This window comes from Aurantimonas sp. A3-2-R12 (assembly GCF_036016755.1).
Classification (GTDB): Bacteria; Pseudomonadota; Alphaproteobacteria; order Rhizobiales; family Rhizobiaceae; genus Aurantimonas; species Aurantimonas coralicida_A.
Genome location: NZ_JAYXIH010000032.1, coordinates 1 through 50,395, shown reverse-complemented (window position 1 = coordinate 50,395; position 50,395 = coordinate 1). Strand labels below are relative to the sequence as shown.

Genomic DNA, 50,395 nt, shown 5'->3' with positions numbered 1-50,395 from the left:
CGGCCTCGCCGGCCCGCGCCGCCTCGACGCCCGCATTCAAGGCCAGCAAATTGGTCTGGAAGGCGATCTCGTCGATCACCGAGATGATCTGGTTGATCTGCTCGGAGGACTTTTCGATCTGGCTCATCGCCGCAACCGCCTGGCCGACGATCTCGCCGCCCTTTTCGGCCTTGCCGCGGGCGGAACTGGCCGCCGTCTGCGCCTTGCCGGCGCCCTCGGCGGTCTGGTTCACCGCCGTCGTCACCTGGCCCAGCGCCGCAACCGTCTCTTCCAGGCTGGCCGCCTGCTGCTCGGTGCGCTGCGACAGGTCGTTCGACGCCGTGTTGATCTCCTGCAGGCCAGACCGGATCGAGCCGATCGAGGTGACGACACCGCCGATCGCCTCTTCAAGGCTGGCCACGCTGTCGTTGAACTTCGCCCGGATCGGCTCGAACTCCGCCGCCACCGGCTCGGCCATGCGCACCGTCAGATCACCGTCCGACAGCCGCTCGAAGCCGACTTCGACCATGCCGACGAAGGTCCGCAGATCCTCGGCCTTGGAATTGTCCAACGCCGCCTGGCGGTTCTTCGCCTGTTCCTGGTCGATCCGCGACGCCTCGGCCTCGCTCTCCAGACGCTCCTGCTCGATCGCCGCCTGCTTGAAGATCTCGACGGCCGCAGCCATTGCCCCGACCTCGTCCTTGCGATCTGTTCCCGCTATCACAACGGTCTTGTCTCCGTCCGCTAGCCGCCGCATCACTTCGATCATGGCGTTGATCGGAGACGCTATTGAACGGGACAGAACATAGCCCATTATTGCCGCGATTAGCAGGGCGACCGTCGCACCAAGGAAGAGCGTCATTTCGGCAGCCAACGTCGCGGCATGCTTTTCTTCCATCCGCGTAGTGACGATCTGTTCCTGCGCTTCCTTGATCTCCGCCACGATGCCTCGCGCCTCGGCCAAGGTCGAGGTTGTGGTCAGATCGATCGCTTGCTGTCGCGTCATCGGGTTTCCGGCAAGGGCGATCTGCCGCTCGGCCGATTGCGCCTGCCAGTTCGTGACGAATGCCTCCAACCGATCCAGACGCGCCAGTTGCTCCGACGATACGGTGTTGCCACGGAAGAAGGCGGCACTTTCCAGAAAATCGGCTTTCGCCTTCTCATAGGCCTTGGTGAATTTGTCTTCGCCCGTCAAAACGAAGCCCCGCACGGCGTTCTGCTGCTCCACCATCGTTTCGAGGATGACCTCCGCCTTGACGTTGAGGCTGAAGCTCCGCTCGTTCGCGGCAACGCTCGCCTGAACGGATTCCAAATCCCTGTAGACCAGATAGTTCGCGACCACCGTGGTCACGATAATCGCGGCGAACGCGATCAAAAGTTTCCGCGAGATGCGAATGTTGTTCAACGTCATTTTTCTCTCTCTTCCCGCGATAACGCGAGTAGTACTGTCGGTCAGCCTATCGCTTTGGATTGGTTAACAACCACTTAACCAGATCGGCGCTCACCGAGCGGAACGTGTTCCGCCGGCAGGTGTGTCTTGCCGCTCGCCAAAACTTCAGCCTTGAGGGGGATCCTTTCCGAGACAGGGGCAACATCGTCGAAATTGATTACGAATTCGTTCTTGGGAGCCTGCTCGGATGCCCCTGTGGCGTCCTTCCGGAAAGATCGAATCCGATAGTATTATGATAAGAAATGAAGATTTTTCGGAAGACTTAGGGAAACATTTCCAGCCCTTATTCGGCAGGTATTTGCCTCGTCCGGAGATTGCGCCGAAACACGACCCGCCTTCATCGGAGGGAGAAATGGTATCCAGGCCAACTTTACGACGAATCCGGAGAATGTCGTTCCGCAACCCTGCCAATCGGGAGGAGAAAGATCGGCCGCCGAAGCAAAGACGGTCATCCGATATGCGCGTTCTCTTTGACGACCGCACGTTCAAACCATTCGTCCATCTGGATCTTCCCACTGCGGCAAGATGTCGCGAGGGTTTCGCCACTCGCCAGAGCGATAGCAATCCGCGTCGACAGCATGCAGCCGGTGCCGCGAATCGCGACCGGGCGACGCGGCGAGGCGAAGCGATCCGGCGTGTCGCCGCCGGACTGAAACAGCAGATCCACCGCGGCGTCGCCTTGGTCATGGCCGCCCTTGACGAGCACAGCCTTTGTGCCGGCCCCAAGGAGGACGCCCGCCTGCTCCGAGATCGTCGCGGGCGGCGCGGCGTCCAAGATCGCCGCCGCCAGAATTTGAAGCTCGGGCAGATTCGGCGTCAGCAAGGTTGCCCGCGGGAGCATCCGCTCGATGAAGACCGCCATCGCCGCATCGTCGAGAAGCCGGCGGCCGGAACTCGACGACACGACCGGATCGATAACGACGGGCAGGTCAGTGTATTCAGTCAGCGCCGAGGCGACCGCTTCGACGGTGGCCGCCGAGCCGAGCATACCGATCTTGATGGCGCCGACTGCCCCATCCTCCAGCGCCAGCCGGATCTGCTCGCGCAGAATGTCCAACGGAACCGGATGGATGGCGGTCACCTGACGGTCGGATTGCGCCGTCACCGCCGAGAGTGCAAACCGCAGCGTGGCGCCAAGGTCATGCGCGGCGCGAATGTCGGCGGCGATCCCGGCCCCGCCGGAGGAATCCGAGCCGGCGATCGCCAGCACCACAGGCGAGGCGCTCAAGCGCTGTCCGTCCCTGCCGCTTCGGGCTCTCCGCCCGCGCGCCAGCGCCGGGTCGCAGCGATCCATTCGCGGGTCCGCCCCTCCGGGTCGGCGTTTCGGGTGATGTCGGTAACGACGGCGGCGCTGTCGGCACCATTCTCGAACACCTCACCGAGCCGCGCGACAGTGAGGCCGCCGATCGCGACCAGTGGTATGTCGCCGATCGCCGCGCGCCAGGCGGCGAGCTTTGCCGGGGTCTGCGGCGCCCAATTCATCGCCTTCAGAATGGTCGGCCAGATTGGGCCGAGCGCGACATAGTCGGGCTCGGCCGCAAGCGCGGTTGCAAGCTCGACCCGGTCATGGGTCGACAGGCCGAGCTTCAGCCCGGCGCGGCGGATGGCGGCACGATCGGCATCGGCCAGATCCTCCTGCCCGAGATGGACGACATCGCAGCCCTCCTCGATCGCCAGGCGCCAGTGGTCGTTGACCACGAGCTGGCAGGCATTGGCCTCGCACACGTCCCTTGCGCGGCGAATTTCGGCGCGCAGCCGCCGCGCGTCCATCGCCTTGGCTCGCAATTGCACCAGTCTGACGCCAAGCGGCACCAGCCGCTCGACCCAGTCGGCGTCGTCGACGATCAGGTAAAACGGATCGAGCCCGATCCGCGTGCCCCCATCCATTGTCGCGCTCATGCCAGCAGCGCCCTGCCCAGCACCGGCGTCGACGGCGCGGCCATGTCGCGCGGCTCCAGCGCGCCCGCCTCGTAGCCGAGCCGCCCGGCCTCGACCGCCAGCGCGAAGGCGCGCGCCATCGCGACCGGATCGCCGGCCTTGGCGATTGCGGTGTTGAGGAGGACGCCGTCGAAGCCGAGTTCCATCGCCTCGGCCGCATGCGAGGGCACGCCGAGACCGGCGTCGACGATCAGCGTCACCTCCGGAAAATGCGCCCTGAGGCTGCGCAGCCCATAGCGGTTGTTGAGGCCCCTGGCCGAGCCGATCGGTGCGCCCCAGGGCATGAGGACGCGGCATCCGGCTTCGATCAAGCGTTCGGCGGCGACGAGGTCCTCGGTCGTATAAGGCAAGACCTCGAACCCCTCGGCGACGAGGATTCGCGCCGCGTCGACCAAGCCGAAGAGATCGGGCTGCAGCGTGTCGGCCTCGCCGATCACCTCCAGCTTGACCAGCGTGGTGTCGAAGATCTCGCGGCCCATCTGCGCGGTCGTCACCGCGTCCTTCACCGTATGGCAGCCAGCCGTATTGGGCAGCACCTGCACGCCGAGATCGCGGATCAGGTCCCAAAAGCCTTGGCCCGCCTTCGCTCCGGCACTCTCACGGCGGAGCGAGACGGTGACGAGTTCCGCTCCGGAGGCGCGCACCGCATCGGCCATGATCGCCGGCGACGGATAGAGCGCGGTGCCGAGCATCAGCCGCGAGGCGTGGTGGCGTCCGTAAATGTTCATCGACAAATCTCCTAGCCTCCCTGCATGGGCGCGACGATTTCGATCGCATCGCCGTCGACGACCGGTGTCGCCGGTCGGTCCTCTTTCGCCACGAAATCACAATTGCGCGCGGTGGCGACGACCGCGTCCGCCAGCCCGAGTTCGACCAGAAGAGCATCGAGTGTCGTCGCCGCGACCTCGCGCGGTTCGCCGTTCAGCTTGATCGTCATGCGGCGACCCTCCCGCTCTTGCCGAGCGCGAGATCGGCGGCCCGCCCCGCAACGTCCGGCGCCAGCAGAAATCCGTGGCGGTAAAGACCGTTGACCGAGATCACCCGTCCCTGCCGCGTCACCCGTGGCAGGTTGTCGGGAAAGGCCGGCCGAATCCCGACGCCGGTCTCGAGGATCTCCGCCTCGGCGAAAGCCGGGTGCAGCGCGTAGGCGGCCGACAAAAGCTCGACCGCCGAGCGCAGCGTGATCGCGCCCCGGTTTTCGCTCTCGATCATCGTCGCGCCAACCATGAAGATGCCGTCCACACGCGGCACGACGTAAATCGGCTGACGCGGATGCAGGAGACGGACCGGCCGCGACAGCATCACCTCCGCCGTCCGCAGCAGCACCATCTCGCCGCGCACGCCGCGCAGCTCCGGCAAGGCCTCGCGGGCGGCAAAGCCACGGCAATCGATGACCGTTTCGAGGCCCGCGGACGCAGCGCGCCCGTCCTCACCGAAATGGAATGCGACCCCCATCCCCTCCAGCCGCCGGGCCAGCGCCTTCAAGGCGCAGCGCGGGCACAGATGCGCCTCTTCGGCAAACAGCAGCCCTGCCTGGAACCGCCCGGCGAGGCTGGGCTCGAGCTCGGCGATCTCCTCTGCCCCGACACGGTCGAAATGGTCGGTGCGCCGGGCAAAACGGTCGAGCTCCGCCCGGTCGCGCGGCGGCGCCAGGACCAGGCTGCCCTGCCGCGCCACACCGGGGACGCGGGCCGCCCACCAGTCGGCGGCGCCGGCGCCGAGCCGGACCACCTCGGGCTCGGCGCTTTCGCGCTCGCACCACGGCGCCAGCATGGCGCCGGCGAGACGCGACGCCGCGCCCTCCCCGATGGCGGCGCCACGCTCGAACACCGTCACCGAAGCACCCCGCTCGGCGAGCACGGTGGCGGAGGCCAGCCCCGCGACACCGGCGCCGAGAACCGCGATCTGCATCGGCCTACTCCGCCGCTTCGCCGGCCGCGTTCGCCGGCATATAAAGATCGCCGCCCTCACGGTATTTGCGGGCCATCTCCTCCATCCCCTCTTTCTGCGCCTCGGCGCGGATATCGTGGGAGATCTTCATGGAGCAGAATTTCGGGCCGCACATGGAGCAGAAATGCGCCGTCTTGTGCGCCTCCTTGGGCAGCGTCTCGTCGTGCAGCGAGCGCGCCGTTTCCGGATCCAGCGAGAGGTTGAACTGGTCCTCCCAGCGAAACTCGAATCGGGCCCGCGACAGCGCGTCGTCGCGCAGCTGCGAGGCCGGGTGACCCTTGGCGAGATCGGCGGCGTGGGCTGCGATCTTGTAGGTGATCACCCCGACCTTGACGTCGTCGCGGTCGGGCAGGCCCAGATGCTCCTTCGGCGTCACGTAACAGAGCATCGCCGTGCCGAACCAGCCGATCATCGCCGCGCCGATGCCGCTGGTGATGTGGTCGTAGCCCGGCGCGATATCGGTGACCAAGGGCCCGAGCGTATAGAACGGCGCCTCGCCGCAGACCTTCATCTGCAGATCGACGTTTTCCTTGATCTTGTGCATCGGCACATGGCCGGGGCCCTCGATCATCACCTGACAGTCCTTGGCCCAGGCGATCTGCGTCAGTTCGCCGAGCGTTTCCAGTTCGGCGAACTGTGCCTTGTCGTTGGCGTCGGCGATCGAGCCCGGACGCAGGCCGTCGCCGAGCGAGAAGGACACGTCGTACATCCGGCAGATGTCGCAGATTTCCTCGAAATGCTCGTAGAGGAAGCTCTCCTTGTGGTGGTGCAGGCACCATTTGGCCATGATCGAGCCGCCGCGAGAGACGATGCCGGTGACCCGCTCGACGGTGAGCGGGATGTGACGCAGCCGCACGCCGGCATGGATGGTGAAATAGTCGACGCCCTGCTCGGCCTGCTCGATCAGCGTGTCGCGATAGACCTCCCAGGTCAGATTCTCGGCGATCCCGTCGACCTTCTCCAGCGCCTGGTAGAGCGGCACGGTGCCGATCGGCACCGGCGCATTGCGGATGATCCACTCGCGGATGTCGTGGATGTTGCGGCCGGTCGACAGGTCCATGACCGTGTCGGCGCCCCAGCGGATCGACCAGACCATCTTCTCGACCTCTTCGGCCATCGACGAGGTCACGGCCGAATTGCCGATATTGGCGTTGATCTTGACCAGGAAATTGCGCCCGATCGCCATCGGCTCGAGTTCGGGATGGTTGATGTTGGCAGGAATGATCGCCCGGCCCGACGCCACCTCGTCGCGCACCCATTCGGGGGTGATGAAATCGGGGATGGTGGCGGAAAAGGGATGACCGTCCCGCTCCAGCTGGGCCTTGGCCTGCTCGCGCCCGAGATTCTCGCGGATCGCGACGAACTCCATTTCCGGAGTGACGATGCCGGCGCGGGCATAGGCGATCTGGGTGACGGCCTTGCCGCTCTTCGCCCGCAGCGGTGCATGGGAGACAGGAAAGGTCGGAACGCGCTTGGCGTCGGAGGTAACGCCATTGTCTTCCGGCCGGACCACCCGGCCGGCATAGTCCTCGACGTCTCCGGCCGCGAGCGTCCAATCGCGCCGCTTGCGGGGAAGGCCGGCGGCGATATCGGTTGTTGCCGTGTCGTCCGTATAGGGACCGGAGGAATCATAGACAGTGACCGGCGGCTCGCCGGCGGTCGGATGCACGGAGATCTCGCGCATCGGGACGCGGACTTCGGGGTGGAGCGTACCGGCGCGCCAGATCTTGCGGGATGCTGGCAGCGGGCCGCTGGTCACGGTGGGGGCAATAACGGTGGGAGTCTGGGCGTTCATAGGCTCTCCTGTTCGACAAGGAGATCCAGTTCCGCGGTTTGGGTAAGATTGGGCCGCTTCACACCGGGGTTTCCCGATGCCTCTTCCCCGATTGTCGTCGCCAGAGAACGCGCCGCGTAGGCGGCGGGTCGTCAAAGGGGAAAACGGATCGGGAAGCGGCTCACTCCATCCCTACGCCAGTGTCAACTGGATCAGGTTCGTAGGGTCGCCGCGCGCTTCTTGAGCCGTCGGCCTCTCAGTTCCTTGCCGGAACTCCCCTTGGACGAGCAAACGCTATCAATTCAGCGGCCAAAGTCAACGGCGATCTGCGCCGACCTGGAGACCGGACCGCCAAATGTCGTGAAAGCACCGCGGAAGCGCCTATTCCTTCACCGCGCCGGTCATCGACGAGACGTAATAGTCGACGAAGAAGGAGTAGAGGATGACGACGGGGAGCGAGCCGAGCAGAGCCCCGGCCATCAGCGCCCCCCATTCGTAGATGTCGCCGCGCACAAGCTCGGTCAGCACGCCGACCGGGATTGTCTTGTTCTCCGACGAGGAGATGAAGGTCAGCGCGTAGATGAACTCGTTCCAGGACAGCGTGAAGGCGAAGATGCCGGCGGAGATCAGGCCGGGCACGGCCAAAGGCAGCACCACCTTGGTCAGGATCTGCCAGCGCGTCGCCCCGTCCACCAGCGCGCTCTCTTCCAGCTCGAAGGGGATGGTGCGGAAATAGCCCATCAGCAGCCAGGTGCAGAACGGGATGAGGAAGGTCGGATAGGTCAGGATCAGCGCCAGCCGGGAATCGAAGATGCCGACATTGAAAACGATGAAGGCGAGCGGAATGAACAGGATCGACGGCGGCACGAGATAAGCGAGAAAGATCAACAGACCGGTGACCCGCGCGCCGGTGAAGCGCACCCGTTCGATCGCGTAGGCGGCGAAGACCGAGGCGGCCAGCGCAATCGCCGTCGAGGCAACGGAGACCAGCATGGTGTTCCACAGCCAGCCCGGATAGGAGGTCTCGAAGAGCAGGAAGCGGATATGCTCGAGCGTCGGCTTGACCACCCAGAACGGGCTATAGTCGGTATAGTTGGTCAGCTGGTGGTTCGGTTTTACCGCCGTGATCGCCATCCAGTAGAATGGGAACAGCAGCACGAACACGAACACCGCCAAGGGCAGATAGACCACGAGGATGCGGCGCGGCAGCGAGTTGAACTGCTGCATGCCTTCGGTGTCGTCATGCACGGCGACGGTGCGGCCGGGAAGCGTTTCTTGGCTCACGGGGTCATATCTCCTCAATCGGCCGCGCCCTGCTGCCATTTGCGTCGCTGCAGCCCGAAGAACGAGAACAGGATCGCGGCGAGCAGGAAAGGAATCATGGCGACGGCGATCGCCGCGCCCTCACCGAGCTGGCCGCCGGGAATGGCGCGCTGGAACGAGAGCGTCGCCATCAGATGCGTCGCGTTGACCGGGCCGCCGCGCGTCAAGACGTAGATCAGCTGGAAATCGGTGAAGGTGAACAGCACCGAGAAGGTCATCACCACGGCGATGATAGGCGTCAGCAGCGGCAGGGTGATCTTGGTGAAACGCTGCCACGGCGTCGCGCCGTCGAGCGCCGCGGCCTCGTTCAGCGATTGCGGGATCGTCTGCAGCCCCGCGAGCAGCGAGATCGCCACGAACGGAATGCCGCGCCAGACATTGGCCGCGATGACCGAGGCGCGGGCCTTGTTCGGATCGCCGAGGAAGTTGATCGGCGTGTCGATCCAGCCCCACTGCATGAGCACCCAGGAAATGATCGAGAACTGTGAATCGTAGATCCACCAGAAGGCTAGCGCCGACAGGACTGTCGGCACCACCCAGGGCAGCAGGATGATCGCTCGGAAGAAGTTCTTGAACGGCAGGCGCTCGTTGAGGATCAGAGCCAGCCAAAGGCCGAGCACGAACTTCAGCACCGAGGCGACGAAGGTGTAGAGGACGGTGTTGTAGACCGACAGCCAGAACACCGGATCGTCGAATAGCCAGGCGTAGTTTTCCAGACCGACGAAGACGCCGGTGCGACCGATGGTCGTATCGGTAAAGCCCAGCCAGACGCCGAGCCCGAGCGGATAGGTGAGGAAGAACAGCAAGAAGATCGCCGCCGGCAGCATGAACAGCAGCCCGAGGCCGTTCCGGCTTTGCACGAACCGGCGCAGGATGGATGGCCGCGGTACCGCCTGGACGCTCGACATCGCTTGCTCGTTCCTCTTTTGCTGCCCGGCCCACGGGATCGGGTAAATCACGCCACATCGCTGCGGTCTTGATGGTCGAAAACGCCAAGGGGCGCCAGCGATCGCCGGCGCCCCTCGTTTGGTTAGCGGTAGTAGCGGGCGATACGCCGCTCGGCGTTGGCGATCGCCTCTTCGGCCGTCCGTTGACCGGTGACCGCCTCCGCAAACATGTCGACGACCACATAGTCGGCCATCACGCCGGCCGACGAGGGTCCGAGCGGCCCGGCAAAGCCGTTCGGGCGCAAGCTCGCCGACGCCTTGGAATAGGGCTCGTGGATCGGGTCCGAGGTCCAGATCGGATTGTCGGCGAACGCCTTCAACGGCTGGCAGCAATAGGCGCTGGCACCCTGAATCCAGGCGTTCATCTGATCGGGCTGGTACATGAAGGCGATGTAGGCCTTGGCCGCCTCCGGGTATTTGGTGTGCTTGAAGACGTTGATCGTCGAGGTCTGGTGCAGTTCCACCGACTTGCCGACCGGACCGATCGGCAGGTTGGTCGTGCGCATGTCCTCGGCGATCTCCGCCATCGCGGGGTCTTTCTTGGCGGCGTAGTAGAGTGAGACTCCGTTTGCCGTCAGCGAGATCTGTCCGGCCAGAAAGGCGCGGTTGTTGTTGATGTCGAGCCAGCTCTCGGTGCCCGGGATGAAGGTCGCGTAGAGCGCCTTGGCGTATTCGATCGCGGCTTTGGTCTCGGGGCTGTCGATCGCCGGCTTACCACTCTCGTCGACGGTCATGCCGCCATGGCTCCACAACAGCCAGTGCGCGTAGTTGTTGCCGTCGCCGACGGCCTTGCCGTGCGGGAATCCGGCGGGCGTGCCCTTGGCCTGCATCGCTTTGCAAAGCTCGAGGAAGCCGTCGGTATCTTGCGGGAACTCGTCGAACCCGGCCGCCTTCATATGGCTGTCGCGATAGCAGATGGCGTTGCCGATCGCGGTCAGCGGGACGGCGATGAACTTGTCGCCCTGCTTGGCGTAGCCTTCCAGGCCCTCGTACCAGCCGCCGCTCTGCTCGCCGAGCGCGGTGGCGACGTCGGTGACGTCGACGAGCTTGTCGGGATACTGGAACGGATCGTCGAACCAGCTCATCACCATATCGGGGCCGGAGCCGACATTGGCCGCGACAGCCGCCTTGGGACGCACGTCCTCCCAGCTTTCCTGGTCGATCTGGACCTCGACGCCGGTCGCCTCGGTAAACGCCTTGGTGTTGGCGTTCCAGGCTTCTTCCTCACCGGACACGAACGGCACCCAGCGAAGCAGCCTGAGACTTGCGCCCTCTTCCGGCTTGAATTCCGGCATGGCCCCTTGCGCGAAGGCGCGGCCATTTCCGAGCATTCCGCCGAATGCCGCGCTCGCCGCGAGGCCCGCCGTACCCTGTAGAAGTGTTCTGCGATTGATCGTCATTGCTATCTCCTCCTCTTGAGCGGAAGCGCTCCCTGCACTCTCCGTCGGCGGCCTCCCGCTGCCGCGACGGTCTGTCTGGCTTAGTCTCTCATTGTTGGCATCGACAGGCCGCTTAGGCCAGACGCGTGCCGACTGAGATCACTCCGAGACGCGCGCCCCGGACTTGGCGTCGAACAGATGCACCGCGTTCGGGTCGATCGACACCCGCAGCTCGTCTCCCGGCCCTTCGGAAATGCGCTCACGGAAGACGCAGATTATCTCGGTCTGGCCAAGCTTGGCGATGACGTGGGTCTCGGAGCCTGTCGGCTCAACCACCTCGACCTTGAGCGGCACGTCACCGCCGAGGCTCATCCCCTCCGGTCGCACGCCGTAGATCGTCTCGCGTCCAGGCTCGACCTTGCCCGGCCGCGCGATCGGCAGTCGATGTCCATCGCCCGTGACGAAATATGTTCGGTCGTCCGGATCGGCCGCGCCGGTCACCATGTTCATCGCCGGCGAGCCGATGAAACCAGCGACGAAAAGATTGTCGGGACGGTCGTAGAGCTCCAGCGGCGTGCCGACCTGCTCGACGATCCCGTCGTGCATGACGACGATCTTGTCGGCCATGGTCATCGCCTCGATCTGGTCGTGGGTGACGTAGACGGTGGTGGTCTTCAGGCGCTGGTGGAGATTCTTCATCTCGGAGCGCATCGAGACGCGCAGCTTGGCGTCGAGATTCGACAGCGGCTCGTCGAACAGGAACACCTGCGGCTCGCGCACGATCGCCCGCCCCATGGCGACGCGCTGGCGTTGGCCGCCGGAAAGCTGGCGCGGATAACGGTCGAGCAGATGGGTCAGGCCGAGGATTTCGGCGGCGGGCTTGACCCGGGCTTCGATCTCGTTCTTCGAGGCACCCTTGAGCATCAGCGAAAACGCCATGTTCTCCGCCACGGAAATATGCGGGTAAAGCGCATAGTTCTGGAAGACCATGGCGATATCGCGGTCCTTCGGCGGCAAGGCATTGACCACCCGGTCGCCGATCAGGATCTCACCGGAAGAGATGTGCTCCAGCCCCGCGAGCATGCGCAGCAGTGTCGACTTGCCGCAGCCCGACGGGCCCACCAGCACGACGAACTGCCCCTCCTCGATATCGATCGAGACGCCATGCAGCACTTCCACCGGACCGAACGCCTTGCGCACGTCCCGGAACGTCACCGATGCCATTCGCTTCCCCACAATGGATTCTTTTCGTTGCCGGCATACTGTCCGCTTCGGCCACACAACGCAATCGGGCCTGTCGTCTTTCGTATACCTTAATTGCAAAACGCTACGATCTGCGGGCTTTTGCAAGCGATTTTTGTCGATCAGCGTCCGGTGATCGAAGAATCCACTGTCGACCCCGCCGGGGCATCCCGTCAATGGCGGATTCCCGTTTGCCGTGCGGGATCAGCCGGCCGTTGCCGGGCCAGAGCCTCGAACGGCGAGAAAACCAATGTCGTAGCTGTCATATTGCCGGATCGCCGGACTTTTCGCGAAGCCGGCCGGGCGCCAGACTCAGCGCTCGGCGAACTGGGCAGCGCCGAGATATTGGTCGATCAGCGCGGCCACCTTGGCGTCGCGTTCCTTGCCTTTTTCGCCGCCCATCACGACGACGATGATCCGGCGTCCGCCGCGCTTGGCGGTCGCGACGAGGTGGAAGCCTGCGTCGCGGATATAGCCGGTCTTCAAACCGTCGACGCCAGGCACCTTGCCGAGAAGCTTGTTCGTCGCCTTGAAGCTCTTGCCGCCATATTCGAACTCGGTCACGCTGAACAGCGGCGCATACTGGGGAAAGCGCGACAGCAAGGCGCGGCCGAGCGTCGCCATGTCGCGCGCCGTGGAGATCTGGCGCGGATCGGGCAGGCCGGAGGCGTTGGCGAATTGCGTCCGGCTCATGCCGAGGGAGCGGGCCTTCGCCGTCATCGCCGCCGCGAAACCATCTTCCGAGCCGCCGAGGTTTTCCGCGATGACGGTCGCGACGTCGTTGGCCGACTTCACCGCGATCGCCTGGGCTGCGTCGCGGACGCGGATCGTCGATCCTGCTTTGAGGCCGATCTTGGCCGGCGGCTTCGACACCGCGTTTTCGCTGACCACAAGCTCGCTGTCGAGCGAGAGCCGACCTTCGCCGATCGTCTCGAACAGCAAATAGAGCGTCATCATCTTGGTCAGCGAGGCCGGATAGCGCAGGCCGTCGGCCGCCTCCTCGTAGAGCGTGCGGCCGATGGCGTAATCGAGGACCAGCGTGGACTGCCCGCGAATCTCCGCTTCGCCGGCGAGCGCACTGGCCGCGCGTGGCCCACTCGCCGACATCAAGCCGGCGGTCGTCAGCTCCGTCGACTGGCAGGCGACGAGCGACAGCGCGAGGAGCGCGGCGATCGTCGCTTTGAAGGGCGCGACCAGGCCGGGCCGGGCGAAAAGACGGAACGTCACAGGGGCGGGGCTCTCGATTGGGTTGCCGGGAGCTAGTTGGCCACGGCGCTGTCTGTCAAACTAACCCTGCGATCTTGAATCTTGTTTAACGACCAATGTGTTGCGGAGGGCACATCGGAGCGACGAGCGCCGGGAGCGGCCTGGGCAAATCGCCGCCCGTCGCGCCGGATCGACAGGACCGGGCGAACCGGCCATTCTTGGTTGATAGAAAAGTCAGGACCGCCGATGACCGACGCCGATATTTCCGTCAGCCTCTATTGCGACATCGCCTGCCAGCTGGGCGAGGGTCCGACCTACGATCCGGCGACAGACACCGCCTGGTGGTTCGACATCGAGGGTCGATCCCTGCTCGAAAAGCGCGGCGACGCGGCGCAAGCGACCGTCCATCCCCTGCCTTTCATGGCGAGTGCCCTCGCCGTCATCGATACCGAGCGCCAGCTCATGGCGGCAGAGGACGGTCTCTATATTCGCGAGACGGCGACCGGGCGACTGTCGCTGCATCGGCCGCTGGAGGCCGACAATCCGGCGACGCGTTCGAACGACGGCCGCGTCCATCCGTCCGGCGCGCTGTGGATCGGCACCATGGGCAAGACGCACGAGAAGGGCGCTGGCGCGATCTACTGGTATCGCGACGGCGAATTGCGGACGCTGTATTCCAACGTCACCATCCCGAACGCGATCTGCTTCTCGCCCGACGGTCGCCTCGCCTATTTCACCGACACCACCATCAACCGTCTGATGCGCGTCGCGGTCGACCCACAGACCGGCTTGCCCACCGCCGAGCCCACCCTGTTCTTCGACCAGCGCGGCGGCAAGGGCGGGCTCGACGGCGCGATCTGCGATGCCGACGGTGTGATCTGGAACGCGCGCTGGGGCAACGGCACGGTCGACGCCTATTCGCCGGAGGGCGATCGCGTTCGGACCATCGCGATCGATACCCGGCAGGTCACCTGCCCCTGCTTCGTCGGGCCGAAACTCGACCGGATGATCGTCACCTCGGCCTGGTCCGGCCTGTCGGACAAGGCCAGAACGAACGATCCACATGCCGGCAAGACTTTCCTCATCGACCTTCCGATGCGAGGCCGCCCCGAGCCGAAAGTCCTGCTATGACGAAGCGCCGGGTCGACGCCGCTCTTCGTTAGGGGAGAAGACCGACGTTTGATCGGGTAGGGTCGGAGGCCGCGCGTCGTCCTCATCTGGCGGCTTTCCTCGCGCGCGGCGAAGCCGTAAGAGGACCTTGGCAATCGGTGCGGAGGCGCCTACGCGACGGTGTCTTAGCGCGCCGGCACGGAAAACAGGGAGGAAGCGGTGAACCAGCAGTTCAAGTTCGACAACGCGGCGAGCGGTTCGACGATCCAGATCGCCGGCCGGTGGGCCGCTGCGGATTCGGGCGAAACCATCGATGTGATCGCCCCATCGACCGGCGAAGTCGTGGCGAAGATCGCCGCTGGCGGCGAGGCCGAGATCGACCGCGCCGTCGCCGCCGCGCGCGAGGCTTTCGAGCGCGGCGCCTGGGGCCGGCTCTCGGCGGTCGAGCGCGGCCGGCTGCTGATGAAGTTCTCCCTGCTCATCGCTGAAAACGCCGAGGAACTGGCGCAGCTGGAAGCGCTCGACTGCGGCAAGCCGATGAAGCAGGCGCGGGCCGACATCACCGCCTGCGCCCGTTATTTCGAGTTCTACGCCGGCGCCGCCGACAAGGTGCATGGCGAGACGCTGCCCTTCATGAACGGCTATACCGTCATGACCCTGCGCGAGGCGAAGGGCGTCACCGGCCATATCATCGCCTGGAATTACCCGGCGCAGATGTATGGCCGGACTATCGGCGCGTCGCTCGCGATGGGCAACGCGACAGTCATCAAGCCGGCCGAGGAAGCCTGCCTGACGCCGATCCGCCTGACCCAGCTGGCGCTCGAGGCCGGCCTGCCGGAGGGCGCGATCAATCTCGTCACCGGCTATGGCGAAAAGGCTGGCGCGGCGCTGTCCGCCCATCCCGGCATCGACTTCATGTCATTCACCGGCTCGCCCCAGGTCGGCACGCTGATCCAGCAGGCGTGCGCCATCAACAATGTCGGCTGCACCATGGAGCTCGGCGGCAAGTCGCCGCAGATCCTCTTCGACGACGCCGATCTCGACAAGGCGCTGCCGTTCATCTCCGGCGCGATCGTCCAGAATGGCGGCCAGACCTGCTCGGCCGGCAGCCGGCTGCTCATCCACAGACCGATCCTCGACAAGGTACTGGAGCGGGTGACGGCGAAGTTCGAGAGCCTTGTCGCCGCGCCCCATGACGAAGACGCCGATCTCGGCGCCCTGGTCAGCGCCAAGCAGAAGGCGCGCGTCCAGTCCTTCCTCGATCACGCGGCCGAAACCGGCATCAAGACGCTGGCGACCGGCCGGATCTCGCCGAACGCGCCGGCCGGCGGCTTTTATGTCGCGCCGCGCGTTCTCGGGCTGGTTCCGCCCGAGCATCGCCTGGCCCGCGAGGAGGTGTTCGGCCCTGTGCTTGCCGTCTCCACCTTCGAGGACGAGGCGGATGCCGTCCGCATCGCAAACGGCACCGACTACGGCCTTGTCGCCGGAATCTGGACGAATGCCGGCGACCGGCAGATGCGCATGGCCCGAAAGGTCCGCGCCGGCCAGGTCTACGTCAACGGCTATGGGGCCGGCGGCGGCATCGAACTTCCCTTCGGCGGAGTGAAGAAATCCGGCCACGGCCGCGAGAAGGGTTTCGAGGCCCTCTACGAGTTTTCGGAATTGAAGACGGTCGTGTTCAACCACGGCGAATAGATAGACGATCGATCGGGAGGATCATTCATGCGTCTGGCCAACAAGCGCGCCCTCGTCACGGGTGGCGGCTCCGGTTTCGGCGAAGGCATCGCCAGGGCCTTTGCGAAGGAGGGCGCGAAGGTCGCCGTGCTCGACATCAACGAGGCAGGCGCCCGGCGGGTGGCCGGCGAACTCGGCGACGGGCATGTGGCGATTCCCTGCGACCTCACCGACGGACAAGCGGTCGAAGCGGCGTGGAAGACGGCCACCGACGCGCTGGGCGGCATCGACATCGTCGTCAACAATGCCGGCTGGACCCACCGCAACAAGCCGATCCTCGAGGTCACCGAGGAGGAGTTCGACAAGGTCTATGCGGTCAATGTGAAGGCGATCTTCCACATGACCCGGACCTGCGTCCCCGCCATGCGCGACGCGGGCGGCGGCGTCATTATCAACATTGGCTCGACCGCCGGCTTGCGTCCGCGTCCGGGTCTCACCTGGTACAATTCGTCAAAGGGCGCGGTGAACACGCTGACCAAGTCGCTCGCCGTCGAACTGGCGCCGATGAAGATCCGCGTCTGCGGCATTGCCCCGGTGATTGGCGAGACCGGACTTCTGTCCGAATTCATGGGCGTTCCCGATACGCCGGAGAACCGCGCCAAATTTATCGCCACCATCCCGCTCGGCCGGATGAGCCGGCCCGAGGACATCGCCAACGCCACTGTCTTCCTTTCCTCCGACGAAGCCGCGATGATCACCGGCGCCGTCCTCGAGGTCGATGGCGGCCGCTGCATCTGAGGTTCCGGCCATGAAGCTTTTAAAGAACGCCACCTCGCCCTTCGCCCGCATCGCCCATGCGGCGCTGATCGAGGCGAAAATCGCGGATCTGGAGATCCAGACCGTCGATCCCTGGGCGGACGAGGCCGATCTGCTGGCCGCCAACAGCGCCGGGCGGGTTCCCTGCCTCGTTCTCGACGATGGCACGACGATCACCGAGTGCCTGCTCATCGCGACCGTCGCCGAGCGACAGGGCAAGGGCGCCCTCTCGGCCAGTGATCCGAAGAGCCTTGCGATCACCGGCACCGGTATCGGCGTCTGCGACGCCGCCGTGCAGATCCTCATCGGACGCCGGATCGTCAGCGGCGATTTCGCCGACCACGCCTTCGACGCCAATCCGATCGCCGCCAGGCGCAGGCGCTCCGTCGCCGACGGCCTGAAGCGCCTCGATGCGATGGTCCTCGACACGCCCGGCGAGCGTCTGGATCTCGGCACCATCGCCGCCATCACCGCGCTCGACTATGTTGAGCTACGCTTTCCCGGCGCCGAGTGGATTTCGGCAACGCCGCGATTGTCTGCTCTGCGCGAGCTGGCATCCGATCGGCCGGCGCTGGCCGCGACCCGCCCGCCGCTTTAAGGAGCATTGCCATGCAGGACCCGATCGTCATCCTTGGCGGCGCCCGCACGCCGCTTGGCGGCTTTCAGGGCGAACTGGCCGGCCTTGCGGCCACCGAGCTGGGCGCCAGGGCGATCGCCGCCGCGATGCAGCGCACTGGCGCCGCGACCGACGCCGTTACCGAGGTGACGATGGGCTGCGTGCTGCCCGCCGGGCTCGGCCAGGCGCCGGCCCGTCAGGCGGCGATCGGCGGCGGCCTGCCGAAATCCGTCCCCTGCGCCACCGTCAACAAGATGTGCGGTTCGGGCATGATGGCGGTGATGATGGCCCATGACAGCCTCTGCGCGCGGCCGGAGGGCCTGCGCGTCGCCGGCGGCATGGAGTCGATGTCGAACGCGCCGTATCTGCTACCCAAGGCGCGCGCCGGCCTGCGGCTCGGCCATGGCCAGGTGATCGACCACATGTTCCTCGACGGCCTGGAGGACGCCTACGACAAGGGCCGGCTGATGGGCAGTTTCGCAGAGGACGCGGCCGAAGCCTACCAGTTCACCCGTACCGAACAGGACGACTACGCCGTCGCCTCGCTGACCCGCGCCCTTGATGCTCAAGGGAGTGACGCGCTCGGCGCCGAGATCGTTCCCGTCGAGGTCGCGACCCGCAAGGGCTCGATCACCGTCAGCCGCGACGAACAGCCCGGTAAGGCAGATGCCGCCAAGATCCCGACCCTGAAGCCCGCCTTCCGGGCCGGCGGCACGGTGACCGCCGCCAATTCCTCGTCGATCTCCGACGGCGCGGCGGCGCTGGTGCTCGGCCGCGAGAGTGGCGCCGAAAAGCGTGGCCTGACGCCACTCGCGCGGATCGTCGCGACCAGCCAGTTCGCAGGAGAGCCGGCAAAATTCACCTCCGCGCCCGTCGAGGCGATCCGCCGCGTCCTCGACGCCGCCGAATGGCAGCTCACCGATGTCGATCTTTTCGAGATCAACGAGGCCTTCGCCGTCGTGCCGATGATCGCCATGCGCGAACTCGGCATTCCGCTCGACATCATGAACGTCCATGGCGGCGCCTGCGCTCTCGGCCACCCGATCGGCGCGTCCGGTGCGCGCATCATCGTCACGCTCCTCGCCGCCCTTCACGAGCGGGGACAGCGGCGCGGCGTCGCCGCGATCTGCATCGGCGGTGGCGAGGCGACGGCTGTCGCGGTCGAAATGCTGCGATAAGCCCCGCACCGACAACCCGAACCATTCCGACTTACACCTGAAGCAAAGAGGTCCTATGTCATCCAACAGTCTGAAGATCGCCGTCATCGCCGGTGACGGCATCGGCAAGGAAACCATCCCCGAGGGCCTGCGCGTGCTGGAGGCGGCGGCGTCGAAATTCGACCTCGACCTGAAGTTCGACACCTTCGACTTCGCCTCCTGCGACTACTACGCCAAGCACGGCGAGATGATGCCTGAGGATTGGAAGGCGCAGATCGGCGGACACGACGCGATCTTCTTCGGCGCTGTCGGCTGGCCGGACACGGTGCCCGATCACGTCTCGCTCTGGGGCTCGCTCATCAAGTTCCGCCGTGAGTTCGATCAGTATGTGAATCTTCGTCCGGTCAAGCTGATGCCGGGCGTCAAGAGCCCGCTCGCCGGCCGCGAGCCGGGCGACATCGACTTCTTCGTCGTGCGCGAGAACACCGAGGGCGAATATTCCTCGGTCGGCGGCCGCATGTTCGAGGGCACCGACCGCGAATTTGTCGTCCAGGAGACGGTGATGAGCCGCGTCGGCGTCGACCGGATTCTTCGCTACGCCTTCGAGCTCGCCCAGCGCCGCGACAAGAAGCACCTGACCTCGGCGACCAAGTCGAACGGCATCTCGATCACCATGCCCTATTGGGACGAGCGGGTGGAGGAGATGGCGAAATCCTATCCGGATATTCGCTGGGACAAGTACCACATCGACATTTTGACCGCGCATTTCGTGCTCAATCCGGACCGGTTCGACGTCGTCGTCGCCTCCAATCTGTTCGGCGACATCTTGTCCGATCTCGGGCCAGCCTGCACCGGCACGATCGGCATCGCGCCGTCGGGCAACATCAATCCGGAGCGGAATTTCCCCTCGCTGTTCGAGCCGGTGCATGGCTCGGCACCCGACATTTTCGGCAAGGGCATCGCCAATCCGGTCGGCCAGATCTGGGCCGGGGCGATGATGCTCGACCATCTCGGCCACGCCGAGGCCGCTGCGGCGATCGTCGGCGCCATCGAGACGGTACTGGCGGAGAAAAAGCTGCGGACCGGCGACCTCGGCGGGCCGCTCGGAACCGCGGATTGCGGCAAGGCGATCGCCGACGCGCTGGGCTGACGCCAACGCGGCGGAACGCCAAAACCGAAACGGCCGACCTCGTTACGAGACCGGCCGTCTTGGTTGTTGCTTGGCTGAGGGGCAAAGTCGCGGATTGACCACGACCTCGCCCAATACCGAGCGTCAGCCGCGGCCGGGACGCTGATCACCGCGGCCGCCACGCGAGTCGTCGGACCCACGGGAGCCATGGTGACCCTGGCCGTCGCCACGCCCGTGATCGCCGCCCATGTTGCCGCGTCCACCGCCATGGCCGCGCATCTGCATGCCGCGTTTGGCATGGGCATCGCGCATCATCGAGCGAACGATGCTCTGCGCACCAGTGATCTGCTCGGGCGTCAGAACCGCTTCGACTTCAGCCAACGCGCTCTTCAGCGCTTCGGCCTTGCCGGCCTGGGCAATCGCCCGGTCCGCCATGCGGTCGAGCATGCGGAAGCCACGGAACTGCGGCTTGGCCTGGTCGCCGGTATCGGTCTCGCTATCCGACTGCATCGCCTCGTCCGAGGCCGTCGTGTCGTCGGTCTCCTCGTCGGCCATCGCGGTTGTGTCGGTATCATCCGCCATCGCGGTGTCATCATCGGAGGTGTCGGCGCCGGCATTGGGCATCATCATGCCGCGTCCCTGCCCCATGCCCATGCCCATGCCCATGCGCGGCGGCTGTGAGGCATCGGCAAAGGCGACCACGGCGGCGGTGAACTTGCGCCATGCCTCCATCTGGTCCGGCCGAACGCCGATACCGGTCTCGATCGTCGACAGCGCGTCGGCGACGTGCGCCGGCGTAAACATGCGCGCCATCATGCCGGCGTGACGTCCGCCGCTACCCATGCGGCCCATCCCGCCCATGCCACGCATACCGCCGTGGCCTTTGAATTCCTTGCCGCCGCGCTCTCCGCGCTGCCCGGACATGCCTTTGCCGTCGCCGCGTCGCATCATTGAACCGTCGCGAGAGTCCGAAGCGGTCGCGGCGGAAGGCTGCATGGGGGACGTGGTCTGCTGGGCGAAGGCGGTGCCGGCAGCGGTGCTGGCCATGAGCGCCGCGGCGGCGATGGCGACGAACCTTTTGGGACGAGCCGTGTTGCGATTGTAAATCTGGGTCATGTCGATGTCCTCTGGTTGGATGACGTCTGGACCCTCAACCTAGGTGCCACTTGTTGCGGTGATGCGGCGGAATGTTACGAAACATGGCCCGGACACGGAGAGTTGTTACGAAACGTGTCACAGGGTCCAAGGGCAACGTCCCGTTACAAAATTCGCCTCGCGCGCCGGGCCGGGAGCAGACAGACAATAGGGTGCGCAGAAGGACGAACGCCGCATGAGCCTGCCCCACATTCTCGTCGTCGACGACGACCCGGAAATCTTACGACTGCTCGGAAAGTATCTCGAGAGCCAGGGGTTTCGTTGCTCGCTCGCCGCCAGCCGGCGCGCCTGCGAACAGAAGGTGGCCGATTCGCGCATCGACCTCGTCGTGCTCGACGTCATGCTGCCGGACGGCTCCGGCCTCGACATCTGCCGCGACCTGAAGGAGCGCCGGCCGGACATCGCGATCATCCTCTTGACCGCCCTGAAGGAAGATGTCGACAGGATCATCGGCCTGGAACTGGGCGCCGACGATTATCTCGGCAAACCGTTCAATCCGCGCGAACTCGCCGCCCGCATCCGGGCGGTGCTCAGGCGCGGTGGGGAGAATCCACCGGAGCCTCCGTCGGGGCATGCCCTTTATGCGTTCGAGGGCTTTACCGTCGATCCGGAGCGCCGGCACGTCGGCGCGCCCGACGGTGAGGAGATCGAACTGACCGGCGCTGAGTTCGACCTCCTGATGATCTTCCTCGAACGACCCGGCCGGGTCCTGTCCCGCGACATATTGATGGACCTGCTGCACGGCCGCTCCGCCGATCCGTTCGACCGCTCCGTCGATGTGACGATGAGCCGGTTACGGCGCAAGTTCAACGACAACGGCGTCTTCCGGCTGTTCAAGACCGTGCGCAATGGCGGCTATCAGTTCGCGGCGCGGGTCGAACGATGCGCGGGTGACGCGCCATGAGATCGCTGCGCTCGCGGCTGGCCTTGCTTCTTGTCCTGGCCATCGTCGGCGTCGTGGTCCTCGCGGCGCTGGTCTCGGTGCAGGTTCTGGAGCGTCCCGACCGCGACAGCTTCCGCGACGCCTTCGCCAACGAGGTTCGCATCGTCGCCACGGTTCTCGCGGCCGATCCGGGCGCGGCCGACCGCCTCGGCATCGTCGTCGGCGACGAACCGGTTCCCGGCGACGGCGTGATGGTGCACGAAGCGCGCGGCATTGCCGAAAGCTTGGCCGGCGAGGGCCTCGCCATACCGGTTCGCATGGTCGGCGACATGCGAACGCATACGCCGCAGCTCGTCTTCGAATTCGCGCCGGGACGCTGGGCCTATCTGCCCCATCCCGGCATGCGAACCCGCAATTGGCCTGCTTTCGTGTCCTACATGGCGTTGGTCATCCTTGGCGCGGCGGCGGTTTCGCTGTTTGCCGCGACCAAAATGACACGCCCGCTTCGCATCCTCGATCAGGCAGTTTCGACGATCGGCCCGGACGGCCTTCCCGCCCATGTCCCGGAAGACGGTCCGGCCGAGGTCCGCGCCACCGCCGCGGCGCTCAACCGGCTGACCAGCCGCGTGCGCGAGGCGATCGAAAGCCGCATGCGCCTCGTCGCCGCCGCCGGCCATGATCTCAGGACCCCGATGACGCGCATGCGCCTGCGCGCCGAGTTCCTGCCCGACGAGGATCGTGCGGTCTGGCTGAAAGATCTGGCCGAACTCGACCGCATCGCCGACAGCGCCATCCGCCTGGTGCGCGAAGAGGTCGACACCACGCCCGACGGGCCGGTTCGGCTCGATCGCTTGCTGAATGAAATCACGGCGGAACTGCGAGAGATCGGCCGTCCGGTGAAGGAGATGCCGGCTGGCGCACCGCCCCTTGTCGTGGTCGCCCGGCCGCTCGCGCTGAAACGGGCGCTGCGCAACCTCGTCGACAATGCCGCCATCCACGGCGAGGGCGCGCGGGTCGCGCTGCATCGCAAGGGGAGCGAGGCGGTGATCAGCATCACCGACGACGGACCCGGCATACCGGACGAGATGATTGACCGCGCCTTCGAGCCGTTCTTCCGGGTCGATCCCGGTCGACGCAAGTTCAAGCCGGGGGCCGGGCTCGGCATGGCCATCGCCAAGGAGATCGTCGAGCAGGCCGGCGGTTCGATCGGAGTCGCCAACCGCGAGACAGGCGGTCTCGAACAGACCGTCCGCTTGCCGTTGGCTCCGTTACAAATGACATAGTTTGAAACTGGATCGAGAGACTTATGGCGTGGTTACTCCCGCGACGAAAGCAAAGGAGAATCGTCATGATGAAATCGCTCGCAATCGCTCTCGGCCTCGCCGTCGCGGTCCCGGCCACGACGGCCGTGCCGGCCTTCGCGCACGACGCCAAAACGACCTACAGAGCAGCCGCGCCGAGCAGGACCCTGCGCCAGGCCAGCAAGGATACTCGCCATGCCGCGGACTGGCGTCGACGCGGCGCCCATTTGCCGGCCGCCGCAAGGGGGCCGGTTGTTTCCAACTGGCAACGCCACGGACTGCGTCGTCCGCCCTCGGGCCACCGCTGGGTCAAGGTCGACAACGACTACATACTTTTTGCGACCGCCANACTGGCAACGCCACGGACTGCGTCGTCCGCCCTCGGGCCACCGCTGGGTCAAGGTCGACAACGACTACATACTTTTTGCGACCGCCACCGGCATTATCGCCAGCATCGTCGCGGCAAGCAGATAGCCCGCTTTTAACCCGGCGTGTCTGTTCAAAGCTTTCGGTCGGCCACCATCGTGGCCGACCGTGCCCCTAATCTGTCGTTTCCCGCTCGAAGCGCCGTTCGAGTTCGGAATCAAGTGGCCGTGGCGACAGGTCGACCCCATTCGCGAGCCGGTCGGCGATCCCGGTGAGGGCCGTCACCCGAGCGTATTTCTTGTGGTTGGCGGAAATGACCTGCCATGGCGCCGCCGTAGTGTCAGTGCGCTCCAGCATGTCATTGACGGCCTCTTCGTACTGATCCCATTTGTCGCGGTTACGAAAATCCTCGAAAGACAGCTTCCAGCGCTTCAACGGATCGCGCAGCCGCTTTTCGAACCGCTCGAGCTGCTCGTCCCTGTCGATATAGAGGAACACCTTGGCGATCCTGGTTCCGGCATCGGTCAGCATCGCCTCGAACTGATTGATCTCCTCATAGGCACGGCGCCATTCGGCCTCCTCGGCGAATCCCTCGACACGTTCGACCAATACCCGCCCGTACCAGGAGCGGTCGAAGACCGCGATCTCGCCCTTTGCCGGCAGCCGCTCCCAGAACCGCGCCAGATAGTGCCGGGCCAGCTCCTCGGCGGACGGAGCGCCGATCGGCCAGACCCGGAAGCCGCGCGGGTCCATCACGCTGGCCATCCGCCGGATTGCGCCGCCCTTACCCGCCGCGTCCCAGCCCTCGAAGACAATCACGGCCTCGTCCTTCGTATGCAGATAGGCCTGCTGGATCTGGCGGAAGCGAGTCTGCACCGCTTCCAGCCGCGGCTCGTACTCATCCTTCGGGATTTTCGCGTCCATATCCAGGTCGGACAGCCGCTTGGCGTGGGATTTACGGTTGGCCATGGATGGGTCTCCTCACCTGATCTCGCCCACCACATAGGGCGCGGGCGCGACTTCGCGACAACGGCATTTCGAAGCGGGGATTCATGCTTTAAAGAACCATTGGCGGCGCGAACGGCTCGTCGACGGAACCGGTTCTCGCCATGCACCCGACCAATCGACTTCTTCTCGGCGGTTTCCTGACGCTGGCGATCGTCATGGGCGTCGGCCGGTTCTACTACACGCCGCTCCTGCCGCTCATGCAGCGCGACTACGGCTTCGGCGTCGATGTGGCGGGCCTTATCGCGGCGGCCAACTTCGCCGGCTACCTGGCCGGCTCGATTCTTGCCAGTTTCGTCCCGCGCGGCGCGCCGCGTCTCGCCGCCTTCCGCATCGGCGTCATCGCCAGCATCCTGACCACCCTCGCCATGGGGCTCACCGACCAGCTCGGCGTCTGGCTTGCGCTGCGCACCATTTCCGGGCTCGCCAGCGCCTTTGCGATGATCTCGGCCGCCGGCATGGTCGCCGAGTCGCTGGCGCGCGTCGGCTCGGAGGCACGGCTAGGCTGGGTCTTCGGCGGCGTCGGAATCGGAATCGCCGCCTCGGGCCTGCTCGTGCTTTTTGCGGCGCCAGTGCTCGATTCGGCCGGTCTGTGGATCGCCGGGGGTTTGCTAGCGGCGCTGTTCGCGCCGATCGTCTTCATCGAGGTTCGCGATCGCACGCTGCCGGCGCGGACGGACACGCCGGACCCCAGACGCCGCGTGCCCCGACCACTGCCGTTCTGGCCGCTGCTGATCAATTACAGTTGCGAGGGGCTGGGCTATTCGGTCTTCGCCACCTTCATCGTGGCGATCGTCAAATCCCGGCCCGGACTGGAAGCGATGGGCGACTGGGTCTGGACCATCGTTGGCCTCGCCGGCCTGCCAAGCTGCCTGATCTGGTCGCGGATCGCCGAGCGGATCGGCTTTTCCGCCGCCCTCGCCGCCGCCTACGCTGCCCAGATCGTCGGCGTCCTCCTGCCGGCCATCAGCGGTTCGGGCACGGCGGCGCTGGTCGCCGCCGTCCTGTTCGGCGGCACCTTCATGGCCATCACCGTCTTGACCATGCCGCTCGGGCGGCACGGTCTCGGCGGACGGGGCTTTGCCATCCTCACCGCCGGTTTCGGCCTCGGCCAAATGCTGGGGCCGCTCGCCGCCGGATTCCTCGTCGCCGGCGAGGCGGACTACAACACCGCCCTGATCGGCTCGGCGGCGGTGCTCGCCCTCGGCCTATCGGCACTTTTGGTCGCGATCCGGCTGCGACCGGAAACACCGGCCGCCGCCTGAAATCACCCGGCGATCATTCGGCGCCGGCAGCCTCCTTGGCGATGTCGTCGAGGACCGCGTTGATCTCGCCGAGCGCGGCTTTGGATTCATCCGAGCCACTCTCGTCGAGGCGGCGGAAACCGACCGTCACGGTGCCGGCCGCGTCAGCGCTTTCATAGACGAACAAACCATAGGGGCAGAACGAAAGGTTCATGACGTCCGCTTCCATCGCCTTGCGCGACAGAACGGCGGAGCAGAACTGCATGATGTTGGCGCGGCCGTCCTGGAAGATGGTCTTCTCGGCTCCGACGTCCGCGCCGGTGCGGGCCAGCATGTCGCCGACGAACGCCTCGTAGTCGATGACATAGCCGCGGTTGACGATCGCGTCCGACAAGTCCTGACGGACCTCGTCGAACGGCGCAGTGGTCTCGTAGGAGGTAACAGTCTCGGCCGCGGTGGCTGGCATGGCGGCGAAACCGGCGAACAGAAGCGCGATTGCGCCTCCCTTGATGGCAGTCCGTTTCATAGCAACTCTCCTTCGGTTGAGATCTCGGGTTCTCAGGGCAGCGCCGCGATGTGCTCCGCAACGAGATCGGCGGCGTCCTCGGCGAAGAAGTCGAGGAACAGATGATCGGCCCCCTCGACAGTCTCCAGGCGAATCTTCGCGCCATCGACGATGGGCGCCATCCGCTCCGGCAGATCGGTAACCACCTCGTCTTCGCCGGCGGCGATCACCAGAACCGGCATCGAAACGCCCTGCGTCAGCAGCGTCGGCGTGTCGCGTTCAAGGGTCTCCCCATAATAGGACAGCACCGATTGGGCCGTTGCCTTGGTATCCGAGCAATAGACCAAACCCGGGACATCGAGCATCTGGTCAGGCGTGGCGGTCTTTGCCTTGGCGAGCACATCCACCAGCGTGGCGCCGAAGCGCTGTTCGTAGCTTGCAGCGGCCGCGTCGGCGTCCTCGGTCATCGGCGCCAGTAGAACCGCGGTGGGAATATCGGCGCGTTCGCCTACGCTGGCGAGCCACAGGGCGACCTGTCCGCCGCCGCGACTGTGGCCGAGCGGAACAACCTGCCCGAAACCCTCACTGCCGAGCCAGTCCACCCATGCGCTGATTTCCGTCACCGCGTCCTCGTGCCGGTGGGTCGAGGGCTGATTGCAGTCCCACATGCCTTCCCGTCGATCCCGTCCGAGCGAGAGGGTGACGGCGAGCGACGCGATCTCGCGTTCGGCCAGCGCGCCCTGCAGCGCCTCGATCAGCTCGACGTCCTTGTGCGCAAAGGTGCCGTGGACGAGAAGCACGACCGGTTGGCTCATATCGACATTATCGGGGCGCACCAGGTCGCCGGTCAGCGTCAGATCATTGAGGGAGAGTTCGACAGCCTTGGCTTCCGCCGCGCTCGCGGGCGATACGCCGAGAGCCACCACGGCAAATCCAGCGGCCACGAGACACGATACGAAGGGTCGGACCGGTGCGCCGCCCGTCAAGCCATGCGCGAACGCGGCGGCCCCACGCCAAATCTCGGTGACGACAGATAATAGGCTCGCTGCCCGAACGGCACCCATCGCTTGCTTCATAAGACCTCCCCGTCGCGCCATCGTGAACCCGACATATTCGTATTTGTGAATATCACCGTAGACATCAAGGACCGCTTCGGCAACACTGCCGCCGCAAACGGTGCGCGGATTTGAGAGCCGTGTCCCATCGGATCGCAACGGGAGAAGTATCAATGAAAATTGCAATGACGCGTTTCGCGGCCCTCGCCGCGCTTGCCTTCATGCTCGCGGCGCCGTTCGCCGGCGGCGTGACGGGTGCTCAGGCGGCGGAACCGCACAAGGTCGCGATCCATATCGATGAGAACGACCCCCAACGGATGAACATGGCGCTGAACAACGTCCAGAACATCAAGGCCTATTACGACGAGAAGGGCGAGGACGTGACCATCGAGGTGGTCACCTATGGTCCGGGGCTGAACATGCTGCGCTCCGACACATCCCCCGTCGCCGACCGCATTAAGATGATGTCGATGGAAATCGCCAATCTGTCCTTCGCCGCCTGCGGCAACACCCGCGCCGGAATGGCCAAGAAGGAAGGCAAGGAGATTCCGTTGCTCGACGAGGCCACCGAGGTTCCCTCGGGCGTGGTTCGCCTCATGGAACTTCAGGAAGACGACTATTCCTACATCCGTCCATAGGACGTTCCAACATCGGCGGACAGATGAAAGTCTCCGCCGACACTATTCAACGCCAAGAAGCCTCAGCTTTCCCCAGCGCTCTCAAGGGCGCCGAGGAAAGCGTCGCACCAATGCGACGAGGTTCCGGCGAACACCGCCTCGCGCATTGCCTTCCAGCGGCGATCGCGTTCGTCGAACGGCATCGTCAGGGCTTGCTGCAAGGCCCGCGCGATATCGTCGGTCGAATAGGGATTGACGATCAGGGCATCGGGCAGTTCGGCCCGCGCGCCGGCAAAGCGCGACAGGACCAGCACGCCGGGATCGTCCGGGTCCTGCGCGGCGACGAATTCCTTGGCGACGAGGTTCATGCCATCGCGCAAGGGCGTGACCAGGCAGACGCGAGCGGCGCGATAGATGCCGGCCAGCGCCCGCCGGTTGAAGCCACGGGTCATGATCTGGATCGGCGTCCAATCCAGCGTCGCGAAGCGGCCGTTGATATGACCGGCGAGCTCTTCAAGCTCACTGCGCAATTCAACATAGGCATCGAGTTCCGACCGCGACAGCGGCGCCACTTGCAGGAACTGCACCTTGCCGCGATTCTCCGGGTAGTCCTCCAGCAGCCGCTCGAATCCGCGAAAGCGCTCGACCAGCCCCTTGGAATAATCCATCCGGTCGACGCCGACGATCTGCAACCGATCGCCGACCATCTCGCGGACCATCTCCTCGTGCTCGCTGGCCTCCGGCGAGACGGCGAAGCGCTCGAAGCCCGGTGCGTCGATGCCGATCGGAAAAGTATCCGCCCTCACCACGCGGTCGCCGACCTTGATCCTGTGCCCCTCCAGCTTTTCACCGCCCAGTTCGCGCACGCAGAAGGCGAGGAAGTTGCGGCGGTCGGTGTCGGTCTGGAAGCCGACGACATCGTAGGCGAGCATCGCCCGGACGACATCGTGGCTGGCCGGCAGCGCCGTGAAGATTTCCGGCGGACAGAACGGAATGTGCAGGAAGAAGCCGATCTTGCCCTTGAACCCGCACTGGCGCAGCTCCGAGCCAAGAAAGAAGAAATGATAGTCGTGGACCCAAACGAGATCGTCGTCCGTGACGAGTGGCGCCAGACGGGCCGCGAAGCGCTGGTTCACCGAGCGATAGGCGCGTTCGGACTGTCGGTCGAACTGCGCAAGATCGAGGCGATAGTGCAGCAGCGGCCACAAGGACCGGTTGGCGTAGCCGTAATAAAAGCCTTCGAGTTCCTCCTCGGTCATGTCGATGGTGGTCATCGACACGTCGCCCTGAACTTGGGTCTGCGCGTCCTTGAAGGTGCCCTCGTCCGAGGTTTCGCCGCTCCAGCCGAACCACAGCCCGCCGCGCCGCCGCAACGCGTCTGACAGACCGACGGCGAGCCCCCCGGCCTTGCCCTCGTCATTCAATGGTCCAACCCGGTTCGATACCGCAACCAGTCGCCGCTGCCCCTCAGCCATCGTCTCCCTTCTCCTGTCCCCGGCCGGCATTGCACCGACATTTCTTCGTTTGCGATCCCGCTGCCGGACCAGACCTGTGGTCAGGCCGATGCCGCCAGCCAGCGATGGACCGCCGTGACATCCGTCAGCCGGAATTCCGCGACGCTATGCTTGTCGCCGACCTTGATCGAGACGCCGCCGGCATCGCGCACATGTTCGAGCGCGAATTCATCCGTGGTGTCGTCCCCGACATAGATGGGAACGCGGCCCGCGAACGGCGCATCCTTCATCATCGCGGCGAGCGCCTGGCCCTTGTCCATGCCGGCCGGATGCACCTCGACGATGTTGTCGCCGTTCATCACGGCAAGGTCATGACGGCCTGCCGTCGCCTCGGCCATCGCCTGCTCGGCAACGTCCTGCAGGTCTGGCGCTGTACGATAGTGCAGGACCAGCGCCGTGCCCTTGTCCTCGAGCGTCAGCCGGGGATTGTCCCGCAGCGGCTGTGCGAGCCTCTCGCGCACATCCTCGAGGGTTTCGGGACCCGCCAGACGTTCGACCTCGTCGCCGGGACGGACGCGGCGTTCGAGTCCATGCACCCCCGCTGCCGCAAACCGCATCGGCGCCAGAAACCGGTCGAGATCGGCGATCCGGCGGCCGCTGACCACGGCCAGCGCTCCCGCGAGTTCGGCCTGCAGCACTTCCAACCGGTCGAGCGCCGCCGGCGCGATGGCGACCGCCTGCGGATCATCGACCAACTCGACGAGAGTACCGTCAAAATCGAGGAAAACGGCGTGGCGCTGCGGATCGATCGAAGGGGGCAAGGGCATGGTGCCTTGTTACATAGAGCCACCCGATGGCGAAGCCAAACATTCCCTCAACGGCAATCTCCAAGACCACGCTCTGGAAGCAGCTGAAGGAGCGTCGCCACATCGCTGACTCCATTGATCGCGAGGCCCTGAGCGCGCTGAAACGCTCGCAGCGCGGCCTCGGTGGCGGGACCGAAGATTCCATCGATCGCCAGTCGGTGGCCATGCCTCACGAGCGCCGCCTGCAACCGCCGCACCGCCTCGCCGCGCGCGCCGCGGCGCAGTTCGCCCGGCGTATCGGACGACGGGGAGAGCAGCCGTTGCGCCTCCAGCCACGCCGCCCCGATCTTCTCGTCATAGCGGTTGCGGCGGTAGCCGGGGCCGTTGTAGCGGCGCGCGAAACCAGTCGTATCGCCACCAGCAAGCCGCCGCGCGAGTCCGCCGAGCTTGAGAAAACGCGCCGCGATCTCGAACTGGCCGTCGATCGACGCGCGGGCTATGTCCGCGAGAGCTTCCGCGCTCCGGTAGCCGAGCCGCTTCCAATGCGCGCCCATCACCTGACACAATCCCCAGGAGACGGACTGGGCCGCGGCGGCCGCGTCGATCGCCGCCGCCTTGTCGAACAGCCGCCAGCGCGCCGCCTGCGAGGCCGGGTTGCGGACTCGGCCGGCGCGGGGATCGGCCAGTCCGGCCGCGCGCGCCCGCTGTCGGTCCGCCGGATTTAGCAGCCGGTCGAAATAATGGCCCTCGAAGCGGATCAGCGGTTCGCGCCGCTCGCCCGCCCGCGCAAAGGCGACGGCGCGGGTTTCGACCAAGGCGACGGCGATCAGCACCGTCGCCTCGATGCCGGTCCGGTCTCGGCTTCGATGCGGCGCGCCGCCGCCAACACGTCTCCATTCACCGCCATCGTCCGCTCCCGCGCTCGCTTCGACCGGATCAGTGTCGCAGCAGCGCGGAGCACGGGGAGAAAATTTCCCGAGCTATACGCGAGAAAGCAGGATCGATTTTGCAGGATGATTCACGACAGGTCGGCAATAAGATTGAGGTTACGCGCGATATGATCGAGGCGGGTGCATTCGCGTTGCGAGAGAAGTCATTTGGCGCTCCTCATGAAATCGTGGTTCTGGATATATTCAGAACTATGTGAGGTGGATAGCGGATATATGACGCCGCCTCGTCCACAAGATTTGTGAGAAATCGCACCATTAGCCGCGCGATGGGTAGCGGTGTAGCGGATGGCAGTTTCATACCCAAATGCTTGGTGGGCGGCTGAAACCACTCGCCGCCAAATCTATCGTCATAGACAGCAACGAGTTTCGGATGTGGGGGCTGAACTTCTACAGTCGGTAATTTCCCACCGACAGAATGTACAAGAGCCGTTGTGTGACCGGCGGCGTTGACCGTAATGTTACTTAGGAGGACGGATTCGCCGGGCGCGCCGATTGCAAAGGAACCGGGGGCATGTACAGCCACCGGTTCAATGCCGTGTTCGTCGGCGTTGCGCGCCTGAACGAGGTATCGAATAAGAGGGTCTTGCCGGCACTGTTTTTTCTTTCCTCCGTACCACTGCCGGCTGGTGGCATTGTCTTTTGCGCCCTTCTCCAGAATTGAAAAGACGCTATTGGCTGCTAACAAAAAGTCGGTCCAGGCAATGGAAAACGAGGCGAAGTCCGCGCTTTTTTCAAGGCCATTCATCGCGGAAGCAGCGCGATTGACGCGTCCACGGGCCTTTTCAACGGCGACTTTCTTCATAGGGACCAATCCAGAAATTTTTCCCGCGTTTCGAACTTAATCCAGCCGGCGGCCGCTCTCGCTGTCGAAACGATGCAGGGCATCGAGCGGTGCAGCCGCGCGAACCTTCGTTCCCGGCTCCAGATGCGAGTAGCCGGGCACCCGAACGGCGATCTCCGAACCCTTGTCGGGCAGCGCGCCATAGACGTAGCTCTCGGCCCCGACCACCTCGACGCCAGTGACGGTCAGATCGGCGAGCAATTCGCCCGGCGCGGCCTCGGCCTCCTCGACGAGGCGCATATGCTCAGGGCGGATGCCGAGCGTCTGGCCGACGGACGGACCAACCGCCAGGCCGTCGAGGCCGGTGAGCCCGGCAATGCTGCCGCCGGCGGCGCCCACGGGGATGAGATTCATCGCCGGCGAGCCGATGAAGGTGGCGACGAAGAGCGTCGCCGGCCGCTCATAGACGTCCATCGGCGTACCCGCCTGCTCGATCCGGCCGCCATTGAGGACGACCAGCCGGTCGGCCAGTGTCATCGCCTCGAGCTGGTCATGAGTGACGTAGAGGCTGGTGGTCGCGAGCTTGCGCTGCAGCCGGCGGATTTCGGCCCGCATCTGCACCCGCAGCTTGGCATCGAGATTGGACAAGGGTTCGTCGAACAGGAAGGCTTCCGGCTCGCGCACGATGGCGCGGCCCATGGCGACCCGCTGCCGCTGCCCGCCCGAGAGCTGACCGGGCTTGCGCGCCAAAAGCGGCGCGATTTCGAGAATCCCGGCCGCCTGATCGACCCGGCGGGCGATCTCGGCCTTCGCCATCTTGCGGTTTTTCAGGCCGTATTCGAGGTTCTGTCGCACGCTCATATGCGGATAGAGCGCGTAGTTCTGGAACACCATGGCGATGTCGCGCTCGGCCGGCTCCAGATCGTTGACGATGCGATCGCCGATCGAGATCGTCCCGGAAGAGATCGTCTCCAGGCCCGCCACCATGCGCAAGAGCGTCGACTTCCCACAGCCGGACGGGCCGACCAGCACGACGAACTCGCCGTCCGGAATGTCGAGCGAGACGCCCTTCACCGCTTCCACCCCGCCGGGATAGACCTTGCGGACGTCGGAAAGTTCGATGCCTGCCACGCTTATTTCTCCGCTTCGACGAGGCCGCGCACGAACCATCGCTGCATCAGGACGACCACCAGCACCGGCGGCACGATCGCCAGGATCGACGTCACCATGACCAGGTGCCAGGGCGTATCGGCGTCGGCGAAGGACACCATCTTCCTCAGCGCGATGACGATGGTGTTCATCTGGTTGTCGTTGGTGACCAGCAGCGGCCACAGATATTGCGTCCAGCCATAGATGAAGAGGATGACGAACAGCGCCGCGATGTTGGTCTTCGACAGCGGAATGAGGATGTCCCAGAAGAACCGCATCGGCCCGGCTGCGTCGACCCGCGCCGCCTCGACCAGCTCGGACGGGATCGTCATGAAGAACTGGCGGAACAGAAGCGTCGCCGTCGCCGAGGCGATCAGCGGCAGGATCAGCCCGGCATAGGTATCGATCATACCGAGATCGACCATCACTTTGTAGGTCGGCAGGATGCGGACCTCGACCGGCAGCATCAAGGTGATGAAGATCAGCCAGAAGAAGGTCATGCGCAGCCGGAAGCGGAAGAACACGATAGCGAAGGCCGACAGGATCGAGATGACGATCTTGCCGATGGCGATGCCGAGCGCCATCACCGTCGTGTTGAACAACAGCGTCCAGACGTTGACGCCGCCGATCCGCCCGATGCCGCCGAACAGCGCCTCGCCATAGTTCTCGACGAATTCGCCGCCCGGTATGAGGGGCAGCGGCGGACGCAGGATCGCCTGCAGCGTCTGCGTCGACGCCATGAACGTGTAGTAGATCGGAAAGGCGACGATCACGATGCCGAGGACCAGCATCACATGCGCGATCGGGCGGCCGATGGAATGGCGCTCGATCATCGCGGTATCTCCGCCTCACGCATAGTGCACCCGCTTCTCCACATAGCGGAACTGGAAGGCCGTGAGCGCGATGACGATCGCCATCAAGATCACCGACTGGGCGGCCGAACTACCGAGATCGAGATTGACGAAGCCGTCGACATAGACCTTGTAGACGAGCGTCTCCGTCGCCCGGGCCGGGCCGCCGGAGGTCACCGAATCGATGATGCCGAACGTATCGAAGAAGGCGTAGACGGTGTTGACCACCAGCAGGAAGAACGTCGTCGGCGCGATCAGCGGAAAGATGATCGTCCAGAAGCGCTTGGTGGATCCGGCACCGTCGATCGCCGCCGCTTCGATCAGCGATTTCGGGATCGACTGCAGGGCGGCAACGAAAAACAGGAAATTGTAGCTGATCTGCTTCCAGGCCGCCGCGACGACGACGAGCAGCATCGCCTGATCGCCGTCCAGCAGCGGGTTCCAATCGAAACCGTTGCGTCGCAGCATATAGGCGAAGGTGCCCATCACCGGATTGAACATGAACATCCACAACAGGCCCGCAACGGCCGGCGCCACTGCGTAGGGCCAGATCAGCATCGTGCGGTAGAGCCCGCGTCCGCGCACTACCTTCTCGGCGGCGGTCGCCAAAAGCAGCGCCAGCGACATCGACAGCGCCGCGGTCGAGATGCTGAAGATCGCCGTCACCTTGATGGCGTTGAGATAGGCCGGGTCCGACAGGACTGACTGGAAATTGGCGAGGCCGACGAATTCCGACTTCAGCCCGAATGGGTCCTCGTGCAGAACCGACTGGTACAATGCCTGACTTGCCGGCCAGTAGAAGAAGACCATCGTGATCGCCACCTGCGGCGCGACCAGCAGATAGGGCAGCCACTTATTGGGGAACACGGCTTTCGACACGGCGATCCTGGGTCCGAATCAGGCCACACGTGAAGCGAAGCCCATGGAAAAGGCCGGGCGGTCGAACCGCCCGGCGCGCGTTGCGGGTTCGGCGTCCTACTGCGCTTCGGCGATCGCCTCGTTGCCCTGCTCGACGATCTTGTCCATCGTCGTCTGGGCATCCTGGTCGCCGGCCAGCATCGCCTCGAACTGCTCGTTGGCGATGTCTCGGATTTGCGGCAGGTTCGGCAGGCGAACGCCCCTGGAATTGGCCGTCGGCTCCTTGCCCATCATCTGCGTGATCGGCGTCTCGCGGCCGGGATTCTCGTCATAGAAGCCGGAGCTCTTGGTCGCCTCATAGGCGGCCTTGGTCACCGGCAGATAGCCGGAGGCCTGATGCAGGCGGCCCTGGATGTCGGTCTGCGACAGGAAATTGAAGAACTGGGCGATGCCCTTGTATTCCTCGTCCGACTTGCCGCCGAACACCCACAGGCTGGCGCCGCCCGGGATGGTGTTTTGCGGCGCCCCTTCGGCGTTCTCGTCATAGGGCAGTTGGCCGATGCCGTAGTTGATCCCGGATTTGACGATATCGCCAAGCCCGCCGGAGGATTCGGTCAGGATGGCGCATTCGCCGGACAGGAACAGCTGCTTGGCCTCCGAGGTGCGGCCGCCATAGCGGAACACGCCGTCCTTGGCGAGATCGGCGAGAGCCTGGAAATGCTCGACATAGATCGGCTCGTTGAGCTTCAGCTCGACATTGGTGCCGGCCAATCCGTTCTTCTCGGTGCCATAGGACACGTCGTTCCAGGCGGCGAAGTTCTCCAGATGGATCCAGGTCAGCCAGGTCGAGGTATAGCCGCACTCGGCCGCGCCGGATTCCTTGATCTTGCGTGCCGCCTCGAACACCGCCTGCCAGGTCTTCGGCGGCTCTTCGGTGTCGAGCCCGGCCTTCTCGAAGATGTCCTTGTTGTAATAGAGGATCGGCGAAGAGGAATTGTACGGGAACGACAGCATGGTGCCGTCGGGCCTGGAATAATAGGCGACGATGCCCGGCAGATATTGCGACTTGTCGAAGGTAAAGCCGCCCGCCTCGAGCACCTCGGCGATCGGCTTCACCGCGCCTTCGGCGCCCATCATCACGCCGGTGCCAACGTCGAAGACCTGGATAATCGCCGGCATCTGCTTGGCGCGGAAGGCGGCAATGCCTGCGTTCAGCGTCTCGGGATAGGTCCCCTTGAACACCGGCGCGATCTTGAAGTCTTGCTGGCTTTCGTTGAATTCCTTGGCCAGTGTCTCGACGACCTCGTTGTTGGCGCCGGTCATCGCGTGCCACCACTGCAGCTCGGTCACGGCGAAAGCCTGGCTCGCGCCGGCGATCATCGCCCCAAGCGCGACGGCTGCGCTGAGAAGTTTGCGGTTCATCTGATGTCCTCACCCGTTGATGCGACTCTCGGGCCCTGTTGCCGAGCTTGTCGAAGACGCCCCGTAACAGTGCTTCAAAAACGGTTCGTGACGCAATGACGAAGCTTCGATGACAGCGCAAAAAACAGACCGCCTGCATATTTTTGCGCCAGACCGCCGTCGCCCGGAGCCAGCAGGACCGTTGCTCCGCCTCGCCTATTCCCCTCTGGGAAACCGCTGGTTCTCCTCCAGCACGTTGAGATCCATGTGGTTGCGCATGTAGCGTTCCGAGGCCTTTTGCAGCGGCTGGTAGTCCCAGGGGTAATAGGCGCCGTTGCGCAGCGCCTCGTAGGTGATCAGTCGCCGTTGCTGGCTCTCGCGCACCGCCGCGTCGAAGGCCGCGAGGTTCCAGCGCGTTTCCGCCAACCGTCGCAGTTGGTCGAAGGCTTCCTTGGCCGCAGGCCCGCCGCATCCGGGCTCCGCCGCCAGATTGCGCGCCTCGCCTGGATCGGCCTCCAGGTCGAAAAATTCCGGCGGATCGATGTCACAGAGATTGAGCTTGAAGCGCTCGTCTCTCAGCGAGATCATCGGCGCCTCGGAGCCTTCGGCCGCGTATTCCATCGGCACCGGTCCGGAACGGCTTCCGGCGCGCGCCGTCGCCAACAGGCTCTGCCCATCGGCGAAGGGTGCGATGCCGGCGAGATCGCCCAGCGTCGGCAGCACGTCGAGGGTCGAGACCGGCACGGCCACCAGCCCGCTCTCGCCGCCCGGCAGGCTCAGCATCAGCGGTACGCGCGACGAGCCCTCGCGGAAACTCATCTTGAACCACAGGCCGCGCTCGCCAAGCATGTCGCCATGGTCGGAGACGAACAGGACAACGGTGTTCTCCGCCATCCGGCAGTCTTTCAGCACGCCGAGGATCTTGCCGATCTTTTCGTCGAGATAGGAGATGTTGGCAAAATAGGCCCGGCGCGAGCGGCGGACATCCTCGGGCGTGATCGCGAATTTCTCGAAATCGGACGCCTTCAGAAGCCTTTGCGAGTGCGGATCGTGTTCGGCGAGGGGGATCGGCCCGGTCGCGGGATCGAGATGGGCGCAATCCTCGTAAAGGTCCCAGAAGCGGCGCCGCGCCACATAGGGGTCGTGCGGATGGGTGAAGGATACGGTCAGGCAGAACGGCCGCTCGTCCTGTCCCCGCGCCAGATCGTAGAGCTTGGCGCCGGCGTGATAGGCGACCTCGTCGTCATATTCGAGCTGGTTGCTGATCTCGGCGGCGCCGGCGCCGGTGACCGAGCCCATGTTGTGATACCACCAGTCGATCCGCTCGCCCGGCCGGCGATAGTCCGGCGTCCAGCCGAAATCGGCCGGATAGACGTCGGTGGTCAGCCGCTCCTCGAAGCCGTGCAACTGGTCGGGGCCGACGAAATGCATCTTGCCGGAGAGGGCGGTGCGATAGCCCGCGCGCCGCAGATGATGGGCGAAGGTCGGGATCGAGGACATAAATTCCGCCGCATTGTCGTAGACGCCGGTGCGGCTCGGCAATTGTCCGGCCATGAAGGCGGCGCGGGCCGGCGCGCAGAGCGGGCTCGGCGTATAGGCGTTCTGAAACCGCAGCGACCGTGACGCGAGCGCGCCAAGGTTCGGCGTGTGCAAAAACTCCGCCGGCCCGTCCGGAAACAGCGTTCCGTTCAACTGATCGACCATGACGATCAGGATGTTGGGGCGGGCCATGGAGCGGGTCCTTCGCGGTGATTCACGTGAGACCGCCGAACGGATTGCCGTTGCGGCCTTAACCGCCCCGCTCCTACCACGGCAAACGGCCTCCGCGAACAGCGTCGAGCGGCCCTTCGAGAGGACCGCTCGGTCGTGCCAAGGTGGGTGAAGGTTGACGCCCCGCCCCAAGAAGCGATCTTGTCACCACCTTGGGACCGGGCAATAGCCGAAGCTTACTGCATCTGCCTCGCCATCTCGGCGAGCTTCGCCACCTCCTTGGGGTCGTCGAGTTCGATGCCGAGCTTGGTATTGACGGCGCGGACGGTCTCCTCGGTCACCGTATGATTCGCCGCCGTGGCCAGGAACTCCGCGGCCTTTTCCATGTCGTCGTCGGCCACGGCGTCCTTGTATGCGCCGAGTTGGCCAACCACCGAGCGCGAGGAGGCATTTTCCATCGCGGTCGCGGATGCGTGGGAGGCATTCAACCGGCCGAGCGAGGCAGCGGAGTTGCGATTCTCGCCGCTTTTGCCGTGAGCGTTCCCGCCACTGGCGCTTCGCCCGCCATTGCCGTTTCCATTCCCGCCGCCGCTGTTGCCGCCACCATTGCCGCCGCTGTTACCACCGCCGTTGCCGCCCCCGTTTCCACCACCATTACCGCCGCCTTTGCCTTGGGCCAGCACATCCGCCGACCCGACGGACAAATGGGTCCAGTCGATCGCAACCGGTGTGGCGGCAAGAGCCGCGCCAAGAAACAGGATCGTTGTGGTTTTCATCATTGCCGCTCTGGTCTTCATTGAAGGCCTCCTTGGTGATTCGGACGTGTGCCCGGCTAGCGAATTACCGACGCAATAGGGCGGCAAAGTGATTCCCGGTCACTGCGGCCCTGCGAGCCTCCGGCAGCCCGGCGCCTGGCCGTTTGCACCCCCTCCTCCGCGCGGCTAAGGTCCCGCCGCGACGGGCATTCGGGAGGAACCGCATCATGAATCAGGGGCTTGCGGAGAAACTGAATCCGACCGACGACGAACGGGCGGAGTTGCACGACCCGCTGTCATCCGGGTTTCCGGCCAGCCTCGAAGGCCGGCTGTTGTTCTGGATCGCGTTTTTCTTCTCGATCTTCCAGCTTGCGACGGCTTCGCATCTTCTCGATCTGCCGAGCCAGATCGTGCGGGCCGTCCATGTCGGTTTCCTCTGCCTGCTCGGCCTGCCGCTGATCGCCGCGATCAAGCGCGAAAACCCGGCTTCGCGCGCACTGTTCTGGGCGCTCGGCGTCGCCGGCATGGGGGTCGCCTTCTACCAATGGTGGGAATACGAGGCGCTGATCTTTCGAGCCGGCATGCCGCTGCCGATGGACACCGCCGTCGGCGTCGCCGCGCTGGCGATCCTGTTCGTCGCCACCTGGCGGATCATGGGGCCGGCGCTGCCGATCATCGCCGGGACGTTCCTCGCCTACACGCTGTTCGGCGAGTATCTGCCCTCGCCCTTTGTCACCCGCGGCTACGATTTTTCGCAGGTAATCGACCACATGGCCTTCGGCACCGAGGGCATCTACGGCATCCCGACCTACGTCTCGTCCACCTACATCTTCCTGTTCATCCTGTTCGGCTCGTTTCTCGAACGCGCCGGGATGATCAAGCTGTTCACCGACATCTCGCTCGGCCTCGTCGGTAGCGCCAAGGGCGGCGCGGCCAAGGTGGCGGTCATCTCCTCCGGCCTGATGGGAACGATCTCCGGCTCCGGCGTCGCCAATGTGGTGACCACCGGGCAGTTCACCATTCCCCTGATGAAGCGTTTCGGCTACCGCGCCGCCTTCGCCGGCGGCGTCGAATCGACCGCTTCCATGGGCGGCCAGATCATGCCGCCGGTGATGGGCGCCGTCGCCTTCATCATGGCCGAGACCATCGACGTTCCCTACACCGCCGTCGTGCAGGCGGCGGTGGTCCCGGCGATCCTGTATTTCGGCTCGGTTTTCTGGATGGTGCATCTGGAAGCCGGCAAGCGCGGCCTGCTCGGCCTGTCGCGCGCCGAACTGCCCTCGCCGCTGGCGGCTCTCAGGAACGGCTGGTATCTGCTATTGCCGCTGATCGTTCTGGTCTGGCTGTTGTTCAACGGCTACACGCCGCTGTTCGCAGGCACCATCGGCCTCGCCCTGACGGCGCTTCTGATCCTCGGCGCGCCGCTCGCCGGGCGCATCTCTGTGCAGGCGCTGCGCTATGTGTTCTGGATCGGCCTCGGCCTGTCGGCCGCCGCCTTCTTTCAATATGGCATCATGCCGGTGATGATCGCGCTGGCGATCCTCATCGCCCTCTCGGCGCTGTTCAAGGGCGGTCGCGAGACGCTGATCTTGACCCGCGACGCGCTATCGGAAGGCGCCAAGACGGCGCTGCCGGTCGGCATTGCCTGCGCCATCGTCGGCATCATCGTCGGCACGATGACGCTGACCGGCGTCGCCAACACCTTCGGCCAATACATCGTCTCCGTCGGCGATACCTCGCTGTTCCTGTCGCTGGTGCTGACCATGATCACCTGCCTGATTCTGGGCATGGGCATTCCGACCATCCCCAACTACATCATCACCTCCTCGATCGCCGGTCCGGCCCTGCTGGCGCTGGGGGTGCCGCTGATCGTCTCCCACATGTTCGTGTTCTATTTCGGCATCCTCGCCGACCTCACCCCGCCGGTGGCTCTCGCCTGTTTCGCGGCGGCGCCGATCGCCAAGGCGCCGGGCCTGAAGATCTCGATGGAAGCGGTGAAGGTGGCGCTCGCCGGCTTCATCATTCCGTTCATGGCGGTCTACACGCCGGCGCTGATGCTGCAGGATGGTGGACCACTCGCCGATGCGATCGGCTTCTGGCCGGCGGTCATCTACGTCGTCATCAAGGCGTGCCTCGCCATCGGGCTGTGGGGCGCGGCAGCGATCGGCTTCCTCGTCGCGCCGCTCAAATGGTGGGAGCGGATTCTGGCCGCCGTCGCCGCCTTCACGCTGATCGCGGCGCTGCCGGCGACCGACGAAATCGGCTTCGGCCTCGCCGCGCTGGTGATCGGCTGGCACCTGTGGCAAGTGCGCAAGTACGGCGTGCCGGAAACGGTGAACCGCACCGGCGGACCCGGCGGTCTCGTGGAGCGGCCCGCTTCTGTCCAAGCCGCCGACGAAACGACGACACTGGCGCAATGATCTGCGTCCTCACCGCCGGCAAGACGATCGTGCTCGCCGCCTCCGCCTTCACCCTCGCCTGGACCCACTCGGTGGAAAAGACCAGCTGGCAGGAACGCTGGACCGCCGGGCCGGACGGGCTGACCGTGGTCGAGGGCCGCGTCGAGGGCTCCGGCGCCGGCATGGAGCCGCCGCCGGACGCGGTGCTCAGGGACGGCGCCTATGTCTATACGCCGCATCTCGCCGCCATCCCGGAGCTGGTGCTCGCCGCCTCCGGCGCGACCGGAGCGGGCTGGACCCTGTGCGCAGAGGGGAGTCCTGAGGGCACAGCTGGCGACTGCCTGACGCTCGGGGCCGAGCCTGCCGCGCCGATCGTGGTCCGCTGGTGCGACGCGGATAAGGCGGACGAGGTGGGAAATCCGTAGGCGGAGTCATCGCCTGCGCTGCTTCTGCAGCCGAAGGCAGCAAACGCCCTACCCCGCTGTCACCACCACCCGGCCCTTCATGTCGGCGCCCTCGTGCGGCAGGCAGACATAGTCGTAGGTGCCCGGCCGGGCGAATGTCCGCCGATAGATCCCGCCGGCCGGCAGTGGGCCATTGAACGGCCCCGCGCCCAGCGGCAGCCGGACATTGGCAGCATTCTTCGCCAGCGACGGATCGGCGGTCACGGTGTGGCCGAAGGGCGAGGCGTTGCGCCATTCGACGGTGTCGCCGGCCTTGATCTGGACAACCGCCGGACTGAACGCCAGCAGCGTCGTCGCGGAAATAACGGCTGCGACGCCCGGCGGCGGGGTCGTCGAACCTGCCGTGGCGCAGCCACCGAGCGCGGCGAGGCCGGACAGGGCCGCAAGGCCGAGGACCTGGCGGCGGGACACGCAGGAGCCGGCCGACGCGGCATCTGCGGATGAAACAGGCATCGCAACCTCCCAAGCGGGCAGAGCGTTGCAGTTTACGCCTGCCGTGGACGCCGCGGAAGGGCCCTGGCGTCGCCACCGGCCCTGCGGCATCGTTCGGAGCATCACTTTGGCGGCATCGGTCCGCTATCCAGTCGAGGCAAGCATGCGATTTACAGAAGCCGTCCGCTCGGTGTTTTCGAACTACGCCATTTTCCGGGGCCGCGCGCCGCGTTCGGAATTCTGGTGGTTCGTGCTGTTCACCGTGATCGCCAGTTTTGTCCTCGGCCTCGTCGACAGCGTGATCGTCGGACCGATCCTCGGCTTGAGCCCGCTGAGCGGTCATGGCGCGCGCCCTTTGGATGCGCTGTTCACACTGGCGGTCTTCCTGCCGACGCTGGCGGTCGCGGCGCGGCGACTGCACGATACAGGCCGCTCGGCCTGGTGGCTGCTGGTCGGCCTGATCCCGCTGGTCGGCTGGCTGGTCTTCCTCTATTTCGCCGCGCAGCCCAGCGAGACGGTGACCAACGAATACGGCCCACCGCCACTGGGACGGCGCGAGGCCTATCGCTGACGGGTCTGCCAGTCCGGGTTGATCCACGGCCGCAGTTCGGGCTCCGGCGCCAGCATCCCCTCGCCCAAGATATGGTCGGCGGCCTTTTCGCCGACCATGACCGACGGGCCATTGAGATTGCCGTTGGTGATGCGCGGGAAGATCGAGCTGTCGGCGAGGCGCAGATTGTCGATGCCGATCACCCGGCATTCTGGATCGACCACGGCGTTGGTGTCGCTATCAGCGCCAAGGCGCGCGGCGCCGCAGGGATGGTAGGCGCTTTCGGCGTGGTGGGCGATGAAGCCGTCGAGATCGGAATCGCTCTGTAGCGCGTCGCCCGGCTGGATCTCCGGCCCGCGATAGGCGTCGAAAGCGGTCTGCGCGAACAACTCACGGGTCAGCCGGATCGCCTGGCGGAACTCGGTCCAGTCGTCGTCATGCGACATGTAGTTGAAGCGGATCGCTGGCTTGGCTCCGGGATCGGCGCTGGTCAGCCGGATATCGCCCCGCGATTTCGAGCGCATCGGCCCGACATGGGCCTGGAAGCCGTGGCCGGGGGCCGCGGCCTGGCCGTCATAGCGGATCGCGCCGGGCAGGAAGTGATACTGGATATCGGGATAGTCGACGCCGGCGCGCGAACGGATGAAGCCCGCCGCCTCGAAATGGTTGGTGGCGCCGTAGCCGGTGTGCAGCATCATCCATTCCAGCCCGACCCGGCCCTTGGAGAACAGGTCGAGATAGCCGTTGAGGGTGATCGGCTGGGTGCAGCTCTGCTGGATGTAGAGTTCGAGATGATCCTGCAGGTTTTGCCCGACGCCCGGGCGGGCAAGCCGCGTGTCGATGCCGACGCGGGACAGCTCGGCCGGATCGCCGATGCCCGAATGCATGAGGATCAGCGGCGAGTTGATGGCGCCGGCGGCAAGCACCACCTCGCGCCGCGCCTTGACGAGGCCGGTGGTGCGGCCGGATCGCTTCACCTCGACGCCAGTGGCGCGATTGCCTTCGAAGGCGACGCGCATGACATTGGCCTGGAGCAGCCGGCAATTGCCCCGCGCCATGGCCGGTCTCAGATAGGCGTTGGCCGCCGACCAGCGTCGGCCGCGCCAGATCGTCTGCTGCATCGGGCCGAAGCCCTCGGGGTATTCGCCGTTGTAGTCGTCGGTGACCGGATAGCCGGCTTGCCGCCCGGCCTCGACGAAGGCGCCATAGAGCGGGTTTTCCATGGCGCCACGCTTGACGTTGAGCGGGCCGGAACCGCCGCGCCAGGCCGGATCACCGCCATTTGCCGTCGTCGCTTGGCCCGTTCCGGGGCCGGCGCCCCCCTCGAAGCACTCCATGCGCTTGAAATAGGGAAGCACGTCGGCATAGGCCCAGCCGGATGCGCCGATCTCGGCCCAATGGTCGAAATCATGGGCGTGGCCGCGCACGAACACCATGCCGTTGATCGAGGAGGAGCCGCCAATGACCCGGCCGCGCGGGGTGGCGAGGCGCCGACCGGCGAGCGCCGGCTCGGGCTCGGAGCGGTAACCCCAGTCGTAGCGGGCCATGTTCATCGGAAAGGACAGCGCGCCCGGCATCTGGATGAACGGGCCGGCATCAGTGCCGCCGGCCTCGACGACGACCACGTCGTATTTTCCGCTTTCCGACAGCCGGTAGGCCAGCGCCGAGCCGGCCGAACCCGAGCCGACAACGACGTAGTCGGCTTCCTCGATGACTTTCATGTGCCGATCTCCGCGTCGATGTAGCGTTCAACCATCCGGACGGCCGCAGGTCCGTCGGGGGCGGTGAGCGGGGTCAGCGCCTGGCGCAGCCAGACGCCGTCGATCATCGCGCCGGTCGCCGCGGCGACCGGGATGGCCGCATCGGCGCCGAGGAGCGGTGCGAGGCCGGAGATCAGATTGGTCTCCAGCCGGCGGAAATACAGCCGCAATAGCCGCGCCGCCTCGGACGAGCGGCGGGCGTAGAGGTAGAAGACCAGCCAGGCGGCGATGGCCTCGCGGGAAAACTGGCTGGGATCGAAGCAGCCTTCGATGACGGCGCTGACCCGCTCGCGGGGTGTGCCGGCAGCAGTGAGCCGGCGGGTGAGGCCATCGCGAAAGCCGAACAGCAGATGGCGCATCGCGGCGATCATCAAATCGTCCTTGGCGCCGAAATAATGATGCACCAGCGCCGGCGACACCGAGGCGCGGGCGGCGATCTGCGCCATGGTGGTGGCCTCCATCGAGCCGGCTTCCTCGATGGCAGCAATGGCTGCGGTGATCAGCGCCTCGCGGCGGGCGGCCTCGAGGCCTGTCGCGGCGGGCCGGATGCGGGTCCATTGGTTCATGGCCGGCAGCATAGATCGATTGATTGATCCGTCAATCAACGATCGGTGACTGACGTCCGGAGTGGCGCCGGCGACGCGGGGAAAGACACTAGCAAAGCGTCGCCAGCCGCGCTTATGATCGAGCTGTCACGCGACCAACGCCCGCCGGGAGATGGCATCGCCGCCGACCCTGGCGCCCCGCCATGATGGGAAGGATCTGACATGCGACTGCTTTTCGCTTCCGCCGCCGCACTGGCGCTGACCGCCGCGAGTGGCGGCGCCGCGCTCGCCGAGTACAGACTGACGATCCTGCACACCAATGATTTTCACAGCCGCATCGAGCCGATCAACAAATACGATTCGGGCTGCGGCGAGAAGGACGCCGCCGAGAACGCCTGTTTCGGTGGCTCGGCGCGGCTCGCGACCGGCATCAAGGCCGCGCGGGAAGCGGCGGCGAATTCGATTCTCGTCGACGGCGGCGACCAGTTCCAAGGCTCGCTGTTCTATACCAAATACAAGGGCAAGGCGGCGGCCGAGCTGATGAACACGCTCGGCTACGAGGCGATGACGGTCGGCAATCACGAGTTCGACGACGGGCCAAAGGTGCTGCGCGCCTTCATGGAGGCGATCGACTTCCCGATCCTGCTCGCCAATGCGGATATTTCCAAGGAGCCGGAACTCGCCGACGCGCTGAAATCCTCGACGGTGATCGAGAAGGACGGCGAAAGGATCGGCCTGATCGGCATCACGCCGGCCGACACGGCCGAATTGTCGAGCCCCGGCCCGAACGTCAGTTTCGCCGATCCGGTGGCGGCCTTGAAACGCGAGGTCGAAAAATTGACCGGCGAGGGCGTCACCAAGATCGTCGTGCTCAGCCATTCCGGCTACGCGGTCGACCAGCGCGTCGCGGCCGAAGTACCCGGCATCGACGTCATCGTCGGCGGCCACACCAACACGCTGTTGTCGAACACCGACAAGAAGGCCAAGGGCCCCTACCCGACCATGATCAAGGGGCCCGAGGGCGATGTGGCCATCGTCCAGGCCTATGCCTATGGCAAATATCTCGGCCAACTTGAGGTCACCTTTGACGATTCCGGTGTCGTCACTGCGGCTTCGGGCGAACCGATCATCATGGATGGCGCGGTGGTCGAGGACAGCGCGCTGAAGGACCGGATCGCGGAATTGGCCAAACCGCTGGAGGAAATCCGCCAGAAGGTCGTCGCCCGCACGGCCCGCCCGATCGACGGCGGTCGCGACACCTGCCGGGCGGGCGAATGCCAGATGGGCAACCTTGTCGCCGAGGCGATGCTCGACCGGGTCAGGGACCAGGGCACCCAGATCGCCATCACCAATGGCGGCGGCCTGCGCGCCTCGATCGATTCCGGTGAGATCACCATGGGCGAAGTGCTGACCGTCTTACCGTTCCAGAACACGCTGGCGACCTTCAAGCTGACCGGCGCCGACCTCAAGGCGGCACTGGAGAACGGTGTCTCCGAGGTCGAGGAAGGCGGCGGCCGGTTCCCACAGGTGGCTGGTCTGAAGTTCACCTGGTCGAAAGCCGGCACGCCGGGCGAGGACCGGGTGACGTCGGTCGCGGTCAAGGAGGGTGATGGCTTCGTGCCGCTCGACCCGGAGAAGACCTATCTCTTCGTCTCCAACGACTTCATGCGCGGCGGCGGCGACGGCTACAAGATCTTCGCCGACAAGGGGATGGAGGCCTATGATTTCGGCCCGGCGCTCGACGAGGTGGTGGCGCAGTATCTTGGCCGGGACAACGCCGCCTATGATCCCGCCACCGACGGGCGGATCACCGAGGAACAGTAGGCGCAAGCCTGCGACGATATAGGACATGAGGCCGGCGGGACGCGCCGGCCTCTTCGTGTCGAGGATAGGCCATGCCGCAAACGACCGTCTCGACCGCCGGATATTCCCGGTGGCACGCCCTGATCGGGCTCGTCATCGTCGCGCTGGCGGCGCTTGTCCTCTACGCCATGGGCCGCGAACCGATCTGCACCTGCGGCACGGTCAAGCTCTGGCACGGCGTGGTGCAAAGCTCGGAAAACTCCCAGCATCTGTCGGACTGGTATTCGCCCTCGCACGTCATCCACGGCTTCATCTTTTTCGGGCTTGGATGGCTGGTTTTGCGGCGCTGGTCGCTCGGCGCCCGGCTCGTCCTGGCACTCATCGTCGAAAGCGCCTGGGAGATCGCCGAGAACACCGACAGGGTGATCCAGCACTACCGCGAGGCGACGATCTCGCTCGACTATTTCGGCGACAGCATCGTCAATTCGGTCAACGATCTCGGCTTCATGGTGCTCGGCTTCTGGCTGGCCGGCCGGCTGCCGGTCTGGCTGACGGTCCTGATCGCCGTCACCTTCGAGCTGTTCACCGGATGGATGATCCGGGACAATCTCACGCTCAACGTCCTGATGCTGCTCTGGCCCATCGAGGCAGTGAAAGTCTGGCAGAGCGGGGTGTAGCCATATGATCAACTGGCAGCCGGGCTTTCGCCCAGCTGCCCTAACGAGTCCGGCGTTATTTCTTCTCGTTCTTTTCCAGCCAAGTCTGTAGCTGCTCGATTTCCTTCTCTTGATCATCGATCATCTTCTGAGCTAGCGCCTTCAATTCCTCGTCCTTGCCGTTCTCCAGCTCGACCTTCGCCATCTCGATCGCGCTTTGATGGTGGGGGATCATCATCTTCGCAAAATCGGTATCGGCATCCCCGGACATCTGGATGGCTCCCATCTGCTCCTGCATACGCTGCATGGCATCCATGTAGCCTTGCGAGCTTTGCGTTGGGGCAACGCCCTCTTGCATGGACATCGTCTGCTCCTGCATGTCAGCTTGGCCCTGCATCATCTTGCCCATATCGTCGCCGCCGGCCTTCTGGCCGTCCTGCGCGAAGCCGGCAACTGCCGGCAGAGCAAGAACGGCGGCGAGCGCCGCAGTAGCGAGAAACTTGCGCATGGTCTTAATCTCCAGGTTGATTGCGGTGCCTCGCCAGGCCGATGCCGGGTCGGCCTTCGCAACACACACTCATCTATGACCGTTTGATGACGTCTAGCTGGCGATTACAGCAATTTCGGAACATGTATATTTTACTCATGGTAATATACCAATTTACAAATATAAATAATGCAAATTTATAGGATATATATATTAATATCGTATTTATCTAATATATAGTCTATAATCTAAGATGATATATTATAAGATAATAGAAATATAGCCAGTGACGTTAGTCAGTTCCGATGTGCCGCACCGCGGAGGCCGGCGTACGGCCATGACCACGATGGGCGATTGGGTGATTGTGCGGCGGACCCCCACACGCCCCTCCCCCGCCTTCCAGGTAAGCCCCCCGATGTCCGGCGTTGGCACTCGTCTCGAAATGCCGCGCCGCCACGCGGCAAGTCCGTGGATATCGTCCGATATGCCTTTCTTGTAATACGATGATTTACTGACGAATGGCGACCGGAGTTTATTTCGGAAATTATAGAACTTTCGGAAACTGACTGTGCCTGTGGCGCCGGTAATGTCCGTTTAATCGTAACCTGCTAGCAAAAGGCATGGCATCGCTTTGGCAATCCCTTTTTGCGAACCTCGCGCTCGTTGCGATCCTGGTCGTACTGTGGGACTTCATCAGCGAGTGGACGGGGCGGCTGTCGGTGCGGCTCCAGCCCCTGCTCCTGGGGCTCATCATGGGCGGCGGCGCCATCGTGTCGATGGCGACGGCGCAACCGCTGTTCCCGGGGTTTGTCATCGACCTGCGCGCACCGTTGGTGGCCGCCGCGGCCTTCTTCGGCGGTCTGCCGGCAGTGGCCGTCGCCGGGACGGCAACCCTGATCTACCGTCTGCATCTTGGCGGCGCGGGCGTGCCAGCGGGCGTTCTTGATCTGCTGATCGCTTGCCTTGTCGGGCTTGCCGGTTTCTGGTGGACGCGGTCTCGGCCCAAGACGACCAGCCTTATCCTGATCTTCGCGCTCGTGGTCGCGTTTTCCCGACTGCTCGCCTATGTCGCCGTCCCGGCGGACATGCGCATGGCGCTTCTCGCAAGCACCGGATTTCCGCTCGTCGCGCTCACCTTCGTCAGTACGGTACTGATGACCGTCGTGTTGCAATGGCAGGCGCGGCGGCGCGACCTGTTGACCTCCAACCTGATCTACCGGGCGATGGTGCGTGAACTGCCCGACTGCCTCAACGTGAAGGATATGGAGGGCCGGTTCGTCGTCGCCAACCCGGCCACGGCGACGCTGATGCGGGCGGACACCGCGGAAGGCCTGATCGGCAAATCCGACTTCGACTTCTATCCAGCCGACCTGGCGGAAAAATTCCGGCAGGACGAAGCCGCCATGTTGAAGCGCGGCAAACCCGAGCGCGTCGACCAGGAGACGCTATTGCCGAACGGAACGACCGGCTGGCTTTCGACGCTCAAGGTCCCTCTCAGGAATGAACAAGGCCGCGTCGTCGGAATCATCACCTACAATCGCGACATCACCGAGATGAAGCGCGCGGCTCAGGTCAAGGCCGAATTCATCGCGACCGTCAGCCACGAGTTGCGCACGCCTTTGACCTCGATCCGCGGCTCGCTTGGCCTCGTCGCCGCCGGCATGGCGGGGGAACTGCCGGCCAAGGCCGCCCGCCTGGTCGAGATCGCGCACGATAACAGCGAACGTTTGGTGCTGCTGATCAACGACATTCTCGACATGGAGAAGATCGAATCGGGGAAGATGCAGTTCGATCTGAGGCCCACGCCCCTTCGTGACTTGATCGAGGGCGCCATCAGCGCCAGTGCCAACTATCTCCCCGAGCGACAGATCCAGACCGTACTGATCGACGACGCTCCGCGCGCGCAGGCGAACATCGACCCCAACCGCCTGCATCAGGTGCTTGCCAACCTTCTGTCGAACGCGATCAAATTTTCTGCGGTCGGAGCAACGGTCACGGTGAAGATCGGGCGACGCGAGGGCGGCCGGCTGCGCCTTTCGGTGATCGACACGGGACCGGGCATCGAGGACGCGTTTCGGGAGCGGATTTTCGGCAAGTTCGAACAGGCGGATGCCTCCGATACACGGGAGAAAGGTGGCACCGGCCTCGGCCTCAGCATCGCCAAGGCCATTGTGGAAAAGCTCGATGGCACGATTGGCTTTGACACACAGTTGGACGCGGGGACCGCGTTCTACGTCGATCTGGCGGAATTCGTTGCCCCGTCGAGGGATCTCGAGCTTCAGCAGGAGACCGGCGATCTCCGGCCGCGAATCTTGCATGTAGAGGATGACGAAAGCGTTCTCCACATCATGTCGGTGGGATTGGGGGCGGATGTCTCGATCGCGTCAGCGCGCTCCTTGACCGAGGCTCGGCAGATTCTTGCCCACAGCCAGTTCGACGTCGTCATCCTCGATGTCGCGCTGCCCGACGGATCGGGGCTCGATCTGCTGCCGGATCTACCCGAACAGACTGCGGTGATCGTCTTCTCGGCGGCGGAGATCAGCCGCGATGTGCATGCGCGCGTCAGGGCGACGGTGACCAAGACGCGGTCGTCGGAACTGGACGTGGCGAGACTCGTCAAGAGTTTTCTACCCGCGTCGGCTCTATCGCCCGGCGCCTAGGCTCAGGACTCATTGATCAGAGCCAGAAGATGACGGCGGCTGCGATGCAGATGGCCGAGAAGAAGGTGTGGGCGCAACGATCGTAGCGGGTGTGAATGCGCCG

47 protein-coding genes, 1 pseudogene and 1 riboswitch are annotated in these 50,395 nt (G+C 65.0%); of the genes and pseudogenes, 17 read left to right on the top strand and 31 right to left on the bottom strand.

What is annotated here, in order from left to right:
* From VSX60_RS16005 to VSX60_RS15950, 12 genes are all read right to left on the bottom strand, one after another.
* Positions 1–1,390, bottom strand: a 1,390-nt coding sequence (locus tag VSX60_RS16005; protein WP_327625256.1) for a methyl-accepting chemotaxis protein, incomplete at its 3' end; no start/stop codon positions are given.
* 487 nt (positions 1,391–1,877) lie between these two features.
* Positions 1,878–2,657 carry a bifunctional hydroxymethylpyrimidine kinase/phosphomethylpyrimidine kinase gene (gene thiD, locus VSX60_RS16000; RefSeq protein WP_327625255.1) on the bottom strand — a complete coding sequence of 260 codons (780 nt, stop codon included), beginning with the start codon at positions 2,655–2,657 and terminating at the stop codon, positions 1,878–1,880.
* Positions 2,654–3,298, bottom strand: coding sequence for a thiamine phosphate synthase (locus VSX60_RS15995; protein ID WP_327625260.1), 645 nt, complete (start codon positions 3,296–3,298; stop codon positions 2,654–2,656). Before VSX60_RS15995 ends, thiD begins: the two co-directional genes overlap by 4 nt.
* A 26-nt stretch (positions 3,299–3,324) precedes the next feature.
* Entirely contained in the window at positions 3,325–4,095 is a 771-nt protein-coding gene (locus VSX60_RS15990; protein WP_327625254.1) for a thiazole synthase, read from the bottom strand.
* Between the two features lie 11 nt (positions 4,096–4,106).
* On the bottom strand, positions 4,107–4,304 hold the full coding sequence (thiS, locus tag VSX60_RS15985) for a sulfur carrier protein ThiS (RefSeq protein ID WP_327625253.1): 198 nt from the start codon (positions 4,302–4,304) through the stop codon (positions 4,107–4,109).
* Positions 4,301–5,278, bottom strand: coding sequence for an FAD-dependent oxidoreductase (locus VSX60_RS15980; RefSeq protein WP_327625252.1), 978 nt, complete (start codon positions 5,276–5,278; stop codon positions 4,301–4,303). Before VSX60_RS15980 ends, thiS begins: the two co-directional genes overlap by 4 nt.
* Positions 5,279–5,282: 4 nt before the next feature.
* On the bottom strand, positions 5,283–7,112 hold the full coding sequence (gene thiC / locus VSX60_RS15975; protein ID WP_327625251.1) for a phosphomethylpyrimidine synthase ThiC: 1,830 nt from the start codon (positions 7,110–7,112) through the stop codon (positions 5,283–5,285).
* A gap of 151 nt (positions 7,113–7,263) precedes the next feature.
* Positions 7,264–7,381: riboswitch (TPP riboswitch) on the bottom strand.
* A gap of 91 nt (positions 7,382–7,472) precedes the next feature.
* The gene (locus VSX60_RS15970; RefSeq protein ID WP_232845747.1) at positions 7,473–8,318 is read right to left on the bottom strand and encodes a carbohydrate ABC transporter permease; all 846 of its coding nucleotides are present in this window, start codon (positions 8,316–8,318) and stop codon (positions 7,473–7,475) included.
* Between the two features lie 71 nt (positions 8,319–8,389).
* The gene (locus VSX60_RS15965; RefSeq protein ID WP_327625250.1) at positions 8,390–9,322 is read right to left on the bottom strand and encodes a carbohydrate ABC transporter permease; all 933 of its coding nucleotides are present in this window, start codon (positions 9,320–9,322) and stop codon (positions 8,390–8,392) included.
* A gap of 122 nt (positions 9,323–9,444) precedes the next feature.
* Positions 9,445–10,761, bottom strand: coding sequence for an ABC transporter substrate-binding protein (locus VSX60_RS15960; protein ID WP_327625249.1), 1,317 nt, complete (start codon positions 10,759–10,761; stop codon positions 9,445–9,447).
* 138 nt (positions 10,762–10,899) lie between these two features.
* Entirely contained in the window at positions 10,900–11,964 is a 1,065-nt protein-coding gene (locus tag VSX60_RS15955; protein ID WP_327625248.1) for an ABC transporter ATP-binding protein, read from the bottom strand.
* 330 nt (positions 11,965–12,294) lie between these two features.
* On the bottom strand, positions 12,295–13,209 hold the full coding sequence (locus VSX60_RS15950; RefSeq protein ID WP_327625247.1) for a D-alanyl-D-alanine carboxypeptidase family protein: 915 nt from the start codon (positions 13,207–13,209) through the stop codon (positions 12,295–12,297).
* A gap of 225 nt (positions 13,210–13,434) precedes the next feature.
* Here VSX60_RS15950 and VSX60_RS15945 point away from each other — a divergent pair, with 225 nt between their 5' ends.
* The 6 genes from VSX60_RS15945 (at position 13,435) to VSX60_RS15920 (ending at position 19,711) form a co-directional block, all read left to right on the top strand.
* On the top strand, positions 13,435–14,319 hold the full coding sequence (locus VSX60_RS15945; RefSeq protein WP_327625246.1) for an SMP-30/gluconolactonase/LRE family protein: 885 nt from the start codon (positions 13,435–13,437) through the stop codon (positions 14,317–14,319).
* 198 nt (positions 14,320–14,517) lie between these two features.
* Entirely contained in the window at positions 14,518–15,993 is a 1,476-nt protein-coding gene (locus VSX60_RS15940; protein ID WP_442873113.1) for an aldehyde dehydrogenase family protein, read from the top strand.
* Positions 15,994–16,020: 27 nt separating this feature from the next.
* Entirely contained in the window at positions 16,021–16,770 is a 750-nt protein-coding gene (locus VSX60_RS15935; protein ID WP_327625245.1) for a glucose 1-dehydrogenase, read from the top strand.
* A 10-nt stretch (positions 16,771–16,780) separates the two neighbouring features.
* Positions 16,781–17,386: a glutathione S-transferase family protein gene (locus VSX60_RS15930; protein WP_327625244.1), complete on the top strand. Its 606-nt coding sequence runs from the start codon at positions 16,781–16,783 to the stop codon at positions 17,384–17,386.
* Between the two features lie 5 nt (positions 17,387–17,391).
* The gene (locus tag VSX60_RS15925) at positions 17,392–18,582 is read left to right on the top strand and encodes an acetyl-CoA C-acyltransferase (protein ID WP_327625258.1); all 1,191 of its coding nucleotides are present in this window, start codon (positions 17,392–17,394) and stop codon (positions 18,580–18,582) included.
* Between the two features lie 55 nt (positions 18,583–18,637).
* Positions 18,638–19,711 carry a tartrate dehydrogenase gene (locus VSX60_RS15920; protein ID WP_327625243.1) on the top strand — a complete coding sequence of 358 codons (1,074 nt, stop codon included), beginning with the start codon at positions 18,638–18,640 and terminating at the stop codon, positions 19,709–19,711.
* Positions 19,712–19,834: 123 nt separating this feature from the next.
* Here VSX60_RS15920 and VSX60_RS15915 read toward each other — a convergent pair whose 3' ends face one another.
* Positions 19,835–20,806 (bottom strand): hypothetical protein, encoded by a 972-nt coding sequence (locus tag VSX60_RS15915; protein ID WP_327625242.1) that lies wholly within the window; start codon positions 20,804–20,806, stop codon positions 19,835–19,837.
* 214 nt (positions 20,807–21,020) lie between these two features.
* On the opposite strand from VSX60_RS15915, the gene VSX60_RS15910 reads away from it, so the two are divergent.
* The 3 genes from VSX60_RS15910 to VSX60_RS15900 are packed head-to-tail and all read left to right on the top strand — an operon-like array spanning position 21,021 to position 23,514.
* Entirely contained in the window at positions 21,021–21,749 is a 729-nt protein-coding gene (locus VSX60_RS15910) for a response regulator transcription factor (protein WP_327625241.1), read from the top strand.
* Positions 21,746–23,011, top strand: a complete 1,266-nt coding sequence (locus VSX60_RS15905) for an ATP-binding protein (RefSeq protein WP_327625240.1) — start codon at positions 21,746–21,748, stop codon at positions 23,009–23,011. Before VSX60_RS15910 ends, VSX60_RS15905 begins: the two co-directional genes overlap by 4 nt.
* Before the next feature lie 23 nt (positions 23,012–23,034).
* Entirely contained in the window at positions 23,035–23,514 is a 480-nt protein-coding gene (locus VSX60_RS15900; protein WP_442873112.1) for an RcnB family protein, read from the top strand.
* A gap of 55 nt (positions 23,515–23,569) precedes the next feature.
* On the opposite strand, the gene VSX60_RS15890 is transcribed toward VSX60_RS15900, so the two are convergent.
* The gene (locus tag VSX60_RS15890) at positions 23,570–24,364 is read right to left on the bottom strand and encodes a polyphosphate kinase 2 family protein (protein ID WP_327625239.1); all 795 of its coding nucleotides are present in this window, start codon (positions 24,362–24,364) and stop codon (positions 23,570–23,572) included.
* A 140-nt stretch (positions 24,365–24,504) separates the two neighbouring features.
* On the opposite strand from VSX60_RS15890, the gene VSX60_RS15885 reads away from it, so the two are divergent.
* Positions 24,505–25,665: a YbfB/YjiJ family MFS transporter gene (locus tag VSX60_RS15885; protein WP_327625238.1), complete on the top strand. Its 1,161-nt coding sequence runs from the start codon at positions 24,505–24,507 to the stop codon at positions 25,663–25,665.
* Between the two features lie 13 nt (positions 25,666–25,678).
* Here VSX60_RS15885 and VSX60_RS15880 read toward each other — a convergent pair whose 3' ends face one another.
* Positions 25,679–26,170: a DUF302 domain-containing protein gene (locus VSX60_RS15880; RefSeq protein WP_327625237.1), complete on the bottom strand. Its 492-nt coding sequence runs from the start codon at positions 26,168–26,170 to the stop codon at positions 25,679–25,681.
* A gap of 32 nt (positions 26,171–26,202) precedes the next feature.
* The gene (locus tag VSX60_RS15875; RefSeq protein ID WP_327625236.1) at positions 26,203–27,225 is read right to left on the bottom strand and encodes an alpha/beta hydrolase; all 1,023 of its coding nucleotides are present in this window, start codon (positions 27,223–27,225) and stop codon (positions 26,203–26,205) included.
* Between the two features lie 164 nt (positions 27,226–27,389).
* Between VSX60_RS15875 and VSX60_RS15870 the strand changes: the two genes are divergently transcribed.
* Positions 27,390–27,842: a DsrE family protein gene (locus tag VSX60_RS15870; protein ID WP_327625235.1), complete on the top strand. Its 453-nt coding sequence runs from the start codon at positions 27,390–27,392 to the stop codon at positions 27,840–27,842.
* Between the two features lie 62 nt (positions 27,843–27,904).
* On the opposite strand, the gene VSX60_RS15865 is transcribed toward VSX60_RS15870, so the two are convergent.
* The 10 genes from VSX60_RS15865 to VSX60_RS15820 form a co-directional block, all read right to left on the bottom strand.
* Positions 27,905–29,296 carry an alpha,alpha-trehalose-phosphate synthase (UDP-forming) gene (locus tag VSX60_RS15865; RefSeq protein ID WP_327625234.1) on the bottom strand — a complete coding sequence of 464 codons (1,392 nt, stop codon included), beginning with the start codon at positions 29,294–29,296 and terminating at the stop codon, positions 27,905–27,907.
* 80 nt (positions 29,297–29,376) lie between these two features.
* Positions 29,377–30,102, bottom strand: a complete 726-nt coding sequence (gene otsB / locus VSX60_RS15860; RefSeq protein ID WP_327625233.1) for a trehalose-phosphatase — start codon at positions 30,100–30,102, stop codon at positions 29,377–29,379.
* Between the two features lie 47 nt (positions 30,103–30,149).
* A complete protein-coding gene (locus VSX60_RS15855; protein WP_327625232.1) occupies positions 30,150–30,914 on the bottom strand; it encodes an N-acetylmuramidase domain-containing protein in 765 nt (254 codons plus the stop codon).
* A gap of 274 nt (positions 30,915–31,188) precedes the next feature.
* Positions 31,189–31,833, bottom strand: a complete 645-nt coding sequence (locus VSX60_RS15850) for a hypothetical protein (RefSeq protein ID WP_327625231.1) — start codon at positions 31,831–31,833, stop codon at positions 31,189–31,191.
* Positions 31,834–31,869: 36 nt separating this feature from the next.
* The gene (locus tag VSX60_RS15845; RefSeq protein ID WP_327625230.1) at positions 31,870–32,943 is read right to left on the bottom strand and encodes a sn-glycerol-3-phosphate import ATP-binding protein UgpC; all 1,074 of its coding nucleotides are present in this window, start codon (positions 32,941–32,943) and stop codon (positions 31,870–31,872) included.
* A 2-nt stretch (positions 32,944–32,945) separates the two neighbouring features.
* Entirely contained in the window at positions 32,946–33,794 is an 849-nt protein-coding gene (gene ugpE / locus VSX60_RS15840; RefSeq protein WP_327625229.1) for a sn-glycerol-3-phosphate ABC transporter permease UgpE, read from the bottom strand.
* A 15-nt stretch (positions 33,795–33,809) separates the two neighbouring features.
* Positions 33,810–34,691, bottom strand: coding sequence for a sn-glycerol-3-phosphate ABC transporter permease UgpA (gene ugpA, locus VSX60_RS15835; RefSeq protein ID WP_327625228.1), 882 nt, complete (start codon positions 34,689–34,691; stop codon positions 33,810–33,812).
* 96 nt (positions 34,692–34,787) lie between these two features.
* Entirely contained in the window at positions 34,788–36,092 is a 1,305-nt protein-coding gene (gene ugpB / locus VSX60_RS15830) for a sn-glycerol-3-phosphate ABC transporter substrate-binding protein UgpB (protein WP_327625227.1), read from the bottom strand.
* Positions 36,093–36,287: 195 nt separating this feature from the next.
* Positions 36,288–37,802, bottom strand: coding sequence for a choline-sulfatase (gene betC / locus VSX60_RS15825; protein WP_327625226.1), 1,515 nt, complete (start codon positions 37,800–37,802; stop codon positions 36,288–36,290).
* Positions 37,803–38,017: 215 nt separating this feature from the next.
* Positions 38,018–38,578 (bottom strand): hypothetical protein, encoded by a 561-nt coding sequence (locus VSX60_RS15820; RefSeq protein ID WP_327625225.1) that lies wholly within the window; start codon positions 38,576–38,578, stop codon positions 38,018–38,020.
* A gap of 185 nt (positions 38,579–38,763) precedes the next feature.
* Here VSX60_RS15820 and VSX60_RS15815 point away from each other — a divergent pair, with 185 nt between their 5' ends.
* Together VSX60_RS15815 and VSX60_RS15810 are read left to right on the top strand one after the other, a co-directional pair.
* Positions 38,764–40,956 carry a TRAP transporter permease gene (locus VSX60_RS15815; protein ID WP_327625223.1) on the top strand — a complete coding sequence of 731 codons (2,193 nt, stop codon included), beginning with the start codon at positions 38,764–38,766 and terminating at the stop codon, positions 40,954–40,956.
* Entirely contained in the window at positions 40,953–41,360 is a 408-nt protein-coding gene (locus tag VSX60_RS15810; protein ID WP_327625222.1) for a DUF1850 domain-containing protein, read from the top strand. Before VSX60_RS15815 ends, VSX60_RS15810 begins: the two co-directional genes overlap by 4 nt.
* A 48-nt stretch (positions 41,361–41,408) precedes the next feature.
* Here the strand turns inward: VSX60_RS15810 and VSX60_RS15805 are convergent, their stop codons facing one another.
* Complete coding sequence (locus VSX60_RS15805) at positions 41,409–41,852, bottom strand: cupredoxin domain-containing protein (protein WP_327625221.1); 444 nt, start codon at positions 41,850–41,852, stop codon at positions 41,409–41,411.
* A 142-nt stretch (positions 41,853–41,994) separates the two neighbouring features.
* Here VSX60_RS15805 and VSX60_RS15800 point away from each other — a divergent pair, with 142 nt between their 5' ends.
* Positions 41,995–42,402, top strand: coding sequence for a DUF805 domain-containing protein (locus VSX60_RS15800; protein WP_327625220.1), 408 nt, complete (start codon positions 41,995–41,997; stop codon positions 42,400–42,402).
* Here VSX60_RS15800 and betA read toward each other — a convergent pair.
* Both betA and betI read right to left on the bottom strand, forming a co-directional pair.
* Entirely contained in the window at positions 42,393–44,102 is a 1,710-nt protein-coding gene (gene betA / locus VSX60_RS15795) for a choline dehydrogenase (protein ID WP_327625219.1), read from the bottom strand. The two genes, VSX60_RS15800 and betA, sit on opposite strands and share 10 nt — an antisense overlap.
* On the bottom strand, positions 44,099–44,707 hold the full coding sequence (betI, locus tag VSX60_RS15790; protein ID WP_327625218.1) for a transcriptional regulator BetI: 609 nt from the start codon (positions 44,705–44,707) through the stop codon (positions 44,099–44,101). The genes betA and betI overlap by 4 nt, the downstream gene beginning before the upstream one ends.
* Positions 44,708–44,908: 201 nt before the next feature.
* On the opposite strand from betI, the gene VSX60_RS15785 reads away from it, so the two are divergent.
* Positions 44,909–46,510 (top strand): bifunctional metallophosphatase/5'-nucleotidase, encoded by a 1,602-nt coding sequence (locus tag VSX60_RS15785; protein WP_327625217.1) that lies wholly within the window; start codon positions 44,909–44,911, stop codon positions 46,508–46,510.
* 71 nt (positions 46,511–46,581) lie between these two features.
* A complete protein-coding gene (locus tag VSX60_RS15780; protein WP_327625216.1) occupies positions 46,582–47,166 on the top strand; it encodes a DUF2585 domain-containing protein in 585 nt (194 codons plus the stop codon).
* 55 nt (positions 47,167–47,221) lie between these two features.
* On the opposite strand, the gene copM is transcribed toward VSX60_RS15780, so the two are convergent.
* Complete coding sequence (copM, locus tag VSX60_RS15775; protein WP_327625214.1) at positions 47,222–47,653, bottom strand: CopM family metallochaperone; 432 nt, start codon at positions 47,651–47,653, stop codon at positions 47,222–47,224.
* 599 nt (positions 47,654–48,252) lie between these two features.
* On the opposite strand from copM, the gene VSX60_RS15770 reads away from it, so the two are divergent.
* Positions 48,253–50,292 carry an ATP-binding protein gene (locus tag VSX60_RS15770; RefSeq protein ID WP_327625213.1) on the top strand — a complete coding sequence of 680 codons (2,040 nt, stop codon included), beginning with the start codon at positions 48,253–48,255 and terminating at the stop codon, positions 50,290–50,292.
* A gap of 16 nt (positions 50,293–50,308) precedes the next feature.
* Here VSX60_RS15770 and VSX60_RS15765 read toward each other — a convergent pair.
* Positions 50,309–50,395: pseudogene (locus VSX60_RS15765) on the bottom strand (IS5/IS1182 family transposase); the annotation flags it as partial.

Excerpts from the sequence above, each read along its gene's own strand:
- betA (WP_327625219.1), bottom strand. The coding sequence starts at position 44,102 with ATGAAAGTCATCGAGGAAGCCGACTACGTCGTTGTCGGCTCGGGTTCG.
- VSX60_RS15920 (WP_327625243.1), top strand. The coding sequence starts at position 18,638 with ATGTCATCCAACAGTCTGAAGATCGCCGTCATCGCCGGTGACGGCATC.
- VSX60_RS15805 (WP_327625221.1), bottom strand. The coding sequence starts at position 41,852 with ATGCCTGTTTCATCCGCAGATGCCGCGTCGGCCGGCTCCTGCGTGTCC.
- VSX60_RS15890 (WP_327625239.1), bottom strand. The coding sequence starts at position 24,364 with ATGGCCAACCGTAAATCCCACGCCAAGCGGCTGTCCGACCTGGATATG.
- VSX60_RS15905 (WP_327625240.1), top strand. The coding sequence starts at position 21,746 with ATGAGATCGCTGCGCTCGCGGCTGGCCTTGCTTCTTGTCCTGGCCATC.
- VSX60_RS15955 (WP_327625248.1), bottom strand. The coding sequence starts at position 11,964 with ATGGCATCGGTGACGTTCCGGGACGTGCGCAAGGCGTTCGGTCCGGTG.
- VSX60_RS15980 (WP_327625252.1), bottom strand. The coding sequence starts at position 5,278 with ATGCAGATCGCGGTTCTCGGCGCCGGTGTCGCGGGGCTGGCCTCCGCC.
- ugpB (WP_327625227.1), bottom strand. The coding sequence starts at position 36,092 with ATGAACCGCAAACTTCTCAGCGCAGCCGTCGCGCTTGGGGCGATGATC.
- VSX60_RS15965 (WP_327625250.1), bottom strand. The coding sequence starts at position 9,322 with ATGTCGAGCGTCCAGGCGGTACCGCGGCCATCCATCCTGCGCCGGTTC.
- otsB (WP_327625233.1), bottom strand. The coding sequence starts at position 30,102 with ATGCCCTTGCCCCCTTCGATCGATCCGCAGCGCCACGCCGTTTTCCTC.
- VSX60_RS15990 (WP_327625254.1), bottom strand. The coding sequence starts at position 4,095 with ATGAACATTTACGGACGCCACCACGCCTCGCGGCTGATGCTCGGCACC.
- betC (WP_327625226.1), bottom strand. The coding sequence starts at position 37,802 with ATGGCCCGCCCCAACATCCTGATCGTCATGGTCGATCAGTTGAACGGA.
- VSX60_RS15800 (WP_327625220.1), top strand. The coding sequence starts at position 41,995 with ATGCGATTTACAGAAGCCGTCCGCTCGGTGTTTTCGAACTACGCCATT.
- VSX60_RS15870 (WP_327625235.1), top strand. The coding sequence starts at position 27,390 with ATGACGCGTTTCGCGGCCCTCGCCGCGCTTGCCTTCATGCTCGCGGCG.
- VSX60_RS15970 (WP_232845747.1), bottom strand. The coding sequence starts at position 8,318 with ATGCAGCAGTTCAACTCGCTGCCGCGCCGCATCCTCGTGGTCTATCTG.
- VSX60_RS15935 (WP_327625245.1), top strand. The coding sequence starts at position 16,021 with ATGCGTCTGGCCAACAAGCGCGCCCTCGTCACGGGTGGCGGCTCCGGT.
- thiS (WP_327625253.1), bottom strand. The coding sequence starts at position 4,304 with ATGACGATCAAGCTGAACGGCGAACCGCGCGAGGTCGCGGCGACGACA.
- VSX60_RS15960 (WP_327625249.1), bottom strand. The coding sequence starts at position 10,761 with ATGACGATCAATCGCAGAACACTTCTACAGGGTACGGCGGGCCTCGCG.
- VSX60_RS15910 (WP_327625241.1), top strand. The coding sequence starts at position 21,021 with ATGAGCCTGCCCCACATTCTCGTCGTCGACGACGACCCGGAAATCTTA.
- ugpE (WP_327625229.1), bottom strand. The coding sequence starts at position 33,794 with ATGATCGAGCGCCATTCCATCGGCCGCCCGATCGCGCATGTGATGCTG.
- VSX60_RS15780 (WP_327625216.1), top strand. The coding sequence starts at position 46,582 with ATGCCGCAAACGACCGTCTCGACCGCCGGATATTCCCGGTGGCACGCC.
- betI (WP_327625218.1), bottom strand. The coding sequence starts at position 44,707 with ATGAACCAATGGACCCGCATCCGGCCCGCCGCGACAGGCCTCGAGGCC.
- VSX60_RS15930 (WP_327625244.1), top strand. The coding sequence starts at position 16,781 with ATGAAGCTTTTAAAGAACGCCACCTCGCCCTTCGCCCGCATCGCCCAT.
- VSX60_RS15785 (WP_327625217.1), top strand. The coding sequence starts at position 44,909 with ATGCGACTGCTTTTCGCTTCCGCCGCCGCACTGGCGCTGACCGCCGCG.
- VSX60_RS15885 (WP_327625238.1), top strand. The coding sequence starts at position 24,505 with ATGCACCCGACCAATCGACTTCTTCTCGGCGGTTTCCTGACGCTGGCG.
- VSX60_RS15875 (WP_327625236.1), bottom strand. The coding sequence starts at position 27,225 with ATGAAGCAAGCGATGGGTGCCGTTCGGGCAGCGAGCCTATTATCTGTC.
- VSX60_RS15850 (WP_327625231.1), bottom strand. The coding sequence starts at position 31,833 with ATGAAGAAAGTCGCCGTTGAAAAGGCCCGTGGACGCGTCAATCGCGCT.
- VSX60_RS15945 (WP_327625246.1), top strand. The coding sequence starts at position 13,435 with ATGACCGACGCCGATATTTCCGTCAGCCTCTATTGCGACATCGCCTGC.
- VSX60_RS15810 (WP_327625222.1), top strand. The coding sequence starts at position 40,953 with ATGATCTGCGTCCTCACCGCCGGCAAGACGATCGTGCTCGCCGCCTCC.
- VSX60_RS15880 (WP_327625237.1), bottom strand. The coding sequence starts at position 26,170 with ATGAAACGGACTGCCATCAAGGGAGGCGCAATCGCGCTTCTGTTCGCC.
- thiC (WP_327625251.1), bottom strand. The coding sequence starts at position 7,112 with ATGAACGCCCAGACTCCCACCGTTATTGCCCCCACCGTGACCAGCGGC.
- VSX60_RS15865 (WP_327625234.1), bottom strand. The coding sequence starts at position 29,296 with ATGGCTGAGGGGCAGCGGCGACTGGTTGCGGTATCGAACCGGGTTGGA.
- VSX60_RS15770 (WP_327625213.1), top strand. The coding sequence starts at position 48,253 with ATGGCATCGCTTTGGCAATCCCTTTTTGCGAACCTCGCGCTCGTTGCG.
- VSX60_RS15815 (WP_327625223.1), top strand. The coding sequence starts at position 38,764 with ATGAATCAGGGGCTTGCGGAGAAACTGAATCCGACCGACGACGAACGG.
- VSX60_RS15820 (WP_327625225.1), bottom strand. The coding sequence starts at position 38,578 with ATGAAGACCAGAGCGGCAATGATGAAAACCACAACGATCCTGTTTCTT.
- copM (WP_327625214.1), bottom strand. The coding sequence starts at position 47,653 with ATGCGCAAGTTTCTCGCTACTGCGGCGCTCGCCGCCGTTCTTGCTCTG.
- VSX60_RS15915 (WP_327625242.1), bottom strand. The coding sequence starts at position 20,806 with ATGACCCAGATTTACAATCGCAACACGGCTCGTCCCAAAAGGTTCGTC.